Origin of the sequence: Streptomyces dangxiongensis (assembly GCF_003675325.1) — a bacterium.
GTDB lineage: Bacteria > Actinomycetota > Actinomycetes > Streptomycetales > Streptomycetaceae > Streptomyces > Streptomyces dangxiongensis.
This window is the reverse complement of record NZ_CP033073.1, coordinates 2,006,452-2,064,122: the sequence shown is the minus strand read 5'-3', so window position 1 is coordinate 2,064,122 and position 57,671 is coordinate 2,006,452. Positions and strand designations below refer to the sequence as shown.

Annotated in this window: 40 protein-coding genes and 4 pseudogenes (2 of these 44 only partly in view); 34 read left to right on the top strand and 10 right to left on the bottom strand. The window is 71.9% G+C overall.

What is annotated here, in order from left to right; genetic code table 11:
• From D9753_RS09110 to D9753_RS09050, 12 genes and pseudogenes are all read left to right on the top strand, one after another.
• Positions 1 to 804: the 3' portion of an NAD(P)/FAD-dependent oxidoreductase gene (locus tag D9753_RS09110; protein ID WP_121786548.1), read on the top strand. The gene continues 213 nt to the left of window position 1, outside the view; 804 of the gene's 1,017 nt are visible here — the last part of the coding sequence; the start codon falls outside the window, past its left edge; it ends in the stop codon at positions 802 to 804.
• A 152-nt stretch (positions 805 to 956) separates the two neighbouring features.
• Complete coding sequence (locus D9753_RS09105; protein ID WP_121786547.1) at positions 957 to 1,256, top strand: 2Fe-2S iron-sulfur cluster-binding protein; 300 nt, start codon at positions 957 to 959, stop codon at positions 1,254 to 1,256.
• A gap of 107 nt (positions 1,257 to 1,363) precedes the next feature.
• Positions 1,364 to 2,545, top strand: coding sequence for a fatty acid desaturase (locus D9753_RS09100; protein ID WP_205614096.1), 1,182 nt, complete (start codon positions 1,364 to 1,366; stop codon positions 2,543 to 2,545).
• A gap of 31 nt (positions 2,546 to 2,576) precedes the next feature.
• Positions 2,577 to 3,032 (top strand): cobalamin-dependent protein, encoded by a 456-nt coding sequence (locus tag D9753_RS09095; protein WP_121786546.1) that lies wholly within the window; start codon positions 2,577 to 2,579, stop codon positions 3,030 to 3,032.
• Positions 3,029 to 4,486, top strand: a complete 1,458-nt coding sequence (locus D9753_RS09090; protein WP_121786545.1) for a methylaspartate mutase — start codon at positions 3,029 to 3,031, stop codon at positions 4,484 to 4,486. The genes D9753_RS09095 and D9753_RS09090 overlap by 4 nt, the downstream gene beginning before the upstream one ends.
• A gap of 7 nt (positions 4,487 to 4,493) precedes the next feature.
• Positions 4,494 to 5,456 (top strand): quinone oxidoreductase family protein, encoded by a 963-nt coding sequence (locus D9753_RS09085; RefSeq protein WP_121786544.1) that lies wholly within the window; start codon positions 4,494 to 4,496, stop codon positions 5,454 to 5,456.
• A gap of 60 nt (positions 5,457 to 5,516) precedes the next feature.
• Positions 5,517 to 6,437, top strand: a complete 921-nt coding sequence (locus D9753_RS09080) for an EamA family transporter (RefSeq protein WP_121786543.1) — start codon at positions 5,517 to 5,519, stop codon at positions 6,435 to 6,437.
• Between the two features lie 45 nt (positions 6,438 to 6,482).
• Entirely contained in the window at positions 6,483 to 8,030 is a 1,548-nt protein-coding gene (locus tag D9753_RS09075) for a pyridoxal phosphate-dependent decarboxylase family protein (RefSeq protein WP_240468092.1), read from the top strand.
• Between the two features lie 240 nt (positions 8,031 to 8,270).
• Positions 8,271 to 9,872: a diaminobutyrate--2-oxoglutarate transaminase family protein gene (locus D9753_RS09070; RefSeq protein WP_240468091.1), complete on the top strand. Its 1,602-nt coding sequence runs from the start codon at positions 8,271 to 8,273 to the stop codon at positions 9,870 to 9,872.
• 259 nt (positions 9,873 to 10,131) lie between these two features.
• Entirely contained in the window at positions 10,132 to 12,084 is a 1,953-nt protein-coding gene (locus D9753_RS09065; RefSeq protein ID WP_121786540.1) for an IucA/IucC family protein, read from the top strand.
• Positions 12,085 to 12,194: 110 nt separating this feature from the next.
• Positions 12,195 to 12,967 (top strand): annotated as a pseudogene (locus D9753_RS09060) (GNAT family N-acetyltransferase).
• Between the two features lie 248 nt (positions 12,968 to 13,215).
• Positions 13,216 to 15,232 (top strand): annotated as a pseudogene (locus tag D9753_RS09050) (ATP-dependent DNA helicase).
• A gap of 149 nt (positions 15,233 to 15,381) precedes the next feature.
• Here the strand turns inward: D9753_RS09050 and lexA are convergent.
• A complete protein-coding gene (gene lexA, locus D9753_RS09045) occupies positions 15,382 to 16,161 on the bottom strand; it encodes a transcriptional repressor LexA (RefSeq protein ID WP_121786538.1) in 780 nt (259 codons plus the stop codon).
• Between the two features lie 572 nt (positions 16,162 to 16,733).
• Between lexA and nrdR the strand changes: the two genes are divergently transcribed.
• On the top strand, positions 16,734 to 17,285 hold the full coding sequence (gene nrdR / locus D9753_RS09040; protein ID WP_121786537.1) for a transcriptional regulator NrdR: 552 nt from the start codon (positions 16,734 to 16,736) through the stop codon (positions 17,283 to 17,285).
• Positions 17,286 to 17,452: 167 nt separating this feature from the next.
• A complete protein-coding gene (locus D9753_RS09035) occupies positions 17,453 to 20,356 on the top strand; it encodes a vitamin B12-dependent ribonucleotide reductase (RefSeq protein ID WP_121786536.1) in 2,904 nt (967 codons plus the stop codon).
• A 213-nt stretch (positions 20,357 to 20,569) separates the two neighbouring features.
• Here the strand turns inward: D9753_RS09035 and D9753_RS09030 are convergent, their stop codons facing one another.
• Positions 20,570 to 21,103, bottom strand: coding sequence for a TerD family protein (locus tag D9753_RS09030; RefSeq protein ID WP_121786535.1), 534 nt, complete (start codon positions 21,101 to 21,103; stop codon positions 20,570 to 20,572).
• A gap of 153 nt (positions 21,104 to 21,256) precedes the next feature.
• Here D9753_RS09030 and D9753_RS09025 point away from each other — a divergent pair, with 153 nt between their 5' ends.
• The 3 genes from D9753_RS09025 (at position 21,257) to D9753_RS09015 (ending at position 23,592) form a co-directional block, all read left to right on the top strand.
• Entirely contained in the window at positions 21,257 to 21,862 is a 606-nt protein-coding gene (locus tag D9753_RS09025; RefSeq protein ID WP_121786534.1) for a YdbC family protein, read from the top strand.
• Positions 21,863 to 22,014: 152 nt separating this feature from the next.
• Entirely contained in the window at positions 22,015 to 22,674 is a 660-nt protein-coding gene (locus D9753_RS09020; protein WP_121786533.1) for a histidine phosphatase family protein, read from the top strand.
• 12 nt (positions 22,675 to 22,686) lie between these two features.
• Positions 22,687 to 23,592, top strand: a complete 906-nt coding sequence (locus D9753_RS09015) for an ADP-ribosylglycohydrolase family protein (protein WP_121786532.1) — start codon at positions 22,687 to 22,689, stop codon at positions 23,590 to 23,592.
• A gap of 343 nt (positions 23,593 to 23,935) precedes the next feature.
• On the opposite strand, the gene D9753_RS09010 is transcribed toward D9753_RS09015, so the two are convergent.
• Positions 23,936 to 25,486: an MFS transporter gene (locus D9753_RS09010; protein WP_121786531.1), complete on the bottom strand. Its 1,551-nt coding sequence runs from the start codon at positions 25,484 to 25,486 to the stop codon at positions 23,936 to 23,938.
• 185 nt (positions 25,487 to 25,671) lie between these two features.
• Between D9753_RS09010 and D9753_RS09000 the strand changes: the two genes are divergently transcribed.
• The 3 genes from D9753_RS09000 (at position 25,672) to D9753_RS08990 (ending at position 27,780) form a co-directional block, all read left to right on the top strand.
• Positions 25,672 to 26,295 (top strand): TetR/AcrR family transcriptional regulator, encoded by a 624-nt coding sequence (locus D9753_RS09000; protein ID WP_121786529.1) that lies wholly within the window; start codon positions 25,672 to 25,674, stop codon positions 26,293 to 26,295.
• 82 nt (positions 26,296 to 26,377) lie between these two features.
• Positions 26,378 to 27,079: a ribonuclease HII gene (locus D9753_RS08995; protein WP_121786528.1), complete on the top strand. Its 702-nt coding sequence runs from the start codon at positions 26,378 to 26,380 to the stop codon at positions 27,077 to 27,079.
• A gap of 68 nt (positions 27,080 to 27,147) precedes the next feature.
• The gene (locus tag D9753_RS08990; protein WP_121786527.1) at positions 27,148 to 27,780 is read left to right on the top strand and encodes a hypothetical protein; all 633 of its coding nucleotides are present in this window, start codon (positions 27,148 to 27,150) and stop codon (positions 27,778 to 27,780) included.
• Between the two features lie 387 nt (positions 27,781 to 28,167).
• Here D9753_RS08990 and D9753_RS08985 read toward each other — a convergent pair whose 3' ends face one another.
• Positions 28,168 to 28,779 (bottom strand): hypothetical protein, encoded by a 612-nt coding sequence (locus D9753_RS08985; RefSeq protein WP_121786526.1) that lies wholly within the window; start codon positions 28,777 to 28,779, stop codon positions 28,168 to 28,170.
• A 268-nt stretch (positions 28,780 to 29,047) separates the two neighbouring features.
• Positions 29,048 to 31,213, bottom strand: a complete 2,166-nt coding sequence (locus D9753_RS08980) for a RecQ family ATP-dependent DNA helicase (protein WP_121786525.1) — start codon at positions 31,211 to 31,213, stop codon at positions 29,048 to 29,050.
• Between the two features lie 141 nt (positions 31,214 to 31,354).
• Here D9753_RS08980 and D9753_RS08975 point away from each other — a divergent pair, with 141 nt between their 5' ends.
• The 7 genes from D9753_RS08975 (at position 31,355) to D9753_RS08945 (ending at position 43,629) form a co-directional block, all read left to right on the top strand.
• Entirely contained in the window at positions 31,355 to 32,935 is a 1,581-nt protein-coding gene (locus tag D9753_RS08975; protein ID WP_121786524.1) for a DUF4192 domain-containing protein, read from the top strand.
• Positions 32,936 to 34,013: 1,078 nt separating this feature from the next.
• On the top strand, positions 34,014 to 35,963 hold the full coding sequence (locus tag D9753_RS08970) for a glycogen debranching N-terminal domain-containing protein (protein ID WP_121786523.1): 1,950 nt from the start codon (positions 34,014 to 34,016) through the stop codon (positions 35,961 to 35,963).
• Between the two features lie 138 nt (positions 35,964 to 36,101).
• On the top strand, positions 36,102 to 36,860 hold the full coding sequence (locus D9753_RS08965; RefSeq protein WP_121786522.1) for an NUDIX hydrolase: 759 nt from the start codon (positions 36,102 to 36,104) through the stop codon (positions 36,858 to 36,860).
• A gap of 160 nt (positions 36,861 to 37,020) precedes the next feature.
• Entirely contained in the window at positions 37,021 to 39,609 is a 2,589-nt protein-coding gene (locus D9753_RS08960; RefSeq protein ID WP_240468090.1) for an ATP-binding cassette domain-containing protein, read from the top strand.
• 162 nt (positions 39,610 to 39,771) lie between these two features.
• Positions 39,772 to 40,659 (top strand): FadR/GntR family transcriptional regulator, encoded by an 888-nt coding sequence (locus D9753_RS08955; RefSeq protein ID WP_121786521.1) that lies wholly within the window; start codon positions 39,772 to 39,774, stop codon positions 40,657 to 40,659.
• A gap of 456 nt (positions 40,660 to 41,115) precedes the next feature.
• Complete coding sequence (locus D9753_RS08950; protein WP_121790984.1) at positions 41,116 to 42,660, top strand: RNA polymerase sigma factor; 1,545 nt, start codon at positions 41,116 to 41,118, stop codon at positions 42,658 to 42,660.
• A 120-nt stretch (positions 42,661 to 42,780) separates the two neighbouring features.
• Positions 42,781 to 43,629 (top strand): serine protease, encoded by an 849-nt coding sequence (locus D9753_RS08945; protein ID WP_121786520.1) that lies wholly within the window; start codon positions 42,781 to 42,783, stop codon positions 43,627 to 43,629.
• A 113-nt stretch (positions 43,630 to 43,742) separates the two neighbouring features.
• On the opposite strand, the gene D9753_RS08940 is transcribed toward D9753_RS08945, so the two are convergent.
• Positions 43,743 to 43,973: a DUF7455 domain-containing protein gene (locus D9753_RS08940; RefSeq protein ID WP_121786519.1), complete on the bottom strand. Its 231-nt coding sequence runs from the start codon at positions 43,971 to 43,973 to the stop codon at positions 43,743 to 43,745.
• Between the two features lie 440 nt (positions 43,974 to 44,413).
• On the opposite strand from D9753_RS08940, the gene D9753_RS08935 reads away from it, so the two are divergent.
• The 6 genes and pseudogenes from D9753_RS08935 (at position 44,414) to D9753_RS08910 (ending at position 51,801) form a co-directional block, all read left to right on the top strand.
• Positions 44,414 to 46,537, top strand: a complete 2,124-nt coding sequence (locus tag D9753_RS08935) for a DNA gyrase/topoisomerase IV subunit B (RefSeq protein ID WP_121786518.1) — start codon at positions 44,414 to 44,416, stop codon at positions 46,535 to 46,537.
• 708 nt (positions 46,538 to 47,245) lie between these two features.
• Positions 47,246 to 47,756, top strand: a pseudogene (locus tag D9753_RS08930) (DUF1453 domain-containing protein).
• Positions 47,753 to 48,904, top strand: a complete 1,152-nt coding sequence (locus tag D9753_RS08925) for a sensor histidine kinase (protein WP_163010661.1) — start codon at positions 47,753 to 47,755, stop codon at positions 48,902 to 48,904. Before D9753_RS08930 ends, D9753_RS08925 begins: the two are co-directional and overlap by 4 nt.
• Positions 48,901 to 49,590: a response regulator transcription factor gene (locus D9753_RS08920; RefSeq protein WP_121786517.1), complete on the top strand. Its 690-nt coding sequence runs from the start codon at positions 48,901 to 48,903 to the stop codon at positions 49,588 to 49,590. Before D9753_RS08925 ends, D9753_RS08920 begins: the two co-directional genes overlap by 4 nt.
• A gap of 69 nt (positions 49,591 to 49,659) precedes the next feature.
• Positions 49,660 to 50,208 (top strand): DUF485 domain-containing protein, encoded by a 549-nt coding sequence (locus D9753_RS08915; RefSeq protein WP_163010660.1) that lies wholly within the window; start codon positions 49,660 to 49,662, stop codon positions 50,206 to 50,208.
• Positions 50,205 to 51,801 (top strand): annotated as a pseudogene (locus D9753_RS08910) (solute symporter family protein). The gene D9753_RS08915 and the pseudogene D9753_RS08910 overlap by 4 nt, the downstream one beginning before the upstream one ends.
• Positions 51,802 to 51,818: 17 nt before the next feature.
• Here D9753_RS08910 and D9753_RS08905 read toward each other — a convergent pair.
• The 4 genes from D9753_RS08905 to D9753_RS08890 all read right to left on the bottom strand — a co-directional run bounded on the left by D9753_RS08905 (position 51,819) and on the right by D9753_RS08890 (position 56,573).
• Positions 51,819 to 52,496 carry a response regulator gene (locus D9753_RS08905; RefSeq protein ID WP_121786515.1) on the bottom strand — a complete coding sequence of 226 codons (678 nt, stop codon included), beginning with the start codon at positions 52,494 to 52,496 and terminating at the stop codon, positions 51,819 to 51,821.
• Positions 52,493 to 54,187 carry an ATP-binding protein gene (locus D9753_RS08900; RefSeq protein ID WP_121786514.1) on the bottom strand — a complete coding sequence of 565 codons (1,695 nt, stop codon included), beginning with the start codon at positions 54,185 to 54,187 and terminating at the stop codon, positions 52,493 to 52,495. Before D9753_RS08900 ends, D9753_RS08905 begins: the two co-directional genes overlap by 4 nt.
• A 134-nt stretch (positions 54,188 to 54,321) precedes the next feature.
• Positions 54,322 to 55,263, bottom strand: coding sequence for a sucrase ferredoxin (locus D9753_RS08895; RefSeq protein ID WP_121786513.1), 942 nt, complete (start codon positions 55,261 to 55,263; stop codon positions 54,322 to 54,324).
• 23 nt (positions 55,264 to 55,286) lie between these two features.
• Complete coding sequence (locus tag D9753_RS08890) at positions 55,287 to 56,573, bottom strand: citrate synthase (RefSeq protein WP_205614094.1); 1,287 nt, start codon at positions 56,571 to 56,573, stop codon at positions 55,287 to 55,289.
• 145 nt (positions 56,574 to 56,718) lie between these two features.
• Between D9753_RS08890 and D9753_RS08885 the strand changes: the two genes are divergently transcribed.
• Positions 56,719 to 57,671, top strand: the 5' portion of a protein-coding gene (locus tag D9753_RS08885) for a citrate synthase/methylcitrate synthase (RefSeq protein WP_121786511.1). 214 nt of this gene lie beyond the right edge of the window; only the first 953 of its 1,167 coding nucleotides appear in the window; it begins with the start codon at positions 56,719 to 56,721; its stop codon lies beyond the right edge, outside the window.

Below are 57,671 nucleotides of genomic sequence, written 5' to 3'. Positions count from 1 at the left end.
GAGAACCTGCTCCGGCAGGCGGCGCCCTTCGAACCACGCTACCTCCTCGGCCAGACCGCCACCACGCTCGCCCGCACCGGCACCGGCTGGACCCTTGGGACCGACCGCGGCGCGTGTGTGCGCGCCGGTGCCGTGCTCATCACCGCCGGCCTCGGCGCCGCCGTCCCGCGCAGGCTGCCGGCCGCCGCGGACCACGAGGGCCGCGGGGTGACGCACCACGTGCCGAGGCTGGACGAGCACCGCGACCGGGACGTCGTCATCGCCGGCGGCGGCGACAGCGCGGTGGACTGGGCGCTCGCCCTCGCCCCCGTCGCCCGCTCCGTGACCCTCGTGCACCGGCGGGCCGCCTTCCGGGCCCACGAGTACAGCGTCCGCCAGCTATACGCCGCACCCGTGCGGATCATCACCGACGCACTCATCACGCGGTGTCTCGGAGGGCGGCGGCTCGAAGCGGTGGAGGTACGGGCCGGCGACGACCTGCTGACACTGCCCGCCTCCGCGCTGATCACCGCGCTCGGCTTCTCCACACAGCTCGGCCCGATCGCCGACTGGGACGTCGAGCTGGAATTCCGGCAGATCAAGGTGGACGCGACCATGCGCACCAATCTGCCCGGGGTGTACGCCGCCGGGGACGTCTGCACCCACCCAGGCCGGGTGCCCCTTATCTCCGTCGGCTTCGCGGAGGCCGCCACCGCGGTCAACCACGCGGCCGTGGCACTCCGGCCGGGCGAACGCCTCGCCCCCGGCCACTCCTCGGACGCGGTACCCCCGCCGGAGCCGCCGCTGCCGGCCGCCGTGGCCTGACCCCCGTACGCCCCCCGCGGCCCGGCGGCCGTACGGCCCGTGACCACCCGGCGCCACGGCGCGGGGCCCGAAACAGCCGACTCCGCCGGCCGACCGAACCCGCCCCCGGCCCCGCCGGGGAACCGACATGCCCTCAGGGAGCCACCGCAGCAATGGATCTCAAGAAACTGACCCTGATGCCGTACGGCCTGGAAGTGCAACTGCCGGCCGGGTCACCGCTGACCGACCTCGAGCGCGGGACCTCACAGCGCGTCATCCCGTTCGGCTGCCAGCAGGGGGCGTGCGGGGCCTGCGTCATCGAGGTCCTCGACGGCTTCGACGCGCTGGGCGAGATGGACCCCGAAGAGGCCGACTTCCTGGAGGACCTCGGCCAGACCGGCGGCAACTACCGCCTGGCCTGCCAGTGCCGCCTGATGAGCGCCGCCACCGTCCGCGTCGCGGACGCCCTGTGAGCCGTGCCGGCGCCCATCCGCCGGCCCACGAACAGACAACCTCGGAACCGATAGGAGTTCTTGTGTCGGCGACCAACTCCGCCGTTCGGAGTGCCGGTGTACGTCCCGTGTCCCCGCCCGGGCCCCAGGACCCCCGCGAGACCCTGACCCGTCTGCCGAAGGCGTTGCAGTTCCCCCTGACCCTGTTCACCGGCAAGGCACTGCCCGGCCAGGCCGCCCCGGGCTGGACCCCCACCCTCCACCTCGCCACGGCACTGTCCTCCGTGGTCGCCGGTGTCCTGGTCGGCACGCTCGGGTACGCGCTCGGCGGCGGCTGGCCGCTGCTCCTGATACCGGGGTGGGCCATCACGCTGCACGGCATGCGCAACCTGCGGATGATGACCTACCACCAGTGCTCCCACCGGAACATGTACCGGCGGCGCAAGCTCGACCGGTTCATCGGCCACGGCGTGTCCAGCCTGCTCATCATCCAGAACTTCCAGCGCTACAGCCGCGAGCACGTCAAGGACCACCACGCCGCCGGGCACATGACGCTCAAGGACCCCACGGTCCAGGCGTTCCTGGTCAGCCTGGAACTGCACCCGGGCATGACGCGCCGCCGGATGTGGCGCCGGGTGCTCGGCAAACTCGTCTCCCCGCGCTTCCACTTCGCGTTCGCCGTCTCCCGCGCCCGGTCGTTCTGGAGCGAGTCGGCCCGCAGCGAGAAGGTCTGCGCGCTCGTGCTGTACGGCGGTGCCGTCGCCGCTACGGTGCTCACCGGCACCTGGCCGGCCCTGCTGCTGATCTGGTTCGTGCCGCTCGTCCCGCTGTTCCAGGTGAGCAACACCCTGCGGCTGTGCGTGAAGCACACCTTCCCCGAGCCCGGTGTGGAGATCCGCCACGGACGCGAGTACTTCTCCAGCCTGACCAACGCCATCTTCATCGGCGACCCGGCCCCCTCCGCCGGCCTCCCGGCCGGCCGCCGCCTCGCCGCCTGGGCCCGCTGGACCCTCCGGCTCGTGTTCGTGCACGCCCCGTGCCGCTATCTGGTGCTGACCGGCGACACCGTCGTGCACGACTACCACCACCGCTACCCGGCCGCGCCGGACTGGGCGAACTACATCTTCGCCCGCCAGCAGGACATCGACGCCGGCCACCAGGGCTGGCCCCCGTACCACGAGGTCTGGGGCCTGGTCCCCGCCATCAGCCACGTCTTCGACTCGCTGTCCCGCGCGGACGCCCAGGAATACGACATCAACCGGCTGAAGGCGGTCAGCAAGCGCGAACTGTTCGCGGCCTTCGACGACTGACGACCACCACGTGGGACGAGGAAACAGGTCCATGCAGAGCAAGCAAGCAACCCCCACCCGCACGGTCATCCTCGGGGTGGCCGCCAGCGACAGCCACGCCGTGGCCAACCACCTGATCGCCTACGCGCTGCGCGGCGCCGGCTTCGACGTGGTCAACCTCGGCACCTGCACACCCGTCGAGGAGTTCGCGCAGGCGTGCGCCGCCCACCCGGACGCCGAAGCGGTCATCATCGGCAGCCTCAACGGCCATATCCACGAGGACCTGCGCGGACTCGCGGAGACCAAGCGCTCCGGAAAGATCAACTGCCCGGTCGTCGTCGGCGGGAACCTCTCCGTCGGCAGCCACAAGGACGGCTCCGCGTACGAGCGTCTCCACGCCCTCGGCGTCGACCACATCCTGTCCGACCCCGACGGACTCCCCGCGCTCCTCGACGGGCTGCGCGCCACCCGGGACGGCGCCACCGCCTCCCTGCGCACGGCGTCATGACCGGTACGCACAAGCCCCTGGCCCTTCTCGGCGGCACCGCCGGGAAGGGCCCGGCCGGGGACACGGCCGCCGACCTGCCCACCGCGGCCGAGTCCGCCGCCTACATCGCCGGCCTCGGCAAACCCACGGCCGCCGAGGTCCTGGAACGCTGCCGGGCCGCGGGCCGGGTCGCCATCCAGCCGCGCTGCGGGGTCGGCGGACACGCCGAGATGACGGACCTGCTGCGCGCCCTGGAGGCCGAGGCGCACCCCGACATCCTCACCCTCACCATCGACTCGCACACCCGGCTCAAGCGGTTCGAGGAAGCACTGCGCAGCCTCAACCTGCGCCCCACCGACCTCAACGGCTACCCGCTGGTCGCCCACGGCTGGCGGCGCGGCCGGGAGCTGAACGAGTCCGTCGCCGCACCCCTGGAGATCCGGCACGGCTCACCGGACGCCCGGCGGCTCTTCGACGTCTCCGTCGCCTCCGGCATCACCTCCTTCGAGGGCGGCGGGATCTCCTACAACCTGCCGTACTCCAAGGCCGTCCCGCTCACCGAGTCCCTCGGCGCCTGGCAGGACGTCGACCGCCGCTGCGGCGAACTGGCCGAACTCGGCGTCGTCATCGACCGGGAGCTGTTCGGCACCCTCACCGCCGTCCTCGTACCGCCCTCCGTCAGCCTGGCCATCAGCGTCGTCGAGGCGGTGCTGGCCGCACGCGCCGGCGTGCGCTGCATCTCCGTCGCCTACCCCCAGGGCGGGCACCTCGCCCAGGACATCGCGGCCCTGCGCTGCATCCCCGTCCTCGCCGAGCGCTACCTGCCCACCGGCATCGACGTGCACGCCGTACTGCACGAGTTCATGGGCGTGTTCCCCCGGCAGCGGGGCAACGCCGAGGACCTCATTCTCTACGGCGCGTTGGTCGCCCGCCTCGGCGGCGCCTCCAAGCTCATCACCAAGACCTACCAGGAGGCCTACGGCATCCCCGACACCCGGGCCAACGTGGAGGGACTGCGACTCGCGGACCGGGCCAACTCCCCACTGCTGGACTTCCTCCGGGTCGACGAGGCGCGGGTCGCCGAGGAGATGGAGTGGATCCTCGCCGAGGTCGGCGACCTCGTGGACCCCCTCATCGAGCGCGCGGACCTCATCGAGGCGGCGGCCGAGGCCTTCGAACGGGGCGCCCTGGACATCCCGTTCAGCGCGAGCCGCTACGCCCGCTCCGACGTCATCCCCCGGCGCGACGCCGAGGGCGCCATCCGCTATCTCTCGGCCGGCTCCCTGCCGTTCTCCGCGGCCAACCGCCGCCGCAACGAGGAACTGCTCGCGGCCCGGCCCGGCACGGAGGTGGCCCTCGGCTCCCTGATGGCCGGCCTCACCGGCGACATCAACTACTTCCGCACCGTCTTCGACGAAACGGACGGCACCGGATCACCTGGCACCACCGGTGCCGGCATCCCCGTGAGCAAGTGAGGTATCCATGCGCGCAATCCAGGTGACCCGGGCAGGCGGCTCCGCGGCTCTCACCCCCGTGGAACTGCCCGAGCCCGCGCCCGCGGCCGGCGAAGCCGTGGTGCGCAACGCGGTGATCGGACTCAACTTCATCGACGTCTACTTCCGCGACGGCACCTACCCCGCACCCTGCCCGTTCGTCCCCGGCCAGGAAGCCGCGGGCACCGTCACCGCGGTGGGCGAGGGCGTCGAGGGCATCGCCGTCGGCGACCGCGTCGCCTACGCCACCCAGCTCGGCGCCTACGCCGAGTCCACCGCCGTACCCGCGGCCAAGCTCGTCCCCGTGCCGGAGAACATCCACCTCCGCGACGCGGCCGCCGTACTGCTCCAGGGCCTGGCCGCGCACTACCTCACCCACACCACGCACCCCGTCACCGCCGGCGAGACCGTGGTCGTCCTCGCCGCGGCCGGCGGACTCGGCCGGCTGCTGGTCCAGCTCGCCGCCCACCGCGGGGCGACCGTCATCGCCGTGGCCTCCACCGAGGACAAGCAGCGCCTGGCACTCGACGCGGGGGCCCGGCACGCACTGCCGTACGACGGCTTCGCCGAGCGGGTCCGGGAACTCACCGGCGGCGAGGGCGCCCACGTCGTCTACGACTCGGTCGGCGCCGACACCTTCGACCAGAGCCTGGCCGCGCCGCGCCGCCGGGGCCACCTGGTGGTCTGCGGCCTCTCCAGCGGTCCGGTCGGCGCGATCGACGTCGAACGGCTGCGCACGGCCGGCTCGCTGACCCTGACCCGGCCGTCCCTGGCCGACCACGTGCCCGACACGGCCGCCCTGCGCGCCGCCGCCGCGGCCGTCTTCACCCACGTCGCCGACGGCGTCGTACGGCCCCGGGTCCAGACCGAGCTGCCGCTGTCCGAAGCGGCGCGCGCCCACGACCTGCTGGAGGGCCGGGGCACGACCGGAAAGGTCCTGCTGCGCCCCTGAGGGCGCGGCAGCGGACGGACGGAACCGACGGACGAGACAGGCGACGAGGAAGGCTGAACCATGAGTGTCGAAGCGGGAGTCGGAGCACAGCCCGCCGAGGCCGCCCCACCCGGAACACCGGGCGCGGCGGACCCCGGTGCCCGGGGACTCGGCCTGGTCCCGGCCCCGGTGCTCATGCTGATCGGCATGGTCAGCACGCAACTGGGCGCGGCCTTCGCCAAGCAGATGTTCGGCACGGTCGGACCCGCCGTCATGACCGTCCTCCGCCTCGGCTTCGCCGCCGCCGCACTGCTGCTGTGGTGGCGGCCCTCCTTCCGGCTGGAGCGGCGCACCGCCCTCGCGGTGGCCGGCCTCGGCATCACCATCGCCGGCATGAACATGTGCTTCTACCTGGCCATGGCCCGCCTGCCCGTCGGCGTGGCGCTCACCATCGGCATGTCGGGGCCGCTCATGGTCGCCGCCCTGTCCAGCCGGCGGGGCCGTGACCGGATGTGGACCCTGCTGGCCGGCGCCGGTATCGCCCTGCTCGGCTGGCAGGGCGGCGCCACCGGCCTCGCCGGCCTGCTGATCTCCGCCGCCTGCGCCGTGTTCTGGGGCGCCTACGTCCCCCTGTCCGCCCGGGTCGGAGCCCAGCTCCCGGGCGGTGGCGGGCTCGCCCTCGCCATGCTCTTCGGCACCCTGTGCGCGCTGCCGTTCGGGCTGGCCGAGGGCGGCTCGGTCCTGGGCCACCCCTGGGCGCTCGCCTTCGGGTTCGGCGTGGCGATGCTGTCCTCGCTCGTCCCCTACACCTGCGAGATGGAGACGCTGCGCCGGGTGCCGGCGCTGGTCTTCGGCGTGCTGCTGAGCCTGGAACCGGCGATCGGCGCACTCGTCGCCCTGATCGTGCTGGGCGAGACCCTCTCCGCCGGCCAGGTCCTGGGGCTCGCCTCCGTGGTCGTCGCGTCGATCGGCGTCATCCGCGGCACCCGCGCCACCACCTGAACCCGCTCCCGCGCCACCCCCGAACCCGACAGAAGGATGCGATCCGTGAACCACAGCACCCCCGCCACCACCGGCACCGGGCACCGCGTGGCCCTGGCGGGCACCCCCGACGGCCTGGAGCAGCTCGGCACGCTGGTCACCGCCGCCCTCGACGCGGTGTCCGCCGCCGCGGCCGAGCGCACCGGCCCGCTCCCGGCCGGCGGCCCCGACGCGGCGATCGCCGCGGTACGCGACCTGGTGCGCGACGGCGGCTTCCTCACCGACGCACCCGGCCCGCACCGGGTGGAAGAGCTGTTCGAGGCGTACGCGGGCTGGGCGGCCGACCTGACCCACCCGGCCGCCGTCTCCCGGATGCAGTGCGCGCCCACACCCGCCGCCGCTGCCGCCGAACTCCTCGCCGCCGTCCTCAACCAGTCGCTGCACTCCTGGGAGAGCGGCCCCTTCGCCCTCGAACTGGAACGCCGGCTGATCGCCGAGATGGCCGACTGGGTCGGATACGGCGAGACGGCCTCCGGCACACTCACCCCCGGCGGCAGCATCTCCAACCTCATGGGCCTGCTGCTCAGCCGCGACCACGTGCTCGGCGGCCTCACCGGCGACGACATCTCCCACACCGGACTCGCCGGCCGCGCGATACGGCCGCGGATCCTCTGCTCGACCGCCGCGCACTTCTCCGTCGCACGCGCCGCCGGCTTCCTCGGGCTGGGCCGGGACGCGGTGGTGCGGGTACCCGCCGACGAACGAGGCCGCATGATCCCCGAGGAGGCACGCCGGCTCCTGGACGGATTCGCCCCCGACGAGGTCCCCATCGCGCTGGTGGCCACCGCCGGCACCACGGACCACGGCTCCTTCGACCCACTGCCGGAACTCGCCGCCCTCGCCGCCGAACGCAGGATCTGGTTCCACGTCGACGCGGCGTACGGCATCGGCGCCCTCTTCTCGGACACGCTCCGCCCCCTCTTCGACGGACTGGCCGAAGCCGACTCCATCGCCTTCGACCTGCACAAATTCGGCTGGACACCCGCCTCCTCCAGCATTCTGCTGGTACGGGACCGGGCCCGGATGAGCCCGCTCGGCCAGCAGGCCGTCTACCTCAACCCGCCGGACGACGAGGCCGAGGGCTACACCGCGCTGCTCGGCACCTCCCTCCAGACCACCCGCCGCGCCGACGCCTTCAAGATCGCGGCCTCGCTGCTGGCCCTCGGCCGCGAGGGCATGGGCGAATGGGTCGACGCCTGCCACTCCCAGGCCCGGTACGCGGCCGCCCGCATCACCCGCGACCCGGACCTCGAACTGCTCGCCGAACCGATCCTCAGCACCGTGGTCTTCCGCTGCCGGGCCGGTGCGGCGATCGAGGACGAGAGCACCTGGAACGCCGCGGTCCGCAGGCACCTGATGGCCGAGGGCAAGGCCCTGCTGGCCCGCACGAAGGTACGACGCCAGGACGGGCAGGCACAGGTGCACCTGAAGCTGGTCTTCCTGAACCCGGCCACCACCACGCAGGACATCGACGCGCTGCTGGACGACGTCGTGGCCGCCGCCGCGGAGGTACGGCAGTCGCCGAAGGCGCGGACCCCGCAGACGGCGCACTGAGCGGTCCACCGGCCCGGGCCCCGGACGGCGTTCCCGCGCCGGGCCGGGGCCGGACCGCGCCCCGGACGGCACGGACGCCGAACCGGAACGGCGCGCCACCCTCCGGCAGTCACGGCACCGATCTCGGCCCAACCCGTAACCCGCCGCACGGTCCGCGGTTGTAGGCGGTGGGGGGACTGCCGGCTTCACCCGGTCCCCGCGGATCAACTCGCCTCTGGACAGCGGGGAGGACAGCACGCCGTGGCCGTTACGGAGTCGGTGGCAGGAGACACACCCGGGCGAGCGCGGGCCGTGCACGAGGGAATCCTCAGACGCCAGTCGGCGCGTGAGTCCTCGGCGCGCACCTACGCCCGCGCCCTGCCCGTCGTGCCCGTCCGGGCGCGCGGGCTCACCGTCGAGGGCGCCGACGGACGCCGCTACCTCGACTGCCTCTCCGGCGCCGGCGCCCTCGCGCTCGGCCACAACCACCCGGTGGTGCTGGAGGCCATCCGCGCGGTCCTCGACTCCGGCGCCCCCCTCTCCGTCCTCGACCTGGCCACCCCCGTCAAGGACGCCTTCGTCACGGAGCTGTTCCGCACGCTTCCGCCCGGCCTCGCCGACCGTGCCCGCGTGCAGTTCTGCGGACCGGCCGGCACCGACGCCGTCGAGGCCGCCCTCACCCTGGCCCGCGCCGCGACCGGCCGCACCGGCATGCTCGCCTTCACCGGCGCCTACCACGGCATGACCACCGGCGCCCTGGCCGTCTCCGGCGGTGCCCCCGACGTCCAGGTCGCCCGCCTGCCCTACCCGCAGGACTACCGCTGCCCCTTCGGCGTCGGCGGTCCGCGCGGCGCCGAACTCGCCGCCCGCTGGACCGAATCCCTCCTCGACGACCCCAAGTCGGGCGTTCCCCTGCCCGCCGGGATGATCGTCGAACCCGTCCAGGGCGAGGGCGGCGTGATTCCCGCGCCGGACGACTGGCTGCGCCGCATGCGACAGCTCACGGCGGACCGGTCCATCCCGCTGATCGCCGACGAGATCCAGACCGGAGTCGGCCGGACGGGCAGCTTCTGGGCCGTCGGCCACAGCGGGATCACCCCCGACGTCATGGTCCTGTCCAAGGCCATCGGCGGCAGCCTCCCCCTCGCCGTGATCGTCTACCGCGACGATCTCGACGTCTGGCAGCCCGGCGCCCACGCCGGCACGTTCCGCGGCAACCAGCTCGCCATGGCCGCGGGCACCGCCACCCTCGCCTACGTCCGCGAGAACGGCCTCGCCGACCGCGCCGCCGCCCTCGGCGCCCGCATGCTGTCCCGACTCCAGGACCTGGCCCGCGACTTCCCCTGCGTGGGCGACGTACGGGGACGCGGGCTGATGATCGGGCTCGAACTGGTCGACCCCGGGGCCGGGGGAACCGCGCCCGGCTCCGAAACCGTCCCCGGCTGCGCAATTGCCCCCGGTTCCGGATCCGCCCCCGGTTCCGCCCCCGGTTCTGGCACCGTCCTCGGTTCCGCTTCCGCCCCGGGTGAGCGCGTCGCCGCACCGACTGGACGGGCACCCACGCACGCGCCGCATCCCGTCGCCGCACCGGCCGGACTCGAACCCACCCGCACTCCGCACCCCGCCGCGCCCCGACTCGCCGCCGCCGTCCAGCGGGAGTGTCTCCAGCGGGGCCTGATCGTGGAACTCGGCGGCCGTCACGCGGCCGTGGTCCGGCTGCTTCCTCCGCTGACGATCACTGACGAACAGGCGACGGCCGTACTCGACCGCCTGGCCGACGCGGTGGCGGCAGCGGCCCGCCGGCATGAGTCCCACGGCCCACACCACCAAGGCCGCCACGGCCCCGCCGAACGCGCGGGCTGAGCACCGCCGGCGCCCCGCCCGGCCCGCGCCTTCGACACCGGTCCCCAGGTCGTCACTCCGTCCCCTCATCCCAGCCCCCTCCCGGGCATCCGGGCCGACGCCGCCCGTCGGCGCCGACCGCAAAGCCATCACGTGCACGTCCCGCTCACCTCGCCTTCCACTGAGTCACCGCTCCGGCAACCACCGTCCAGGCGCCGCGGCGACCCAGCGGACGACCGACCGAGCAGCACCACCTCACCTCCAGCCCCGAGGAGCCGTCATGAACGCCACACCCACTCCCGACGGCCACTCCGGCGCCCCCGACGAACCGGGAGGCTCCGGCGCCCCGGCCACACCGGTACCGCTCACCGAGTCGGTCCCCCCGCAGAAGCGGCGGGACGCGGACCTCACGCGACGGACCGAGCCCGGCGCCGACCCCCTGGAGAGCCCCGATCCCCGCACCGCGGCCCAGGCCGCCGCCGTGGAGAACCTCCTGCGTTGCTGGGTGCGCGAAACCGGCCTCGCAGCCCCCACGACCGGCAGCCTCCGCATCCCGCTGCCCGCCAGCGGCACCGCCCTGACCGCGCCGGTCCGCTACTGGTCCCCGACGGGCTGGCACCGCTTCGGCCCGCCCCGTCTCACCGGCACTCCCGAGACGGCGCCGCCCGTCGACGCCGTCACACTCGCGGCACTGCTCGTCAGGGAACCAGCGGATGACACGTCCGGCGCGATCCGCACCGTGCAGCCCACCGCGGCCGGCCGAGGCGACGACGACCTGGTGGCGCGGGTGGCCGACTCCGTCCGCCGCACCGCCGCCTTCATCCGCCATCGGCGCGACCACCCCGCCGACGCTCCCGACCTCTTCCTCAGCGCCGAACAGTCCCTCCTCCTCGGCCACCCGCTGCACCCGACCCCGAAGAGCCGGGAAGGCCTGACCGAGGCCGAGGCCCAGCGGTACTCACCCGAGCTGCACGGCTCCTTCCCCCTGCACTGGCTGGCTGTCGCTCCTTCCGTCCTCGCAACCGACTCCGCCTGGACCGAACGCGGCCGTCCCGTCCCCGCCGGCCACCTCGTCCGACGGCTCGCCGGAACCGGGCTCCCGCTGCCCGACGGTTACACCGCCCTGCCGCTGCACCCCTGGCAGGCCCGCGAGGTTCGGCACCGTCCGTCCGTCGCCGCACTCCTCGACTCAGGACTTCTGCGCGACCTCGGCCCCCTCGGCGCCGACTGGCATCCCACCTCCTCCGTACGAACCGTCCACCGGTCCGGCGCCCCCGCGATGCTCAAACTGTCGCTGGGCCTGCGCATCACCAACTCCCGCCGCGAGAACCTGCGCAAGGAACTCCACCGCGGAGTCGAGGTGCACCGGCTGCTGCGCACCGGCCTAGCCGAGCAGTGGCAGGCCGTGCACCCCGGCTTCGACATCGTCCGCGACCCGGCCTGGCTCGCCGTCGACGGCCGGGACGGCATGCCCGTGCCGGGCCTCGACGCGGTGATCCGGCACAACCCGTTCGCCCCGGCCGACGACGCCGGCTGCGTCGCCGGACTGCTCTCGCCACGTCCCTCCGCGGAGCAGACCACCAACCCTTCGCGTGGGCAGGTGACCTGGCCGATGCGCTCCCGGCTGGAACGACTCGTCGCAAGACTCGCCGCACACACCGGTCGGCCGGTCGGCGCCGTCGCCACCGAGTGGTTCCTGCGCTATCTGGAGCACGTCGTCCGCCCCGTGCTCTGGCTGGACGGCGAGGCCGGCATCGCTCTCGAGGCCCACCAGCAGAACACCCTGCTCCTGCTCGACCGCGACGGCTGGCCCGCCGGCGGCCGCTACCGCGACAACCAGGGGTACTACTTCCGCGAGTCCCGGCGGGCCGAACTGGAGGCCCGGCTGCCCGGCATCGGTGAGCACAGCGACACCTTCGTCCCCGACGAGGTCACCGACGAACGGTTCACCTACTACCTCGCCGTCAACAACGTGCTGGGACTGATCGGCGCCTTCGGCTCCCAGCACCTCGCCGACGAGCGGCTGCTCCTCGCGGCCTTCCGCCGCTTCCTCACCGAGCTCGCCACGGGACCCGCCGCGCTGCGCTCCTCCCTGCTCGCCCGCCTCCTCGACTCACCCGTCCTGCGCTGCAAGGCCAATCTGCTGACCCGGCTGTACGGCCTGGACGAACTCGTCGGCCCGGTCGACACCCAGTCCGTCTACGTCACCATCGCCAACCCCCTCCATTCCTGAGCACAACACCGCAGGGCACCCCCTGAGCGGACCGCGCCCCGGGCGAGCCGCACCGTCTTCCCGCACAACCGAGGAACATGACCCACCTCGCCTCCTGAGAGGAGCGCACCGTGCCTCCCACCGACGCCGGCGCCGCGACCAGCCCCGCCCCTGCCCACCAGGGCTGCGCCGGCCCCGGAACGGACGCCGCGGGCCTTCGTGGCTCACGCTTTCGCGGGTTCACCGTCGAGGACGACGACCCGGACAGCGAGGACACGCTGGACCTGCGTCTGCCCGCCGACTTCATCGCCTTCTGCGCCGGAACGACAGTCGGCACGCCCGACCGGCTCTCCGCCTGGGGGCCGGTCACCACCTCGGCCGGCACCTTCCGCCTGCTGCCCGTACGCATCGAGCACGACCTGCCGCTCGTCCACCGCTGGATGAACGACTCCGCCGTGGCCTCCTTCTGGGAACTGGCCGGACCCCGGAACCGGACCGAGGAGCATCTGCGGACCCAATTGGCCGGCGACGGACACAGCGTGCCGTGCCTCGGCGTACTGAACGGCACCCCGATGAGTTATTGGGAGATCTACCGCGCGGACCTCGACCCGCTGGCCCGTCACTACCCGGCCCGTCCGCACGACACCGGGATCCACCTCCTCGTCGGTGACGCCGCCGACCGGGGACGAGGGCTGGGGTCCGCCCTGCTCCGAGCCGTGGCCGACCTGATCCTCGACCGGCGCGTCCCGCATGCGCACGTGTCGTAGCGGAACCCGATCTGTGCAACACCCCCTCCGTGGCCGCGTTCCTGAGCGCGGGCTTCCGGTACGCGGCGGAAGTCGACCTGCCTGCCAAGCGGGCCGCCCTCATGATCCGGGACCGGGTCCTGCGCCATGTGCTGTAGCACTCCGCCATCAAGCACTCACATGGAGATACGAACCGCGGGTCCGCGGTGTTCCCGCGGCCGAAAAAAATTCCGCGCCCCATATCGCGCCCCGGCAACCCCTCTCTCCGACCCGCCCCTCCGACCCCGCCCCTCAGATCCGCCCCGCCGATCCCCCCGCCACCACCAGGAGCCCCGGCCGTGATCCCGCCCCCCGCCCCCGCCACGAGACCCCGTTTGTCAGTGCAGGGCCGTAGGGTGGTCGGGCTATGACGAAGCCCTCACTTCCCGAACTCCTGCATGCCGCCGTCGCCGCCGTCGGCGGTACGGAGCGCCCCGGCCAGGTCACCATGGCCGAAGCGGTCGCCGAGGCGATCGACGACGGATCCCACCTGCTGGTCCAGGCCGGCACCGGCACCAAAGTCGCTGGGCTACCTCGTGCCCGCGCTGGCGCACGGAGAACGGGTGATCGTCGCGACGGCCACCCTCGCCCTCCAGCGCCAGCTCGTGGAGCGCGACCTGCCGCGCACGGTCGACGCCCTGCACCCGCTGCTGCGCCGCCGTCCGGAGTTCGCCATGCTCAAGGGCCGGTCGAACTACCTGTGCCTGCACCGGCTGCACGAGGGCATGCCGCAGGACGAGGAGGAGGGGCTCTTCGACCAGTTCGAGGCCGCCGCGCCCACCAGCAAGCTGGGCCAGGACCTCCTGCGGCTGCGTGACTGGGCGGACGAGACCGAGAGCGGCGACCGGGACGGTCTCAGCCCGGGTGTCTCCGACCGCGCCTGGGCGCAGGTGTCGGTGTCGTCGCGGGAGTGTCTGGGCGCGTCGAAGTGCGCGTACGGCGCCGAGTGCTTCGCGGAGATGGCGCGCGAGCGCGCCAAGCTCGCCGAGGTCGTGGTCACCAACCACGCCCTGCTGGCCATCGACGCCATCGAGGGCGCCCCGGTGCTGCCCCAGCACGAGGTGCTGATCGTGGACGAGGCGCACGAACTCGTCTCCCGTGTCACCGGCGTCGCCACCGGCGAACTCACGCCCGGCCAGGTCAACCGTGCCGTGCGCCGAGCCGCCAAGCTCGTCAACGAGAAGGCCGCCGACCAGCTCCAGACCGCCGCCGAGGGCTTCGAGCGGCTCATGGAGCTGGCGCTTCCGGGCCGCCTGGAGGAGATCCCGGAAGACCTCGGCTACGCCCTGATGGCGCTGCGGGACGCTGCCCGTACGGTCATCTCGGCGATCGGCGCGACACGCGACAAGTCCGTCCAGGACGAGGACGCGGTCCGCAAGCAGGCGCTCGCCTCCGTGGAGTCGGTGCACGACGTGGCGGAGCGGGTCGTGAACGGCTCGGAGTGGGATGTCGTCTGGTACGAGCGGCACGACCGTTTCGGCGCCTCCCTCAGGGTCGCCCCCATGTCGGTGTCGGGCCTGCTCAGGGAAAAGCTCTTCGCCGACCGTGCCGTCGTCCTCACCTCGGCGACGCTCAAGCTGGGCGGCGACTTCAACGGGGTCGGGGCCTCCCTGGGGCTCGGCCCGGAGGGCGCGGAGGGCGAGGACCTGCCGAAGTGGAAGGGCGTCGACGTCGGCTCACCCTTCGACTACCGCAGACAGGGCATCCTGTACGTCGCCAAGCACCTGGCGCGCCCCGCGCGGGACGGCGACCGGACCGACATGCTGGACGAGCTGACCGAGCTGATCCAGGCGGCCGGCGGTCGCACCCTCGGGCTGTTCTCGTCCATGCGGGCCGCCCAGCTCGCGGCGGAGGAGCTGCGCTCCCGGATCCCCGAGTTCCCGATCCTCCTCCAGGGCGAGGAGACGCTCGGCGAACTGATCAAGAACTTCGCGGCCGACCCCAAGACCTGTCTCTTCGGCACGCTGTCGCTGTGGCAGGGCGTCGACGTCCCGGGACCCAGCTGCCAGCTCGTCGTCATGGACAAGATCCCGTTCCCGCGTCCCGACGATCCGCTGATGAGCGCGCGCCAGAAGGCGGTGGAGGACGCGGGAGGCAACGGGTTCATGGCAGTGGCCGCGACACACGCCGCTCTGCTGATGGCGCAGGGCGCCGGACGCCTCGTACGGGCGTCCGGCGACCGGGGTGTGGTCGCCGTACTGGACCAACGGCTGGCCACCGCGCGCTACGGCGGCTATCTGAAGTCGTCCCTGCCGGACTTCTGGTACACCACGGACCGTAACCAGGTCCGCAGGTCGCTGGCGGCGATCGACGCGGCGGCGCAGCAGGTGGAGACGCGGCAAGCCGAAGCGGAGCAGGCAGAGACGCAGCACGCGGCGACGTGACCGTGGGGTGGTCCGACCGAGCCGGCCGGAGCACCCACGAGGGCAGCCGCCCGTGCGGCCGCCCAGAGACAGGCAGGACCCCGGAACCGGCGCAGAGGTTCCGGGGCCCGGTCAGGGAGCGAGCCGACGGGGCCCGCCTGCCGCGTTCGTCACACGCGGCGCAGCACCGCGACGACCTTGCCCAGGATCGTCGCGTCGTCGCCGGGGATCGGCTCGTAGGCCGCGTTGTGCGGGAGGAGCCATACGTGGCCGTCCTCGCGCTTGAAGCGCTTGACGGTGGCCTCGCCGTCGAGCATGGCGGCCACGATGTCGCCGTTCTCGGCGACCGGCTGGCGACGCACGGTCACCCAGTCACCGTCACAGATCGCGGCCTCGATCATGGAGTCACCGACGACCTTCAGGACGAACAGTTCGCCGTCGCCGACGAGCTGGCGGGGGAGCGGGAAGACGTCCTCGACGGACTCCTCCGCGAGGATGGGGCCACCGGCCGCGATACGGCCGACCAGCGGGACGTAGGACGCGGCGGGCTTGCCGGCGGTGTCCGTGGGCTGCACGGTCACGGCCTGGTCGGAGCCGCGCACCTCGTACGCGCGCGGGCGGTGCGGGTCGCGACGCAGGAACCCCTTGCGCTCCAGTGCCATCAGCTGGTGGGCGACCGAGGACGTGCTGGACAGACCGACGGCCTGGCCGATCTCCCGCATCGACGGTGGGTAGCCCCTCCGCTGCACCGAGTCCCTGATGACCTCGATCACCCGGCGCTGCCGGTCCGTGAGGCCCGAGCTGTCCGCCCGAATGCCGGGAGGTCGGCCCGGCAGGGAGCGTTTGTGTCCCTCGGGATTCGTCACTTCGTTCATCACGTGCACCGGCTCGACTCGGCCCTGGGAGCGATCCTGGGCGGTGATGGTGGCACTGTCTGCGGTGGTGGTCACGGCGGCCCCTCTCGATGGTCTCCCTGCTGCACAACGGTAGTTGCTTTCGAAAGGTTGCGCCAAACACACGTTCGAGTGAAAAAGTGCGTTTCGCGCGACGCGATCGCGTGTGTGGGTGTATGGCTCAGCCGACACTCGCGGACAAAAGCGCCCATTGCTGTACTCTTCACCGCCGGGGTCGCCGACCTTGTGGGCCGCGTCCCCAGTCTGTCATCCGGAACCCCGCAGTCCGGGATCCGGGGTCCTTCCGTGTCGGAGTGCCGTCGGAGTGCCACGCCTCCTCCGCGCGGCGTCCACGCTATCCCCGTATGCGTCACGACGGCGGGGGTACGCGGGCGCGTGTCCGGCCGGCCTCCGCGGCTGCCCGGGATCTGCCGTCCGGTCGCGACACGCGTCTTCGCCTGTATGTATGAGTCAATCCCCACATCTAGTGGTTGGATGGCTACAGCAGCCCATAAGTTGTGGTCCCCCGGGTCGGAGACAGCTTGGCGATCGCCTATGCTTAAGGCTGCTTCGTGGGGCCTGCGGGTCCGGTGAGGTCAATGAGACTGCTGTGAGGAGGGTTGGAGATCATGCACTGTCCCTTCTGCAGGCATCCCGACAGCCGTGTGGTCGACAGCCGTACGACCGACGACGGCACGTCGATCCGCAGGCGCCGCCAGTGCCCCGACTGCTCCCGTCGTTTCACGACCGTGGAGACGTGCTCGCTCATGGTGGTCAAGCGGTCCGGAGTCACCGAGCCGTTCAGCCGTGCCAAGGTCATCAACGGCGTGCGCAAGGCATGCCAGGGACGGCCTGTCACCGAGGACGCACTCGCCCAGCTCGGCCAGCGGGTCGAGGAGGCGGTGCGCGCCACCGGGAGCGCCGAGCTGACCACCCACGACGTGGGCCTGGCCATACTCGGCCCCTTGCAGGAACTCGACCTCGTCGCTTATCTGCGGTTCGCCTCCGTCTACCGGGCGTTCGACTCGCTCGACGACTTCGAGGCCGCGATCGCTGAGCTGAGGGACGTCACGCGAGGCCCCGCCGCGGACGACGCGGACGCGGGAGCGGTGGACCAGGAAGCAGACTGCGGGCCCGGCGGGACCACCCAGGTTCCGGCGCCCGCCCACGCCGCCGACTGACCGGCGGGCCGGGAACCGGGAGGAGACCCGGGTTCCGGCCGGGAGGCGGCCGACACAAGGCCTGTTGCGGGTGGCTAGCTGAGGGTGCCCGCAACACACGACAGAACACCGTGCCACGGGAACATACGCGGCACTTCAGGGCGTTTTGCCCGTACCAGGGAGGCGGCATGACAGAGACGGCGAGCGGTCCGGCACGAGGTTCCCGAGCCAAGGGCGGCAAGGCGGGGAACAAGGGGCTGCACATCGAGCGCATCCACACCACCCCCGGCGTGCACCCGTACGACGAGGTGAGCTGGGAGCGCCGTGACGTCGTCATGACCAACTGGCGCGACGGCTCGGTCAACTTCGAGCAGCGTGGCGTCGAGTTCCCCGACTTCTGGTCGGTGAACGCGGTCAACATCGTCACCAGCAAGTACTTCCGGGGTGCCGTGGGCGCCCCGCAGCGCGAGGTCAGCCTCAGGCAGCTGATCGACCGCATCGTGAAGACGTACCGGAAGGCCGGTGAGGACTACAAGTACTTCGCCTCGCCCGCCGACGCCGAGATCTTCGAGCACGAGCTGGCCTACGCCCTCCTGCACCAGATCTTCAGCTTCAACAGCCCCGTCTGGTTCAACGTCGGGACCCCGCAGCCCCAGCAGGTCTCCGCCTGCTTCATCCTGTCCGTCGACGACTCCATGGAGTCGATCCTCGACTGGTACAAGGAAGAGGGCATGATCTTCAAGGGCGGCTCCGGCGCCGGCCTGAACCTCTCCCGCATCCGCTCCTCCAAGGAGCTGCTCTCCTCCGGCGGCAACGCCTCCGGCCCGGTCTCCTTCATGCGCGGCGCCGACGCCTCCGCCGGCACCATCAAGTCCGGTGGTGCCACCCGGCGCGCCGCCAAGATGGTCGTGCTCGACGTCGACCACCCCGACATCGAGGACTTCATCGAGACCAAGGTCAAGGAGGAGGAGAAGATCCGCGCCCTGCGCGACGCGGGCTTCGACATGGACCTGGGCGGCGACGACATCACGTCCGTCCAGTACCAGAACGCCAACAACTCGGTCCGTGTCAACGACGAGTTCATGACGGCGGTCGAGAAGGGCGGCAAGTTCGGCCTGCGCGCCCGTATGACCGGTGAGGTCATCGAGGAGGTCGACGCCAAGTCCCTCTTCCGCCGGATGGCCGAGGCGGCCTGGGCCTGCGCCGACCCGGGCATCCAGTACGACGACACGATCAACAACTGGCACACCTGCCCCGAGTCCGGCCGGATCACCGCGTCGAACCCGTGCAGCGAGTACATGCACCTGGACAACACGTCCTGCAACCTCGCCTCGCTGAACCTGATGAAGTTCCTCAAGGACGACGGCAAGGGCCACCAGTCCTTCGAGACCGAGCGCTTCCAGAAGGTCGTCGAGCTGGTCATCACCGCGATGGACATCTCCATCTGCTTCGCGGACTTCCCGACCCAGAAGATCGGCGAGAACACGCGGGCGTTCCGCCAGCTCGGCATCGGCTACGCCAACCTCGGCGCCCTGCTGATGGCCACCGGCCACGCCTACGACTCGGACGGCGGCCGCTCCCTGGCCGGCGGCATCACCTCCCTGATGACGGGTACGGCCTACCGCCGCTCCGCCGAGCTGGCCGCGGTCGTCGGCACCTACGACGGCTACGCCCGCAACGCCGACGCCCACAACCGCGTCATGAAGCAGCACTCCGACGCCAACGGCACGGCCGTCCGCATGGACGACCTGGACACCCCGGTGTGGGCCGCCGCCACGGAGGCTTGGCAGGACGTGGTCCGCCTCGGCGAGAGGAACGGTTTCCGCAACTCCCAGGCGTCCGTCCTCGCCCCGACCGGCACCATCGGTCTCGCGATGTCCTGCGACACCACCGGCGTCGAGCCCGACCTCGCCCTGGTCAAGTTCAAGAAGCTCGTCGGCGCCGGCTCGATGCAGATCGTCAACGGCACCGTTCCGCAGGCCCTGCGCCGCCTGGGTTACCAGGAGGAGCAGATCGAGGCGATCGTCGCCCACATCGCCGAGCACGGCAACGTGATCGACGCCCCCGGCCTCGCGCACGAGCACTACGAGGTGTTCGACTGCGCCATGGGCGAGCGCGCCATCTCCCCGATGGGCCACGTCCGCATGATGGCCGCGATCCAGCCGTGGATCTCCGGAGCCATCTCCAAGACGGTCAACATGCCGGAGACGGCGACCGTCGAAGAGGTCGAGGAGATCTACTTCGAGGCCTGGAAGCTGGGCGTCAAGGCACTCGCGATCTACCGCGACAACTGCAAGGTCGGCCAGCCCCTCTCCGCGAAGACCAAGGAGAAGGAGAAGGCCGAGGTCACGGAGAAGACCGAGACGGCCATCCGCGAGACGGTCGAGAAGGTCATCGAGTACCGCCCGGTCCGCAAGCGCCTCCCCAAGGGCCGCCCGGGGATCACCACCTCCTTCACGGTCGGTGGCGCCGAGGGCTACATGACGGCCAACTCCTACCCGGACGACGGTCTCGGCGAGGTCTTCCTGAAGATGTCCAAGCAGGGCTCCACCCTCGCGGGCATGATGGACGCCTTCTCCATCGCCGTCTCCGTCGGTCTCCAGTACGGCGTGCCGCTGGAGACGTACGTCTCGAAGTTCACCAACATGCGCTTCGAGCCGGCCGGCATGACGGACGACCCCGACGTGCGGATGGCGCAGTCGATCGTCGACTACATCTTCCGCCGCCTGGCACTGGACTTCCTGCCCTTCGAGACGCGCTCCGCGCTCGGCATCCACTCCGCCGAGGAGCGCCAGCGCCACCTGGAGACCGGTTCGTACGAGCAGTCCCTCGACGACGACGAGGTCGACGTCGAAGGTCTGGCCCAGTCGGCGCCCCGCGCCCAGGAGCTGAAGGCGGTCGCCACGCCGAAGGCCGGGACCGAGGCTGCCGAGGCCGCCCCGAAGCAGGCCCACACCAGCGCCGAGCTGGTCGAGATGCAGCTAGGCATCCAGGCCGACGCCCCGCTGTGCTTCTCCTGCGGTACGAAGATGCAGCGGGCCGGTTCCTGCTACATCTGCGAGGGCTGCGGCTCGACCAGCGGCTGCAGCTGACCAGCAGCCGGAAGGGGGCCTGACGAGTAGTCCCCGGTGAAATGGAAGGGGCGCCGGCCACAAGCCGGCGCCTTTTCCGCGCACACCCGGCGACCGGACAGCCCTGTGGCTGCCGAGGGGGACTCACCCTCGCCGGTCACCCCCGGGTCGGCGTCGGGGCCGCCACAGGTAAGGGGCGCCCGCCTTGGCCGACGCCCCTTACCTGCCACGGCGTCAGGGCCGGCGTGCCCTGCCCATGACCTGGGTGAAGGTCGCCGGGTCCTCGTCGAAGCCGTGCACGCCGGGACGCAGGGTCCACTCGCCGGAGTCGTCGCGCACGAACTCGGCGATCGTCGCGGCCGTCGCACCGAGGACCGATGCGAAGTCGTCCTCGGCGAGGACCGTGTAACCCTCCCGGACGCGCACGGCCGGGTTCAGTACGTCGGCGAACGTCTTGTACCCGGGCCCCTGCTGGATGACGACACCCACCACCACGCGCGCGTACCGGCTGTCGAGCCGTTCCAGCTCGAGCATCATGACCTCGTCCCAGCCGAAGCCCCTGCCGTCCGTGCTGTCGCGGTTGAGGAAGATCGTGCCGTCGGGCGAACGGCTGTCGAAGTGCACCAGATAGGCCGGCGTCCCGTAAGCGTCGGCCGACACGAACGTCGCGGCGATGATGTCGAGATCGGTCGGCGGCCGTCCCGCCGGACTGGGATCCCACTTGAGCGCGATCTCGACCTTGCGGAGTCCCTTGCTGAAGCCGGTCACCAGGCTGCCCCTTCCCCCCTGTGGCTCACTCGCCCCCAACTCCGTTGAGTCGGACGCTTTTTGTCCATCGTGCCACGTGCGTGGGGGCGCACGCCCGGGCGTTGTCCAGCAGAGCGTGACCGGCGCCACGCCCGGTGGCCTTACGATGGCGCGGTGCTGGTCAAGTGGATTCGCTGCACCGTGGTCGACCGCCGCGGTTTCGAGCGCGGGCAGCGGAAATGGGCGGGGCTTCCGGGGGAGCCGGGTTTCCGGGGTCAGGGCGGGGGCTGGAGCCGGCAGCGGCCGGGGGTGGCGCACGTCTTCGCCTTCTGGGAGAGCCGCGCCTTCTACGACTCCTTCATGGCCCGTTCCCATGACCGCCTGGCCGCCGCCCAGTCCGGCACTTTCAAGGACGCCCAGGTCAGGCTGTTCGAGTACCGCTTCGACGTGAAGACGGGCTTCGAGCCGCGCTTCACCGACGCCGATCTCGTCCGGGTGGCGCTGTGCCGGATCCACGAGGAGCGCGTGGAGCACTTCACGCTCATGCAGGAGAAGGTCTGGAACCCGGCCATGGCCGGGTCGCCCGGCATGATCCGCGGCATGTTCGCCGAGGCACCCGAACAGGAGTTCCTGATCCTCTCGATGTGGCGATCGGCGGCCGAGCACGGCAAGTACCGCACCGAACGCATCGAACGCCTGGCCCTGCGCGCCCAGACCGAGGCGGACGTCGCGGCGCTCTCCGGCGACATCGTGGAACTGGAGCCGTCTTGGACGGTCTGAGGCCACGCCGGTCGGTTGGAGAATCGGATGCACTGCGCGGGATCGCCGCGTCGAGGTCACGGAAGGGTGCGCGGCGCGGAAATCGTGTGACCTACGCCGTATGGAGCCCGTACGAGTGCTCGACCTTCCGCCGTTCGATCTAGGGTTTCGGCATGGCACGACCACGGCGCATCGTCCTTGTCCGGCACGGCGAGTCGACCGGCAACATCGACGACTCCGTGTACGAACGCGAACCCGACCACGCCCTCGCGCTGACCGAGCGCGGCCGGCGGCAGGCCGAGGAGACCGGAGAGCGGCTCCGGCAGCTCTTCGGCAGGGAACGCGTGAGCGTGTACGTCTCCCCGTACCGCCGTACCCACGAGACGCTCCGCGCCTTCCACCTCGACTCCGACCTCATACGCGTCCGGGAGGAGCCCAGGCTCCGGGAGCAGGACTGGGGAAACTGGCAGGACCGCGACGACGTGCGCCTCCAGAAGGCCTATCGCGACGCCTACGGCCACTTCTTCTTCCGGTTCCCGCAGGGAGAGTCCGGCGCCGACGTGTACGACCGGGTCGGAGGCTTCCTGGAGAGCCTGTTCCGCAGCTTCGAGGCCCCCGACCATCCTCCGAACGTGCTCCTGGTGACCCACGGACTGGCGATGCGGCTGTTCTGCATGCGGTGGTTCCACTGGACGGTCGCCGAATTCGAGTCGCTGGCCAATCCGGGGAACGCCGAGATGCGGATGCTCGTTCTCGGGGAGGACGGCAGGTACGCACTCGACCGGTCCTTCGAACGCTGGCGGGAGCCGGTCCCGTACTGGGTCAGCGGATAGAGTGGCAGAGCGATGACCGCTGACTCCTCTTCCCTCGAGCGCTTCGAGCGCGCCTCGGCGAGCCTGCGTGGACTGGCCGTCGGAGACGCGCTGGGCTCCCAGTTCTTCGTTCCGGTGAACTACCCCCTGCTGAAGCGCCGGGAACTGCCCCCGGGCCCCTGGCAGTGGACGGACGACACGGAGATGGCCTGTTCCGTGGTGGCCGTCCTCGCCGCACACCAGCGCATCGACCAGGACGCGCTCGCCCGCTCCTTCGCCGAGCACCACGACTTCGACCGGGGCTACGGTCCCGCGGTCAACCGCCTGCTGCGTCTGGTCCGGGAGGGCGGGGACTGGCGGGAGCTGGCCGCCGGCCTCTTCAACGGGCAGGGGTCCTGGGGCAACGGCGCGGCCATGCGGATCGCCCCCCTGGGTGCCTGGTACGCGGATGATCCCGAGCAGGCGACCCACCAGGCGGAGATCTCGGCCTACCCCACGCACCAGCACCGGGAGGCCGTGGTCGGGGCCATGGCGGTGGCCGCGGCAGCGGCCCTGGCCGGCTCGCCCGACGGCCCGCCCAGCGGCGAGGCACTCCTCGACGGCGTCATCGCGCTCGTGCCGAAGAGCGCGGTCGGCCAGGGCCTCCGCCGCGCTCGCGACATGCTCGACTACGGCGACCCGGCCACCGTCGCGGCCGTGCTGGGCAGCGGACGCCGTACGACCGCGCACGACACCGTCCCCTTCGCCCTGTGGTCCGCCGCGCGGGCCCTCGGTGACTACGAGACGGCGTTCTGGACGACCGCCCAGGTGGGCGGGGACATGGACACCACCTGCGCGATCGTGGGCGGCGTGCTGGCCGCAGGCAAGGCCGGGGCGCCGCCGGCCGAGTGGGTGCAGCGGACCGAGGCGCTGCCGGAGTGGGTGTCCGCGGGTCTCTGACAGTCCCCCCACGTCGGCCCGGGCCGCCCCAAGAACGCTCCGTGTCCGCCGGGAACTCTCCGTGATCGACGCTCGTTCTTCCCGTATCCGCCGCGCACCGCGTCTCCCGACGCGAGGGCGGAGGGAGCGGCGACGGCGAGAACCGACACGAGGGAGGGAGGGGCGCGAGATGGCGTATGTCCTGCCGGGGCCGGCTGCGTCGCTGGTCTTCCTGGCGTGGGCGCTGGTGTCCCTGGTGCCGGTGCCTCCGGCGCCCCTGCTGCGGCCGACCGGTCCGTGGTCCGCGCCGCCCGCGCCCGGGCGGCGGTCCGGTCGGCCGCGGCTCCGTGCCGCGCGGCCCGGATCAGCCGATGCCCGGGCCCGCCACGCCCGCGAGGGAGTCGAGATCGCTCTTGCGGACCCTGATCACCAGCCAGGCGGTGAGGAAGGCGAGGACGGCCATCGCGGCGGCCGGGACGAAGGCCGTCGAGATGCCATGGGCGAGCACCTCGTGTCCCCAGGGCGCGGGCAACTGATGCGTCTTGGCGAACTGCGCTTTCTGTTCCGGCGAGCCGTCGGCGAGGAACTTCGGCAGCTGCTTCTTCGCCTCGTCCTTGCCGGCCGAACCGAAGACGGTCGTCAGAATGGACAGGCCGAGCGAGCCGCCGACCTGCTGCATGGCGTTGAGCAGCCCGGACGCCGCGCCCGCCTCGTGCTGGGCGACGCCGGACACGGCGGTGACGGTGGCCGTCACGAAGTTCAGGCCCATGCCGAAGCCGAACACCAGCAGCGGGCCCAGCACTCCGCCGACGTAGCTGCTGTCGGGACGGATGAGCGTCTGCCAGGTCAGTCCGACCACCACGAACGCCGAACCGGTCATCATGAACGGCTTGGGACCGAAGGCCGGCAGGAAGCGCTGGGACAGGCCCGCGCCGATCGCGATCGCCACGGTCACGGGAAGGAAGGCGACACCGGCTTTGATGGCGCTGTAGCCGAGCACGTTCTGCACGAACAGCACGATGTAGAAGAACATGCCGAACATCGCCGCGGCCAGGCTGAGCATGATCACGTACGTGCCCCAGCGGTTCCGGTCGGTGAACATCCTGAGCGGAGTGATCGGCTCCTTCGCCCGCATCTCGATGAAGACGAAGGCGAACAGCAGGACGGCGGACGCGGCGAACGAACCGAGGGTGAGAGCGTCCCGCCAGCCCTCCTCCGCGGCACGGATGAACCCGTACACCAGCGTGGCCATGCCCGTCGTGGAGGTCAGCGCACCGGTGAGGTCGAAGCGCCCCGGGTGACGCCGGGATTCGTTGATGTACAGCGGCGCGAGCGACGCGATCAGCACGCCGATGGGCACGTTGACGAACAGCACCCACCGCCAGTCGAGCCAGTCGGTGAGCATGCCGCCCGCGAGCAGGCCGATGGCACCACCGCCGGCGGACACGGCCGCGAACACGCCGAAGGCCCGGTTGCGTTCCGGCCCCTCGGGGAAGGTCGTCGTGATCAGCGCGAGCGACGTGGGCGACGCGATCGCGCCACCCACGCCCTGCAAGGCCCGCGCGGCCAGCAACTGCCAGGGCTCCTGGGCCAGGCCGCCCAGCAGAGAGGCGAAGGTGAACAGCAGGATGCCGGCCATGAACACCCGGCGCCGGCCGAGGATGTCACCGGCCCGGGCACCGAGCAGAAGCAGGCCGCCGAAGGTGAGCGTGTAGGCGCTGACCACCCAAGTGAGGTCGGTGGTGCTGAACTTGAGAGCGTCTTGAATGTGCGGGAGTGCGATGTTCACAATCGTCGCGTCGAGCACCACCATGAGTTGGCAGGCCGCGATGACGGTGAGCGCGATGCCGGGATGCCCCTCCCGGCGGGCCGTGCCCGGTTTCCGATCGTCCTGGAGCAACTGAGAGGTCGTCACTATGGGTCCCCCATCAAGGCGTTAGTGAACGCTCGCGTTCACTGTCGCGCCCACGGTAGTGAGTCCCCAACAGTGAACGCAAGCGTTCACTTAATGGCGTGCCGCGTCTCGCGTCCCCCATTGCCGTGACGCGCACCCGCCGCTCCCGGAATCCCCGCTTCCCTTTGCATGCTGGAGAAATACAGATGGCTACCTCGCGCTGGACGGCCGCGCCCGATCGCACGGCTTCCCCTCGTCGGCGCGGCGCGGTGCTGGAGCGCGCGATCCTCGACGCCGCACTGGAGCAGCTGAGCACGGTCGGCTGGAAGGGGCTGACCATGGAGGGAGTCGCGGCCGAGGCCCAGACGGGCAAGGCCGCGGTCTACCGCCGCTGGCCGTCCAAGGAGGATCTGGTCGCCGACGCGCTGGTGGCCGGGCTGCCCCGGCTGGAGGAGGCCCCCGACCTCGGAAGCATCCGCGAGGACCTGCTCACGCTGTGTCGGCAGGTACGGCAGATCATGTTCTCGCGCCCCGGGGTCGCAATCCGTTCGGTCATTCACGAATGCGATCAACTGCAAGCGGAGCGCTTCGAGGGGGTGATCGTGGGGAGCGTGGTGGAGCCGACCGTCAAGCTCCTCTGTGCGGTCATCACTCGTGGCATAGAGCGAGGAGAGGTTCGCTCCGACGCGGCCAACGGATACGTCTTCGATGCCATCCCGGCCATGATGATGTATCGGTCAAAGATGTGCGCAAGCGAATGGAGTGATCAGGATCTCGGGGAGATGGTCGACCAGTTGATGCTTCCGCTGCTGCGCCCCCAGGGAGTCTGATCTCCCGCCTCGGCGGTCACCGCGCGCGACGGGCGGACTGGGGTGTCGCGCGGCGATCCCGGCGGCGTACGCTAAGGGCGCCATGCCGTACGAACCACCTACACACACCGTCGAGCGCTCCCTGCGCGCCACGACCGGAGCGAAGGTCATTGCCGGTGTCGACGAGGTGGGACGCGGCGCCTGGGCCGGGCCCGTCACCGTCTGCGCGGCGATCACCGGTCTCCGTCGGCCGCCCGAGGGGCTGACCGACTCCAAGCTGCTGACGATCAGGCGACGTACGCAACTCGCGGAGATCCTCCGGACATGGGTGACCGCCTATGCGCTGGGGCATGCTTCCCCCGAGGAGATCGACGACCTGGGGATGACGGCCGCGCTGCGGCTCGCCGCGGTCCGCGCCCTGGACGCTCTGCCGGTCCGTCCCGACGCCGTCATCCTCGACGGGAAGCACGACTACCTCGGCGCTCCCTGGAAGGTCCGCACGGTGATCAAGGGGGACCGGTCGTGCGTGGCCGTCGCGGCCGCGTCGGTGATCGCCAAGGTTCAGCGCGACAAAATGATGGCCGAACTGGCCGTCGACCATGCAGACTTCGGATTCGCGGACAACGCCGGGTATCCGTCGCCCGTGCACAAGGCCGCACTGGCGGAGCGGGGGCCCACCCCGCACCACCGTTTGTCATGGGCGTATCTTGATGCGTTGCCTCAGTGGCGGCACCTCAAGAAGGTCCGTAGCTGGGCGGACGGAGGCGTTCCGGAAATCGAGGGTCAGCTCGGCTTCGATTTCTGACGGTTCCGCTGGCACTGATGTGCCACCCGGTCATCCGCGCCCCACGAATGTTTGATAAAAATCAGCTCATGCCTCTCATTCCCGAGGAGCCTCAGATTCACGAGAGTGCCCAGGGTCCCCGCGCCACTCCGGCCAGTGGCCGTACCGCGCCGACCCCCCGCCCCGTACCCGGCCCCCGTCCCGCGGCTCCGTCCCGCCCCGGTCGTCCCGGCCCTCTGCGGCCCACGCCGCCGGTGCAGCGCACGCCGCGTGACATGACTCCGGCCAAGCCGGTCCCGTCCGGTCCGGCCGTTCCCGCCGCCGCTGCGGCCGACCCGCAGATTAAGCTGATCCCGGCTTCGCCCGAGGGTGCGCTCGACGCCGCCGACGAGGCGGTGGACCTGCTCCTGGACTCGGGCCGCGCCCCCGGTGACGTGCTCGTGGTCACCACCGGTGCCCAGCACCCGTGGGCCGAGCACGAGCTGTCCTTCGGCGAAGCGTCCTACTGGGCGCAGCACGATGCCGGCGACGACGTCTTCTACGCGGACGCCGCCGTCGCCTCCCGTGCCGCGACCCGTCCGGTGGTCGTCGTGGCCGTCAACGGAGGTCCCGGCCCCGCCGCTGGCTCCGCCCTGCCGCTCGCCCATTCGCGGGCCGGTGCCCTGCTGATCGTCTGCGGCGACCCGCAGACGATCAACTCGGTGCTGGGCGCCGGCGTCTGAGTCGCGTCCGGCACCGCGGGGAACCGAGGTGCCGGAGGAGCCGCTCCGGCGGGATCCGCACGGTGCGGCTTTCGGCATACCCGGTGACGGGCGACGGCCGAACCCCTCGCCGGGCGGCTCTCCGGGAAACCGTAGGGGTGGACCGAACTGCCGTGCCGGCCGGCTGATCAAGTCGCCGTGGCGGTGTGTGGCCCCGGCTCCATGGCCGACCCAGGACGATCCGCGCCCGGTTGCCAGTGGTGGTCGGGGCCGGTGGTCGGGCCTTGTCTCACGGCGCCGCTCGCCGGCCTCGTCCGCACGCCGCCACCGGCGGGTCTTCCCGCTGGCAGTGCCCGTCGGTCACCGCCGGCCGTAGCACCGCCGAAGTCCCGCCCGGACTAGCGCCGTTCAGCGGGCCGCGGCGCGGCGCAGAACCTCGGACACGGGTCCGCCGGTGCGTGGCACGAGCGGCGGGGCCTCCGATGTCGCGAAGGGTTCCGGTGCCGAGTGCGCGTGAGGGTGGCGCCCGCCACGTCCCTCGCCGAGCACATGCCAGCCGTCCTGTGTCAGCGTGATGTACGCCCCGCAGCGCAGCCCGTGCAGTGTGCAGGCATCGCGCAGCCCCCACATCCACGCGCCGTCCTCCTCCGTCCAACGCCCGTCCCCCTCACGGCAGTAGAGGAGCACGGCCGTACGTACGGGAGTGCGGCGGCGCAGGTCGTGCGGGATCACCCGGCGCAGTTGGGCGAGCAGGGCGTTGCGGAACATCCAGCCGTCGGCCGGGGCCGGACGACGCGTGAACGAGGCGCTGGCACGCAACCGCTCGTCCGGATCGAGAACCGCCACGATCGCCGTGGACGGCTTCGGGTGATGGCGGGCATGCAGCCCGCTGACGACCTCACGGGGGTTGCGCAGCAGAGGAATTCCTGCGGCGGCCCACTCCGCCGGCTCGAGCAGGCGGCTGGCGGAAGCGGACGTCGACAAAGAGGCCGCCGAGGACGAGGCGAATCCGAAGGTCACGTTCCTCCCTTCGGCTACGCGCCCATACTGCGGGCGAGGTCGGATTCAAGGGGAGCGCGCACCGCAGGGGAGCCCAGCCTGATCACGGACGAGCCGTGCGGGGAGCGGACCTCAATTCTTCCTGTCGAACTTGGATGCGGCAACGAGCAATTGGGACCACCGACTGTTATCTGCTGGTGCGTGGCTTATATCCCTACCCAAAGGCGAGACCGTCGACGCCTGAGGCGCCCACCTCCGACCGGCCGGCCTGCGGCGGGCGGCCGGGTGGTCAGCCCTGGACGGCGAGGACGAGCGGCAGCACCCCCTGCGCACCGGACTTCCTGAGCAGGCGCGCCGCGACCGCCATGGTCCAGCCCGTCTCCGTGAAGTCGTCGATCAGCAGCACCGGGCCGTGAGCCTCGGCGAGTGCCGACACGAGGGTGGGCGGCACCGTCAACGCCCCGTCGAGCACCTTCAATCGCTGGGCACTGTTGCTGCGCGGCATCCGGGTCACGCCCCCGTCGTACTCCACCGCGCCGAGCAGGGGGAGCCGGCCGATCTCCGCGATCCGTACGCCCAGCGAGTGGACCAGCCGCGGCCGGCTGCGCGAGGCGACGGTGACCACGCCCACCGGCCGGGGCAGGGCATCGGGCGCACCGGAGGCCCAGCCGCCGGGCCCTCTGGCCCAGTCGGCCAGCACGTCGACCACGGCTCGCGCCACGTCGTCCGGGACATCGGCGTCCGGGGTCTGGGGCGCGAACAGCGGACGCAGCCGGTTGCCCCAGCCGATGTCCGACAGACGTCCCAGGGCCCGCCCCGGCGAGGCCTGCTCACCGGCCGGGATGCGCCCCTTGAGGTTGATGCCGATGGCCGGGAGCCCGGTCGGCCACATCCGGCGGGGCTCCACCTCCACTCCGGCACGGCCCAGGTCGCTCCGTGCGGCGTCCAGGGCCGTCGTGGACAGGCCGGCGGTGAAGCGCGGTCCCGCGCAGTTGTCGCAGCGGCCACAGGGTTTGGCGCCCTCGTCGTCCAACTGGCGCTGAAGGAACTCCATCCGGCACTCGGTGGTGGCCGCGTACTCACGCATCGCCTGCTGCTCGGCCGCGCGCTGCCGGGCCACCCACGCGTAGCGCTCGGAGTCGTACGACCATGGCTGTCCGGTGGCGATCCAGCCGCCCTTGACCCGGTGCACCGCCCCGTCCACGTCGAGCACTTTGAGCATGGTCTCCAGGCGTGAGCGGCGCAGCTCGACCAGGGGTTCCAGGGCGGGCAGCGACAGGGGTCCCCCGGCCCGGCCGAGGACGTCCAGGGTGCGCCGGACCAGTTCCTCGGAGGGGAAGGCCAGCGAGGCGAAGTACTCCCAGATCGCCTCATCCTCCTTGCCCGGGAGCAGCAGGACCTCCGCGTTCTCCACACCGCGGCCGGCTCGGCCGACCTGCTGGTAGTAGGCGATGGGGGAGGAGGGCGAGCCGAGATGGACGACGAAACCGAGATCGGGCTTGTCGAAGCCCATGCCGAGCGCAGACGTGGCGACCAGGGCCTTGACGCGGTTGGCCAGCAGGTCGTCCTCGGCCTGCTGCCGGTCGGCGTTCTCCGTCTTGCCCGTGTAGGAGGCGACAGTGTGCCCGCGCTGTCGCAGGAAGGCGGTGACCTCCTCGGCCGCGGCGACGGTGAGCGTGTAGATGATGCCGGAGCCCGGCAGCTCGTCGAGATGGTCGGCGAGCCAGGCCATCCGGTGCGCGGCGTCCGGGAGCGGCAGCACGGCCAGGCGCAGGCTCTCCCGATCGAGGGGGCCGCGCAGCACCAGCGCGTCCGACGCACCGCCCGTGCCGAGCTGCTCGGCGACGTCCGCGGTCACCCGCGCGTTGGCCGTGGCCGTGGTGGCCAGCACGGGGACGCCGGGCGGGAGGTCGCCGAGCATGGTGCGCAGGCGGCGGTAGTCGGGGCGGAAGTCGTGACCCCAGTCGGAGATGCAGTGGGCCTCGTCCACGACCAGCAGGCCGGTGGCCGCGGACAGCTTGGGCAGGACCTGGTCACGGAAGTCCGGGTTGTTCAACCGCTCCGGCGAGACGAGCAACACATCGACGCCACCGGCCGCGATCTCGGCCTGGACGTCCTCCCACTCCTCGGTGTTGGCGGAGTTGATGGTCCGGGCGTGGATGCCGGCCCGGGCCGCGGCCTCCACCTGGTTGCGCATGAGCGCGAGCAGGGGCGAGACGATCACCGTGGGCCCGCTTCCTCTGGCCCGCAGCAGTGAGGTGGCCACGAAGTACACCGCGGACTTGCCCCATCCCGTGCGCTGCACGACCAGGGCCCGGCGCTTGTCGGCGACCAGCGCCTCGATCGCCCGCCACTGGTCCTCGCGCAGCCGGGCGGCGCCCGAGGCATTCCCGACGAGCCGGGCGAGGACGGCGTCCGCCTCTGCCCGGAGATCCGCGTTGCTCGTGTGCTCCATGCGTCCCATACAACAGGACGGGACCGACAAACGGGCGGCCCCGGCCGAGACTGTGGACAACGACAGTGATCTTGTCGTGTCCCTGATTCGACTTATCCACAGGCTCAAGCGGAATCTCAGAAACCGCGAGATCGTCGGCGCATGACGAATCACAGCGAAACGACCGGACCCTTCGAAAACAGCGGAATCCCGCGTCAGGAACCGTTCACCGGGCCGGCCGACCAGACCGCGCAGGTCACTCTGCGCACCCCGGCGGAGCTGGCCGACGCCCTGCCCTACCTGCTGGGGTACCGCCCGGAGGACAGCATGGTGCTGGTCGCCCTGCACGATCACGCGGGCCGGGGCAGGTTCGGCGGCCGGGCCCGGCTCGGCATCCCCGGACACGAGGAGGACTGGGAGGCCGCCGCACGGCAGCTGGCCCGCGGGTTGGTCACCGGCAGCGAGCGGCGCGGCGCCCGGCCCGAGCGCATGGTGGCCTACGTCTGCCAGGAGCCCGGCCCCGGAGAGTCCGGCCGGGACGTGAAACGACGACTCGGCCGGCTGGCCCATCTGCTGCGCACCGAGTGCGGCAGCCTCGACGTGCCGGTCATCGAGGCACTGTGCATCTCGGACGGCCGCTTCTGGTCGTACTGCTGCGCGGTCGAGGACTGCTGCCCCGAGGACGGCTCACCGATGGGCCTGCCCGGCACCTCCGTGCTGGCCGCCGCGGCCACCTACGCCGGCCTCCAGGTGCGCGGCACCCTCAGGGAGTTGCACGTCCGGCTGCAGCCCTGGGAGACCACCGCGGCGCTGGAGCAGGAGATCGCCCTGGACACGGCCGGCATGACCCTGGTGCCCCGGATCCTGGACGAGACGACCCGCCCGGTCGTCGCGCAGGAGACCTTGGACCTCGCCGAGCGGATCATCCGCCGCTACGCCGCGGCGGCGCCGGTCTCGGGCACGCATCCGGCGGACGTGCGCGACGACGACCTTCTGGGAGACGACGAGGCGGCGATGCTGATCCTCGGGCTCCAGGACCGCACGACCCGGGACCAGGCCGCCGCCTGGATGGAGGGGGAGGAGGCCGGTCCGGCTCTCCGGCTCTGGCGCGCACTGGCCCGCCGCTGCGTCGGGCCCTATGGCGAGCACGCCGCCGCTCCCCTGACCCTCGCCGGCTGGGTCGCCTGGTCGACGGGCGACGAACTGGAGGCGCGGGAGGCGCTGGCCATGGCACTGGGAGCCGACCCCGACTACCTCTTCGCCCGCCTGCTGCACCAGGCCTGCAACGAAGGACTCGACCCCGAGTCGATCCGCCGCTGCCTGCGCGCGGAGAGCCGGGGACGCACATCGACGGAGGCGGAAGCGGACCCGGCGGAGACCACGGAGCAAGCGGCCCCTGCGTCGCCCACCGCTCCCACCGAGCCTTCGCAGACCCCGGCGCCCCGGCTCGCGGCGAGCGCACCGGCGGACGCCGAAGAGGCCGCACCCAGCCCTCGGGCAGGTACGCACCGCCGGCGTCGCGCTCGATCCGCGTCCGGTGAGGACAGCCGTCACGCAACAGGGGGCACCGCTGGCCGACGCCGGCCGGTCGGCTCCCGTCCCCGTTCGTTCGCTCCCGGACCCACTCGGCCCGGCACCCGCACCCCGAGCGCCACACGCACGCGGGCAGCGGGCACTGGTGACGCCGCGACCAGTGGGAGCCCGTCGGAAAGCGGGCGCCCCGAGCCCGAGGTCGACGGATGAACACCGGCCGGTACGGGGGCGGCCCGGTACGCGACTCCGGTAGGAGAGGCGTGGCCGCGCCGGCAGGGAACGGGGAAGACGCCGCACGCGGCCGGCCCGTGGTGACGAGCCCACGCCCGGGAGGAACGGCGGTGTCCGGCGAGCGCCACAGGGGCGCAGCGGTGCGGCGGCAACTCCATCCGACGAGATGGCGCCCCCGCATCGCAACGGCTCTCCGCCGGTGTTCGCACGAGGCGCAACACGTCCGCGGGCGGGGATGGGCACGGCGACGCCCGAAGGTGCCCTCAAGCACCCGGCCGTGTCGGCACCGTACGACTGTTGTCCAGGGATGTCCCGCCAGTGTCACGGGCGTCCAGCGGTAGCGTCATCGGGCGTCCGACCGTGTCCACGCGGTCTGACCGGCGCCCGGCGATGTTCACGCCGCGCAGCGGATGCCCAGAGGTTTCGGGACAGGCCCCCCGCGGGCATCCGGTGCCGTCCGTGTGGTGCCGTGGCGGCGGTGGCACGCTCCCGGTCCTCTTCGCGGTCCTGGCCTACCTGGCCGTCCGGTTCGGCCGGGTACCACAGACCGCGCCGGCTCTGCCCCCGGCCCCGTCCCGCCCCCCGCCGGTGGGGCACGGCGAGGACCGCAGGAACGCCCGCCTTCTCCCCCCGCTCACGCCGCCATTCGGTCGGCTTCTTCCAGCCGAGCCGTGACCCGCACGAGTTCCCTCCCGTTCACCTGAGTGGCGGAACGCCTGGACGGGTCCTGCCGCCGCACCCTCCCTGTCCCCCGGGGCGGCCCCTCGGCCGCCCAGCGCGTCCGAGGCGCACCGAGCGCAGAAGAAGCCACCGCATGCACCAGCAGCCGTCGCAGCCATCTCCGCCCTCCGCCGTCGGTCAAGATCAGGACCGGGGCAGGCACGGGTCGTTCCCCACACACGGCGGCGCCCCCGCCGCACCCGAGCCCATCGGGCGCCCACTGCGGCCGCCCACAACCCCCCTTGCCGACTCGCCGGACCGGCCGTCCCCCGTCCCGGACCGACCCCGCCGACCCGCCGCGACTCCACCCGCAGGTACAGCCCCGGGCAGCCGCTTCGTGCCCGGACTGCCGCCCACGCACGACGCGTTCATCTGCGTGGCCCTGCCCGGCCTCGCCATCTCCGGTGAGCCGGGACAGCTCGCCGGTCGGGGACTGGACGGGTTCTACCGAGGCGGCAGGCGCCTGCTCTCCCGGTGCCAGGTCCGTGTGGCGGGACGTGAACCGCTGCCGGTACAGGCCAGGATGACCGGTGCCGACTCTGCCCGCTTCGTGGGCACGTTGCGCGTCTCCCCGGTTGCGGGCCCCGACCCGGACGTCGTGGTCGAACGGGCACGCAATGCCGACGGAACCGAACGGATCACCTTCCGCAACGTTGGCCTGCGTCCACTGCGCCTGCCTGTCGAGGTCGCCCTCGGCACCGACCTGGCGGAACTCGGCGCCATCGCCTCCGGCGCGGCAGGACCCGAACTCACGGCCACCGTGCACGACTCGGGCCTGCGCTGGGCCACCGCAGACGCCGCCGCCTGCGTCACCGCCGACCCACCGCCCTCGGACGCCCTGGCGTCAGCCGGGCTGCTGCGCTGGGAAGCGGAACTGCCACCGGGCGAGACGGTGACCGTGGAGCTGAGGATCCGGCCGGCGGGCGCAGGCACGCTGCGCCCGGCGGGCCAGGCCGCGACCAGCCCCCTCGCCGCCGCGCAGGCGGCAGGCGACGACCCCCGGGTGGCCCCTCTGCTGCACACGGCGATCGCCGACCTCCACGCCCTGCTGTTGCGCGATCCCGCACACCCCTCCGACACCTACCTCGCGGCAGGTGCGCCCTGGCGCTGTGGAATGGCCCCGGCCGATGCACTCGCCGCCGCCCGCATGGCCCTGCCCCTGGGCACCCGGCTCGCCGCGGGCACACTGCGCAGCCTGGCCCGTACCCAGCTCACGGGGCCAGGCCCTGGAGCCGGCATGATCCCCGGCCCGCGACGCGACGCGGGCCCGCACCTCCCGCCGAGCTGCACGGGAACGGAAGCGACCCTGCTTTTCCCCGTCCTGCTCGCGGAGGCCCGCCGCTGGGGGCTCCCCGAGCAGGAGACGAGGGAACTGCTGCCCGCGGCGGAACACTGCCTGACCTGGCTGCGGACCGCCACCGGCGACGGAACCTACCTCGCCGACCCGTACCCGGCAGGCCCGGCCCGTTGCGAGACCCAGGCCCACGCGCACCGCGCAGCCCTGCTCGGTGCCGACCTCCTCGAAGCCTTCGGCAGACCGGGCGCCACGGAGTTACGGCAGTGGGCCCAGAACCTGCGAACGGCCTTCCGGGCCGATTTCTGGATCGAGGACCGCGGAGGCGGACGCCCGGCCGCGGCCCTGGCAGCCGACGGCCGGCCCGTTCCCCACCTGGCCGCCACCACGGTCCACCTCCTCGACACCGGCCTGCTCGGCGCCGGCCGGCCGGCGCCGGGCCTGCTGGACAAGGCGCGCACCGAACACCTCGCCCGGTTGCTCGGCACCCCCGCGATGGACACGGGCTGGGGACTTCGGGGACTCGGCACCAAGGAGGCGGGACACAACCCGTTCGGCCACCGGACGGGGGCCGTGCGGGTCCAGGAGAGCGCACTCGCCGTCGCGGGACTGGCTGTGGCCGGCTATGAGAAGGAAGCCGGCGGCCTGCTGAGAGGACTGCTCGGAGCGGCGGAACACTTCGGCCACCGGCTGCCCGAGATGTTCGCCGGCGAACAGCGCTCCGCCGGCAGCGCACCCCTCCCGCATCCCGCGGCCTGCCGGCCGGCGGCCACCGCCGCTGCCGCAGTGGTCCTCGTGCTCACCGCTCTCGCGGGTATCCGCCCCGACGTACCCGCCCGGACGGTCGCCCTGCGCCCCCTTCGAAGCGCGCCGCTCGGCGAGCTCAGCCTCGCGGGGCTGCGTGTCGCGGGCGCACCCTTCGCCGTACGGATCAGCCGACTGGGACTCGCCATGGTGGAGGAGGCCGCGGACGGACTCCGATTGGGATCGTGACTTCCCCGGGATCTGGTGCGACGCGGTCGGCCGACGATCCGGACCACCCTGTGAGCCGTACCGGAACCGTGCGGAACCACCATCGTCGTGGTTGACGAAGGGAGTGTTTATCGTCAGGAAGACGACTATGATCGCGGCATGCCCTACGACCCGTCAGCCTTTCCGCCTTTCGCTGTCACCGTGGACCTGGTCGTGCTGACCGTGCGCCGCCACGCCCTGTGCGCGCTGGCGGTACGCAGGGGTGAGCCTCCCTTCCAGGGGCGCTGGGCGCTGCCGGGGGGCTTCGTACGGGCCGATGAGGACCTGTCCCAGGCGGCGGCGCGCGAGCTGGCGGAAGAGACAGGGCTGTGCGCCCACGACCCCTCGGTCCCGGTGCAGGACAACGGCGCCCATCTCGAGCAGCTCGCCACCTACGGCGACCCCGAGCGGGACCCGCGTATGCGCGTGGTCAGCGTGGCGCATCTCGCGCTCGCGCCCGACCTGCCCGCACCGCGTGCCGGAGGTGACGCGAGCAACGCGCGCTGGGCACCGGTCGACGAACTGCTCCAGCAGGGGGGTCACGGCCGTGACGGCGAGTCCGTGGCACCACTCGCCTTCGACCACGCCCAGATCCTCGCCGACGGGGTGGAACGGGCCCGCTCCAAGATCGAGTACTCGTCACTGGCCACCGCGTTCTGCCCGCCCGAGTTCACCGTGGGGGAGCTGCGTCGGGTGTACGAGGCGGTGTGGGGCGTGGCTCTCGACCCGCGCAACTTCCACCGCAAGGTCACCGGCACCCCCGGCTTCCTCGTCCCCACGGGCGGTACGACCACCCGGCAGGGCGGCAGGCCCGCCCAGCTCTTCCGGGCCGGTGGCGCCACGCTGCTCAACCCGCCGATGCTGCGCCCCGAGGTGTGAGACGCGGGGCGGCGAGCCCGTCGGGTGACCGGCGCACCAGCCGTCGCACCGAGTCACGGCTGCATCGAACGGCGGACATCGGCGGGTTAAGGGCACACGGCAGCTTGCCGCAAAGCGTCTTATACCTAAAAAACGGACATCTCGCGCTATCTTGCTGTAGGTGATCCAGGCCTTCGGACTGACCAGCGACTCCCGCAAGGCGCACCCGCCCGCCCTTGACGACCTTTCCTTCGAGGCGCGCGCCGGGCACGTCACCGCGCTCCTCGGTGGCGCCGGTGCGGGCAAGACCACGGCGCTGAAACTGATGCTCGAACTCCAGCACGGGCGCGGCATCACCTACTTCAGAGGTCGCCCTCTGCACCGGATCGCACATCCGTCGCGGGAGGTCGGCGTGCTCCTCGGAGACGTACCGGGCCATCCGGCCCGCTCGGTACGCGGCCATCTGCGCATGCTGTGCGCGGCCGCCGGAGTCCCCGCACGGCGAGCGGACGAGGTCCTCGAAGTGGTCGGCCTCGTCAGCCTCCGGGAGGAACGCCTCGGCACGCTGTCCCGCGGCATGGACCGCAGACTCGGCCTGGCCTGCGCACTGCTGCCCGACCCCCACACGCTAGTCCTGGACGAACCCACCGACGGCCTCTCCGCCCGCGAGGCCGAGTGGCTGCACAGCATGCTGCGGGCCCACGCCGCCCAGGGCGGCACGGTGCTCTTCACCACGGCCGAACCGAAAGAGGCCGCGCGCACCGCCGACCGGGTCGTCACCCTCGACGACGGCAGACTCGTCGCCGACCAGGAGGCACGAGAGTTCGCCCGTACCCGGCTGCGCCCGCGCGTTGCCGTCCGCACCCCCCACGCCGCACGTCTCGCGGCTCTCCTCTCCAAGGAGGCCCGCACTGCCCGCCGCTCCTTCGAAGTCGTACGTGAGGGCGGCAACCGCCTCTCGGTGTACGGCAGTACGACCGCCGACGTCGGCGAGATCGCGTTCCGTCACGGCATCCTCGTTCACCAACTCGCTGACGAGGTAGGCGACATGGGGCCGGGTGCCGGTGCCGGGAGCGGCGACGGCATGCCGTCCGCCGAGTCCGGGCAGACCGAGCCGGACGCACCGTCGGAGGAGCGGGCCGACGCGAAGCAGGCCGCCTCGGACGCGTCCGAGGCCTCTCCGGAAGACCCGAGCCCGACCGTGGACGAGTCGCCTGTCGCGTCTGCGCACGCCGCGCAGCCGGACATCGCCGTGCCCGACGCCCCGGCCGTCGAGCCACGCTGTGCGGAGTCGGCGACGGAGCCGGACACCGCGGCGATCGACCCGGGAGCAGCCGAACCCCGTCGTGACCGGCCCACGTCGGTGCGACGCTCCCCGGTGCCGGCTCTGCCGTCGGGAAGCCGGGGCACGACACCCTCCGGCCACCTGTCGGGGCAGCGGGAGCACAGCGCGGACGACCCGTCGGCGCCGGAAGCGGAGCGGGCCGCAGCCCGTCTCTGCGCCCCCGACGAGGCGCCGATGCTGCCCGGTTCCCCGGCGTCGGAGCGGGCGCGGGCCGCCGTCGGCGGACCATCCGTGACCGGCGAAGCGTTCGACCATCGGCCCGTGCCGGACCGCACGGAGTCCCGCCCGGACGCAACGGACCCGAGCGTGTCACCGGCCGCCGCGTCCTCCTCGGCCGACGACGCGGCACATGGTGTCGGCGCACACCGGATGACGAGCGAGCCTCCGGCGGGGGGACCGGCGAGCTTCGCGCGCGAACCGCCGCCGGCCGGTCCGCCGATCCGACGGCCACGCCCGGCGCCGGCCCCGGCGGGGTCGATACGGCATCCGGACCGCAGCCCGGCACCACCAGCACACGCGCGGAGGGCGCCACCGGCACCCGCACCCGGCTCCCCGGGGCCAGGCAGCCGCAGGCCGGCCGCACGACCCGCCCCGACGCTGTGCGCACGCTCACCACCCTGCCCCCCCTCCCGCCCCCCATCTCCGTCCGCCCCGCCCCCAGCCCCCTGCGCCCCCTGCGCTACGAGGTCCGGCGCGCCGCCGGAATCGGCACCGGCTTCCTCACCTGCGGCATTGCGCTGCTGGTGTCCGCACTCACCGCCGTACTCCTGGCGCGCCTCGGCCACACCCCCGCAGGCGAGGCTGTTCGCCGCATGGCCGCGGCAACTGCCGCTGCCACCCGCGGCGCTCGCGGCCGGACTGCTCGGCGCGCTGGCCTTCGGGGACGAGTTCCGCCACCCCGCCCTGGCGGCGGACCGCGGCACCGTGCCCCGCCGGCTGGGCCTGCTGACCGCGAAACTGCTCGTGTCCGGAGCGACCGCGGCGCTGCTCGCCCTCCTCACCGTGGGCTGTGACGCCGAAGTGCTCTACGTCGTCTACGGACGGGAGCTGACACAAGTTCCCACGGACTGGCTTTCGCTCACCGTGAGTTGGTTCGGGCTGGTCACCGGGTGCGCCTGGGCCGGTGTGCTCGCGGCGGGTGTGTTCCGGTCGGCGTCGGCCGGCCTGGCCGCCGTACTCTCCGTACCTGTCCTGGTCGTCCCCGTCGTGCACGAGGTGATGCGGGACCCCGCCGTCAGGATGGCGGCGGGCTTCCCGGTGCGGATGCGGCAGGTCCTCCTGCTGCAGTGGCCCTTCGGAGGGGAGCGGTATCTGCTCGCCGCCGCGCGCGTCGTCGCCCAACCCGTCGGCGGCGCACTCACGTTGTCCCTCACGACTCTGCTGTGCACGTACCTGTTCACGACCCTGCGGACCAGGTTCCGGTGACGGCCGCTCGTACACTCCTGGCCCCACTGTGCCCACAACTCCCCGCAGAAAGCTCATTTCTTTCCGATAAGGCGTCAATTGCGACGGGGTGAGCGATCACCCTTTCGTGTGCTTTTCACCAAAGACCTCAAGGGAGTTGAGGAGAGCGCCGACAAAAGATCCGTGAGTACCCTTGCGCACACCATGATGACCGCCGCCCGCTCCGCAGACTCTGGTCTGGCCGGCCCGGGCGGATTCGACCGCTACCCCTACTCCGAGGCGCCGATGGCCGACCGCGTCGGCATGCCCACCTGGGACGGCGGGGATCCCGAGCTGGGCCGCGTCGGCCGACGGGCCGGGGGCAGCCGCGGACGCGGACTGCACGGCCAACTGGTCCAGCAGCTCGGCCAGATGATCGTCTCCGGCGACCTGGGCGCGGACCGACCGCTGGTGCCCGAGGAGATCGGCCAGCGGTTCGAGGTCTCCCGTACCGTCGTCCGCGAGTCCCTCCGCGTCCTCGAGGCCAAGGGCCTGGTCAGCGCCCGCCCGAACGTCGGCACGCGCGTGCGTCCCGTCAGCGACTGGAACCTCCTCGACCCGGACATCATCGAGTGGCGGGCGTTCGGGCCCCAGCGCGACGACCAGCGCCGGGAGCTGAGCGAGCTGCGCTGGACGATCGAGCCGCTCGCCGCCCGCCTCGCCGCCGGGCACGGCCGCGAGGAGGTGCAGCAGCGCCTGTGCGACATGGTCGAGATCATGAGCCACGCCATGGCTCAGGGTGACGCGCTCACCTACTCGCGCGCCGACACCGAGTTCCACGCGATGCTCATCCAGATCGCCGGCAACCGCATGCTGGAGCACCTCTCCGGCATCGTCTCGGCGGCCCTCCAGGTGTCCGGCGGACCGGTCACCGGGTGTGACCGGCCGAACGAGGCGTCCCTCGCGCAGCACGCGCGGATCGTCGATGCGCTCGGCGCCGGGGACAGTACGGCGGCGGAGGCGGCCATGCGCCAGTTGCTCACGATCCACCCGGAGGTGGAGCGCGTGGTTCCGGCCCCGCGCGAGCACTGACCCCGCGACGAACGCGGTGCGGTCGCCGGTGTGCGGCGTCCCTGTGGTGCTCGCGATGGCACCAGGCCCGGGTGCCGGCCGTTGCCGGACCCTGCCGGACCTTCTGGAGTCCGGCGGGGTCCGAGAGCGTGGCGGGGCCCGGAGCTACGACGGGCCGCCACGGCCGCGAGTGCGGCCCGGCGGAACTTCACTAACTATCACTTATTTCAATATTTGATCGCTTTTGACTGCTTACGGGGTGTGACTCGGGCCACGCAGATTGGGCGTAACGCTCGCGGAGACAGCGCGATGACCTAAGAGGTGACAGCCGCGGAGGGAATACAGGCGCCGTAGACAGGCGCTGTGCATCCTCCCGGCCCCCGCCCGCGCCGTCGGCCGATCCCCAGGCCGGTGGTCGGCTCCTGTCCGTAGTGGACGGCGCCGGAAGCCGTTTTCCAACGTTCCGAGAGGTTGTTCGTGTCGGCCAGCACATCCCGTACGCTCCCGCCGGAGATCGCCGAGTCCGTCTCTGTCATGGCGCTCATTGAGCGGGGAAAGGCTGAGGGGCAGATCGCCGGCGACGATGTGCGTCGGGCCTTCGAAGCTGACCAGATTCCGGCCACTCAGTGGAAGAACGTACTGCGCAGCCTCAACCAGATCCTTGAGGAAGAGGGTGTGACGCTGATGGTCAGTGCCGCAGAGCCCAAGCGCACCCGCAAGAGCGTCGCAGCGAAGAGTCCGGCCAAGCGCACCGCCACCAAGACGGTCGCGGCGAAGCCGGTGACCACGAGGAAGGCCACCGCCACCGCGGCGGCCCCCGCGGCGCCCGCCGCTCCGGCAGAGGCCGATTCCCCCGAGGAAGCCGCACCCGCCAAGAAGGCCGCGGCCGCCAAGAAGGTGACCGCGAAGAAGACGGTCGCCAAGAAGGCCGTCGCGAAGAAGACGGCCGCCAAGAAGACCACGGCCAAGAAGGACGACGTCGAGATCCTCGAGGAGGAGGTCCTCGAGGACACCAAGGTCGCCGACGAGCCCGAGGGCACCGAGAGCGCCGGCTTCGTCCTGTCCGACGAGGACGAGGACGACGCGCCCGCGCAGCAGGTCGCCGCGGCCGGCGCCACGGCCGACCCCGTCAAGGACTACCTGAAGCAGATCGGCAAGGTCCCCCTGCTCAACGCCGAGCAGGAGGTCGAGCTGGCCAAGCGCATCGAGGCGGGTCTGTTCGCCGAGGACAAGCTGGCCAACGCCGACAAGCTCGCCCCGAAGCTCAAGCGCGAGCTGGAGATCATCGCCGAGGACGGCCGCCGCGCCAAGAATCACCTCCTGGAGGCCAACCTCCGTCTGGTGGTCTCCCTGGCCAAGCGCTACACCGGCCGCGGCATGCTCTTCCTGGACCTCATCCAGGAGGGCAACCTCGGTCTGATCCGCGCGGTCGAGAAGTTCGACTACACCAAGGGCTACAAGTTCTCCACCTACGCCACTTGGTGGATCCGTCAGGCGATCACCCGCGCCATGGCCGACCAGGCCCGCACCATCCGTATCCCGGTGCACATGGTCGAGGTCATCAACAAGCTCGCGCGCGTGCAGCGCCAGATGCTCCAGGACCTGGGCCGCGAGCCCACTCCGGAGGAGCTGGCCAAGGAACTCGACATGACCCCGGAGAAGGTCATCGAGGTCCAGAAGTACGGCCGCGAGCCCATCTCGCTGCACACCCCCCTCGGCGAGGACGGCGACAGCGAGTTCGGTGACCTCATCGAGGACTCCGAGGCCGTCGTCCCGGCCGACGCGGTCAGCTTCACGCTCCTCCAGGAGCAGCTGCACTCCGTCCTGGACACGCTGTCCGAGCGCGAGGCCGGCGTCGTCTCCATGCGCTTCGGTCTCACCGACGGTCAGCCCAAGACCCTCGACGAGATCGGCAAGGTCTACGGCGTGACGCGTGAACGCATCCGCCAGATCGAGTCCAAGACCATGTCCAAGCTGCGACACCCGTCCCGTTCCCAGGTGCTGCGCGACTACCTCGACTAGGTCGCGGTCGTACGACGGCGAAGGCCCGGCCTCCTCGCGGAGGGCGGGCCTTCGTGCTGCGCGCGGTGGGCCGGTGGCTGACTCTGGGTGTCCCAGCAGCATCCCAGAGTGAGGAGTCTCATGCGCAGTTCCCACGCCCGGGCACTGATCCGGCCGCTCGCCCTGGCGGCCGCCATGACCGGTATACCCCTGGTGACTGCCGTCCCTGCCGTGGCCGGCGGCGTGGTGGTCGGGGGCTTCCCGATAGATGTCTCCCAGGCCCCGTGGACGGTGGCGCTGGCCAGTCGTGACCGGTTCGGAGGTACGCGGGCGGGCCAGTTCTGCGGTGGCGTGGCCATAGCCCGCAGCCTCGTGCTCACCGCGGCCCACTGCCTGACCGAGGATGCCCTCGGGGCGCCACCGAGCCGGGTGCGTGATCTTCGCATCATCGCGGGCCGCACGGACCTGCTGTCGGGCGAGGGCCGGGAGATCGCCGTACGAGACGTCCGGATCGATCCCTCGTACGAGGCCACGACGAACTCAGGTGACTTCGCGTTCGTCACCCTCGCCGGGGAACTGCCCCAGAGCGCGGTCGTCGCCATGGCACCTGCGGACGACCCCGCCTACACACCGGGCACCGAGGCTTTCGTGTCCGGCTGGGGCGACACGACCGGCGGGGGAGACTACGCGCGCCGGCTGCGCGCCGCACGCGTGCACGTACTGCCCGACGACTCGTGCGCCCGGGCCTATCCCGGTGGACCGGAGGGCACCTACCGGGCGGCCACCATGCTGTGTGCCGGCGAGGTCGCCGGGGGGCCGGACGGCTGCCAGGGGGACAGTGGTGGGCCTCTGGTGGCCGGAGGGCGGTTGATCGGCCTCGTGTCATGGGGAAGCGGCTGTGGGCGGCCGGGGAGGCCCGGTGTCTACGCGCGGGTCTCGGAGGTCGCGCAAGCGCTGCAATCGACCCCAGGGGCCACGGAAGGGCCTTAGCGGCGCTCGTGAGCGCCTGCGGGAGAGCATGAGGACGGGCGGCCGCTCCGGGGGGAGGAGCAGCCGCCCGTTCACCGGCCTGTGCCGGGGCTGGCTCGTCGTGTGTGCGAGATTCAGCGCTCTTCTTCGGAAGAGGTGTCCGGAACGGACGTCAGCCGCTCCGTCTCGTCCTGTATCTCAGCGGCGATCTTCTTGAGTTCCGGCTCGAACTTGCGACCGTGGTGGGCGCAGAAGAGCAGTTCTCCGCCGCTCAGCAGGACGACGCGCAGGTATGCCTGGGCGCCGCAGCGGTCGCAGCGATCGGCGGCCGTCAGCGGGCTCGCGGGGGTCAGAACAGTAGTCACGTCGCCTCTTCTCTAGCTCGACGAGCTGTCGTACCAGGGTCAACATCCAACCAGCCCGAAAACGTTCCCGCTCGTGGCTTTTCCTCGAAAAAACTTTCCGGGGGCGGCTGACTGCTGCCGGTTGGCGGCGAATGTGCCGTAGTGCGTCTCTGGGTGCGTACGGGTTCGCGCTGTCTTGCGGTCTCGGTCCTCCCGGCCGGGTTGCCGGTTGTTCATGAGGACGTGCCCGGAGCCTAAATGGTTCATGCCTCCAAGGGAACGTGATGTGTACTTCACTCAATCGAGGGATCGAACACTCATACGAGTCTGGTCTAGTCTGAGATCCCGACGAGGGTGGCGTTACACCGGCTCTACCAGGCCTCGGTACCCTCTGAGCGGCGACCGAAGCCGCCCCCTTACCCAAAAGGGGGTCACCTGAAATTCAGCGAGGAGCGAACCGCGTGACCGCCGATACGTCCGTGCCGTCCACAGCGCTGCTGGCAGCAGCAGACCGGGACGGTTCCAACTACACCGCGCGGCACCTGCTCGTCCTCGAGGGCCTGGAAGCCGTGCGCAAACGCCCGGGCATGTACATCGGCTCGACCGACAGCCGTGGTCTGATGCACTGCCTCTGGGAGATCATCGACAACTCCGTGGACGAGGCCCTCGGTGGTTACTGCGACCACATCGAGGTGATCCTCCACGACGACGGCTCGGTGGAGGTGCGTGACAACGGCCGCGGTATCCCCGTGGACCTGGAGCCGAAGACGGGCCTGTCCGGTGTCGAGGTCGTCATGACCAAGCTTCACGCGGGCGGCAAGTTCGGCGGCGGCTCCTACGCCGCCTCCGGCGGCTTGCACGGCGTCGGCGCCTCCGTGGTCAACGCGCTCTCCGCCCGTCTCGACGTCGAGGTCGACCGCGGCGGCCACACCCACGCCATCAGCTTCCGGCGTGGCGTGCCCGGCGCCTTCGTCTCCGCCGGCGCGGACGCGAAGTTCGAGGCCAGGAGCGGCCTGCGCAAGACCAAGAAGATCCCCAAGGCCCGTAACGGCACGCGCGTGCGTTACTGGGCCGACCGGCAGATCTTCCTCAAGGACGCCAAGCTCTCCCTGGAGAACCTCCACCAGCGCGCCCGGCAGACCGCGTTCCTGGTCCCCGGCCTGACCATCGTCGTCCGCGACGAGTTCGGCCTGGGCGACGGCGGCAGCAAGGGCGAGGAGTCCTTCCGCTTCGACGGCGGCATCAGCGAGTTCTGCGAGTACCTGGCGAGCGACAAGCCGGTCTGCGACATCCTCCGCTTCTCGGGCCAGGGCAGCTTCAAGGAGACCGTCCCGGTCCTGGACGAGCACGGCCAGATGACGCCCACCGAGGTCACGCGCGAGCTGGGCGTGGACGTGGCGCTGCGCTGGGGCACGGGCTACGACACCACCCTGCGCTCCTTCGTCAACATCATCGCCACCCCCAAGGGCGGCACCCACGTGGCCGGTTTCGAACAGGCCATCGCCAAGACGATGAACGAGATGCTGCGCGCCAAGAAGCTGCTGCGCGTTGCCGAGGACGACATCGTCAAGGACGACGCGCTGGAGGGCCTGACCGCGGTCGTCACTGTGCGTCTGGCCGAGCCGCAGTTCGAGGGCCAGACCAAGGAGGTGCTCGGCACCTCGGCGGCCCGCCGCATCGTCTTCAACGTGATCTCCAAGGAACTGAAGGCGTTCCTGACCTCCACCAAGCGGGACGCCGCCGCGCAGGCCCGGGTGGTGATGGAGAAGGTCGTCGCCGCCGCCCGCACCCGTGTCGCGGCCCGCCAGCACAAGGACGCCCAGCGCCGGAAGACCGCCCTGGAATCGTCGTCCCTGCCGGCCAAGCTCGCCGACTGCCGCAGCGACGACGTCGACCGCAGCGAGCTGTTCATCGTCGAGGGCGACTCCGCGCTCGGCACGGCCAAGCTGGCACGGAACTCCGAGTTCCAGGCGCTGCTGCCCATCCGCGGCAAGATCCTCAACGTGCAGCGCTCGTCCGTGACCGACATGCTCAAGAACGCCGAGTGCGGCGCGATCATCCAGGTCATAGGAGCGGGCTCGGGCCGCACGTTCGACATCGACCAGGCCCGCTACGGCAAGATCATCATGATGACCGACGCCGACGTGGACGGTTCCCACATCCGGTGCCTGCTGCTCACGCTGTTCCAGCGCTACATGCGGCCCATGGTCGAGGCGGGCCGGGTCTTCGCCGCGGTGCCGCCGCTGCACCGCATCGAGCTGATCCAGCCGAAGAAGGGGCAGGACAAGTACGTCTACACGTACTCCGACCGCGAGCTGCGGGACACGCTCATGGAGTTCCAGAGCAAGGGGATCAGGTACAAGGACACCATCCAGCGCTACAAGGGTCTGGGCGAGATGGACGCCGACCAGCTGGCCGAGACCACGATGGACCCGCGCCATCGCACCCTGCGCCGCATCAACCTGGCCGACCTGGACGCCGCCGAACAGGTCTTCGACCTGCTGATGGGCAACGACGTGGCGCCCCGCAAGGAGTTCATCTCCAGCTCGGCGGCGACGCTCGACCGGTCCCGCATCGACGCGTGACCGCTGCGCCGGGCTCGGTCCGGCGGGGTGCCCCGGGCCAGGGGGGCTGTGCGTGTAGGCGGTGGGTGCGCCGGGGAAGGCGGTACGGGGTCGGCGGTGCAGGGGCGGTGGCGACGGAAGGCGGACGCCACCGCCCTGCACCGGTGTCCGACCGCTGCCTCCCGGGCGGACGACCCGGGGGACGGCTCAGATGAAGGGCACGCGCGGACGGCGCGGAGGAACGGCTCGGAGGAGTGACCCTCGCCGGTCGGCCGGTCGGCCGGGCGTGATGTCTCACGATCACCTGCGGCGCGTTTCCGCTGATCAATGGCAGTCCAGCTCCGCTGGCGGGTCGGCGGCCCGTCTCGCACGGCTCCGTCTCACCTGGCCACCCTCGCCGGTCGGCCGGTCGGCCGACCGGCGAGAGGGGCCATTCCAGTCCGACAGCTCGCCCGGTGGTGCCGTGGCGCACCCATCCCGTCATCCCGGACCGCCTTGGGTCACTCGGGGCACCCCGAACCCCGGACCGCCTCGGGTCCCTCCGGTCACCCGGAGCCGTCGCTCCAGCCGACCCGGACGGTTTCTCCACCCAGGGGTGGAGACGGGCCGTTCCGAGGTTCCACCCGTGATCCACCCTGGCTCCGATCCCGTGACCTGCTCCTTTCCGTAACTTCGAAGGCGTCGGCAGCACTCGCTTCCGGCACCACCTTCTCGGTCAGGGGGGCACCGATGTCCGGGCTCGTCAATGCGCTGGTGATCGTGGCCGTTGTCGGCATGGTGATCGCGCGGCAGTTCCGGCGACACGGACCGGCGCTGGTGGCTGCTGCCCGTGGTTCTGGCCGTCGTCGCCCTGGGCGAGCCCGGAATCCTCGACGCCCATCACCGCGCGGAGTCCGCTGGCCTGCTCGCGGTAGACCTGTTCATCGGGCTGGCCACCGGCGCGGGCTGGGGCTGGACCACCCGCATCTGGACAGCCCCCGACGGGGCGGTCTGGACCAGAAGCACGAAGGCGAGCGTCGCCGTGTGGGGCGTCGGCATAGCTCTGCGCGCCGGGCTCTTCGCCCTCGGCGCCACGCTCGGCCTGCACCAGGACAGCTCCGCCCTGATGCTCGGCCTCGCCGGCACCCTGCTGGTCCGCGGCGGGGTCCTCGCCTGGCGGACCCAGTCGCTCGGTGCCGTCGGCCGTCCCGCCCGGGCGTACGGTGACGACGAGCGTTCGGCGTGGAAGGAGCGGGTGTGACGGACAACGCCTGGACACGCTGGCCGTCGCGCGAAGCGCTCGGCCGAGCGGGCACCACCATGCCCGGTCGCCTGCTCGCCTGGGCTGTCAGGCTGCTCGTCCTCGCCATGCTCCTGTGGGCTGCCTTCAGTCAGAAGCACGTCGGCGTCTGGGGATCACTCGCGGCAGCGGGGGCGATCTTCCTCGCCGCTCCCGTCTCCTGGGCCTTCCTCACGACCACCTACGAGCACCGGTTGGTGCGGTCCCTCGCGCTCATGGCCGTGCTCCTGTGCATCGCGGTCGCCGCCGAGGCCACCGGGTTCACAGGACCCGCCCTCGTGATCTGTTGCGGCTGCGGGGTCGCCGCGCTGGAGCGGCTGCCGTTCGGGGCCGCCGTTCCCGTGACCTCGGTGGCACTGGCCTCGTACTCCGCGTTCACCAACGACGTCTGGCTGACCACGGCCGCCACCGTGGCGGGCATGGCCCTGGCCGGATACGTCCTGCGGCTGGACGCCGAAGCGCGAGGCCATGCGCAGCGGCTGCTCGCTCAGGAGCGGGCCGCACGCGCGGCCGAGGCCGAGTCCGCCGCACTGGCCGAGCGGGCCCGCATCGCACGGGAGATCCACGACGTGCTGGCCCACAGCCTCTCGGCGCAGCTGGTGCATCTGGAGGCGGCCCGGCTGCTGATCGAGAACGGCGCGGACCGCGAGCGGATCCTGGAGCGGGTGGTGGCCGCCCGGGGAATGGCGCGCGACGGCCTCTCCGAGACGCGGCAGGCGCTGTCCGCGCTGCGGGGCGAGCTGACCCCGCTGGAGGACTTCCTCACCGAACTCGTCGGTGCGGCCGACGGCGCCGAGGTCACCGTCACGGGTGAGCGCAGACCACTGACGGCCGAGGCGTCCCAGGCGGTACGGCGGGTCGCTCAGGAGGCGCTGACGAACGTCCGCAAGCACGCCCGCGGCGCCAAGGTCCGGGTACGGCTCGACTACAGGGAGCAGGAGGTGGCGCTCCACGTGCGGGACTCGGGCGGACAGCCGGGCGAACTCGGCGCAGCCGGAGGTGGGTACGGTCTGCTGGGCATGCGCGAGCGTGCCGAGCTGATGGGCGGTTCGCTGGACGCGGGACCGGACGAGGAGGGGTTCATGGTGACGCTGAAGGTGCCCGTATGACGGAGACGGAGGGGCGGAAGAAGCCGGCACGGGTGGTGGTCGCCGACGACCAGACCGTGGTCCGGGAGGGCATCGTGATGCTGCTCGGGCTGCTGCCCGGTGTGGAGGTCATCGGCGCGGCTGGGGACGGCGAGGAGGCGGTGCGGCTGGTCGGGGAACTCTCCCCGGACGTCGTCCTGATGGATCTCAGGATGCCCCGATGCGACGGAGTGGAGGCCACCCGGCGGATCCGGGCGCAGTACCCCGGCACCCAGGTCGTGGTGCTCACCACCTACGCGGACGACGAGTCCCTCTTCCCCGCCCTCTCGGCCGGTGCCCGCGGGTACCTGACCAAGGACGCAGGCGGGGACGAGATCGTCCGTGCCGTGCAGAGCGTGCTGTCGGGGGACGCGGGACTGTCGCCGAGTGTCCAGCGCCGGCTGCTGGAACGGCTCTCGCAGCCGGAGCCCGCGCCGGCGCCCGCGCCCGCCGGGGCACCCGATGGGCTGACCACACGTGAGTGCGAGGTCCTGGTGCTGATCGCCGAAGGCCTCAGCAACCAGGAGATCGCCCGACGGCTGCATGTGTCGACCGCGACCGTGAAGACCCACATCAACAACCTCTTCGCCAAGACGGGCCTCAAAGACCGGGCGCAGGCGGTGCGGTACGCCTATAGCAAAGGACTCGTGCGGCCATCTATCGGATGAATCACCTGATGGGGTGAAGAGTCCGGAGAAGAAGAGTCGCGGATGCTCCCGGTCTGTCCATGCTTGGGCATGCAGTCAAGTAAAGGTCGCTCCTGCGGAGTCGGGGACGGTCCCGACAGTTCGGCCGGGAACCAGCAAGACCATGGCGCGCCCGCCCGTGAGGGGACGTATGCAGACCCCTGGTACGACGCGCCGGCCTCGGGCTGGGGTGAACTGGACGGCACCGGCAGGCCGGCGCCGTCCGTGCCGCCCGCTCGCCGGGAGCCGGACGCGGCGGCGGTACGTGCCCGGGACGTGTACGTCGAGGTCCAGCGCAGCGCGGCGTTCCAGGAGGTGCGCGGCAGGTACCGCCGCTTCGTGGTGCCGGGGGCCAGCGCCTTCCTCGCCTGGTACGTGGCGTACGTGATCGCCGCGACGACCGCGCCCCGGCTCATGGCCCGACCCGTGGTGGGGGCCGTGAACGTGGGCATGCTGGCGGGGCTCGGACAGTTCCTCACCACTTTTCTGCTGACCTGGGCCTATGCCCGGCACGCGCGGCTGCGCCGGGACCGGGCCGCGCTGGAACTGCGCTGGGACACCCAGGAGCTGACCCGCGGAGTGCGGAGGGGTGCCTTGTGACCGGTGACCATCAGACTTTGGCCCTGCTGCTGTTCAGCGGCTTCGTGGCCGTCACCCTCGGGATCACGACCTGGGTGAGCCGCAAGCGGCACGGTTCGGCGGAGGAGTTCTACGTCGGCCGGGCGGTTGTTCTCCCCGATGGAGAACGGGTTCGCCATCGCGGGCGACTACATGTCGGCGGCCTCCTTCCTCGGGATCAGCGGGCTCATCGCGCTGTACGGGTACGACGGGCTGCTGTACGGGGTCGGGTTCCTCGTGGCGTGGCTGGTCGTGCTGTTCCTGGTGGCCGAACTCGTGCGTAACTGCGGACGGTTCACCCTGGCCGACGTGGTGGCCGCGCGGATGAACGAGCGGCCGGTGCGGATCGCCGCGGGAACTTCCTCGGTCACGGTGTCCGTTCTCTACCTGGTGGCACAGATGGTGGGCGCCGGCAGCCTGGTGGCGCTGCTGCTGGGGCGGACCAGCGGCGCCGCCCAGGCCTGGACGGTCATCGGTGTCGGCGCGCTCATGGTGATCTACGTGTCGCTGGGAGGGATGCGGGCCACCACCTGGATCCAGATCGTGAAGGCGGTCCTGCTGCTCGGCGGGACGGTCACGCTGACCGTGCTCGTTCTCGTGCGGTTCCACGGCGACGTCGACCAGTTGCTGCTCACGGCGGCGGAGCGCAGCGGGCACGGGAAGGCGTTCCTGGCGCCGGGCCTGAAGTACGGCGGGGACTGGACCGCCCGTCTCGACTTCATCAGCCTGGGAATCGCGCTGGTGCTGGGCACGGCGGGCCTGCCGCACATCCTGTCCCGCTTCTACACCGTGCCGACGGCGCGGGCGGCCCGCCGCTCCGTCGTATGGTCCATCGGCCTGATCGGAAGTTTCTACCTGATGACGATCGTCCTCGGGTTCGGAGCGGCGGCGGTGGTGGGGCCGCAGGCCGTGCTCGGTTCGAACGCGGCGGGAAACACGGCGGTGCCCCTCCTCGCACTCGACCTGGGCGGTGGAGCCGGCTCCACCGGCGGTACGGTGCTGCTCGCGATCGTCGCCGCCGTCGCCTTCGCCACCATCCTCGCGGTGGTCGCCGGCATCACGCTCGCCTCCTCGGCCTCGGTCGCCCACGACCTCTACGCCTCGCTGCGCCGACCGCACCGCAGTGCCCCGCGCAGCGAGGTGACGGTCGCCCGGTGGGCGGCGGTCGGTGTCGGTGTCGTGGCGATCGCACTCGGTCTGCTGGCCCGCGATCTCAACGTCGCCTTCCTGGTGGGTCTCGCCTTCGCGGTGGCCGCGTCGGCGAACCTGCCGGCCCTGCTCTACTCGTTGTTCTGGCGGGGCTTCACCACGCGCGGCGCGGTGTGGGCGGTGTACGGCGGGCTGTTCCCGGCGATCGGGCTCGTGCTGCTCTCCCCGGTGGTGTCCGGCAGTCCGGGTTCCCTGTTCCCGGACGTCGACTTCCAGTACTTCCCGCTGGAGAACCCGGGCATCGTCTCCATCCCGCTCGGCTTCCTCGCCGGCTGGCTGGGCACGGTCACCTCGGACGAGGTCGCGGACGAGGCCAAGTACGCGGAGACGGAGGTGCGCTCGCTGACCGGGGCCGGGGCCGTCTGACCGGGCCGCGCCCGGCGCTACGGCGCCACCCAGGCGTACCGGTGTTCCGGGCGGCCTGCATCGCCGTACCTGAGGGTCAGGCGGGCCCGCCCGGTGCGCTCCAGGAGCTTCAGGTACCGCTGGGCGGTCTGCCGGCTCACCCCCGTCCGCTCGGCGATCTCCTGGGCGGACAGCGGTCCCTCGGCGTTGATCAGTGCCTGGCGCACCAGCTCGGCCGTGGTGGGGGAGTGGCCCTTGGGCAGCCGGGGCTCCGACGGGGTGGACAGGGCACCGAAGATGCGGTCCACCTGCGCCTGTTCGGCCTCGCCGCCGCCGTCCAGGGTCCGCCGCAGCTCGGCGTACGCATCCAGCTTGGCCCGCAGCCCCGCGAAGGCGAACGGTTTCACCAGGTACTGGAGCGCACCGTGCCGCATGGCCGCCTGGACGGTCGACACGTCACGCGCCGCGGTCACCATGATCACGTCCGTCTGGTGGCCGCGCCGGCGCATCTCCTGGACGACCGCAAGCCCCGTCCCGTCGGGCAGATAGTGATCCAGCAGGACGAGGTCCAGCCGCGGCAGGGTCTCCACCTGGCGCAGTGCCTCGGCCGCGCTGTGTGCCTCGCCGGCCACATGGAAACCGGGTACCTTCTGCACGTAGGCGGCGTTCACGCGGGCGACGCGGATGTCGTCGTCCACGACCAGGACCTCGATCATCGCGCCTCCTCCTCGGTCTCGGCGGTGACGGCGACGGCGGCCGTCCCGGGGGTTTCCTCGCGCACCGTAGGCTCGCGTTCCGGCTCGGTCAGTGCCTCGGGCAGCACCACGGTGAACTCCGCGCCGCCACCGGCCGCGGTGCACACGGTCGCGCTGCCGCCCTGCCGTTCGGCGAGCCGGCGCACCAGGGAGAGCCCGATGCCCCGCTTGCCGTGCGCGGGCGGCTTCTTGGTGGACCACCCTTCGGTGAAGACCAGCTCCCGCCGGTCCGCCGGGATTCCGGGGCCGGTGTCGCACACCCGGAGGACCACCGTGCGGCCCTCCGTGCGCAACTCGGCCTCCACGCGCGCGTGGAGGGTGCCCGCGACCGCGTCCACGGCGTTGTCCACGAGGTTGCCCACGATCGTCACCAGCCCCCGCGGATCGATCAGCCGATCCGGGAGCCGGGTGCGCTCCGACACCCACAGGGCGACCCCGCGCTCGGCCGCCACAGTCGCCTTGCCGACCAGCAGCGCGGCCAGCAGCGGGTCCTGGACCCTCTCGGCGACCTGCTCGGCGGTGGCCCGGTGGTCGCCGACCACTTCACCGACGAACTCCACGGCGTCGTCGTACATCTCCAGTTCCAGCAGTCCGAGCAAGGTGTGCATGCGGTTGGCGTGCTCGTGGTCCTGGGCGCGCAGGGCGTCGATCAGCCCGCGGGTGGAGTCCAGTTCGCGCCCTAGCTGTTCCAGTTCCGTGCGGTCGCGCAGGGTGGCGACGGCGCCCCCGTCCTCGATGGGCATCCGGTTGGCGACCAGGACCCGCTGGCCGCGCACGGTGAGCAGGTCGGTGCCGGTCACCCGGCCGGCGAGCACGTCCGTCGTGCGGCCGGCGCCGAGTGCCTCGTCCGGGGCCCGTCCGACCGCCTCGTCGCCGATGCCCAGCAGCCGCCGCGCCTCGTCGTTCAGCAGCCGGATCCGGCCGCCGCGGTCGAGCGCGACGACGCCCTCCCGGATGCCGTGCAGCATCGCCTCGCGCTCCGCGAGCAGCGCCGAGATGTCGGAGAACGCCAGGTCCCGGGTCTGCCGCTGGACCCGGCGCGAGATCAGCCAGGCGGCCAGGGCACCCACCGCGAGCGCACCGCCGGCGTACGCGAACAACCCCGGGATCGCACTGATCAGCCGTGCCCGGACGCTGTCGTAGGCGATGCCGACCGAGACCGCGCCGACGACGCGGTGGCCGGTGTCGTACAGCGGGACCTTGCCACGGGCCGAGCGGCCGAGGGTGCCCTTGTCGATCTCCATGACCTTCCTGCCGGCCAGGGCGTCGGTGGGATCGGTGGAGACGCGCCGGCCGATCTCCGAGGCCGTGGGGTGTGACCAGCGCACCCAGTCCCGGTTCAGCACCACGATGTACTCGGCGCGGGTGGCTCGCCGTATGCGCTCGGCCTCCTTCTGCACGGGCCCGGACCTGTTCGGCGGGGTGCTGAGAACGCCCTCGGCGATCTGCGGATCCTGGGCGGTGGTCTCGGCGATGGCCAGCGCGCGGCGCATCGCCTCCTGGTCAAGCTGCTTGCTCAGCGGAGCCAGGAACAGTCCCGTCGCCAGTACGGCGACTCCCGCGGCGATCGCCACCTGCATGAGCAGCACCTGCGAGAACACGCGCCGGGGCATGCCGAGGCGCAGGCGACGGGCGGGGGGAGTGGGGCTCATGTCCACGACGGTACGTGGGACGGCCGTGAACGCCCCAGCGGGTGTGGTGTGGATCTTTTGATCAATCTTGACGTGTCGATCAATGCTTGACGGAACCAGCCAGCCGGCCCCTGCCGTCGATCGCGGGCACCCGCCTAGCTGGCCAGTGCCGTCCGGCTCAGTGCGCGCATGTCGGTCACCTCCATCCGCGCGGGCGCGCCGAGCACCGCCGCGCCGCAGCTCTCCGGCCGGGGCGGCAGCGACGTGCCCTGCGCCACGGTGACCCGCCACCGGCGGCCGTCGGCGTGGAGGACGGTGACCTCCCAGCGCGGGGCCGCGCCGTCGGTCCGTACGACGCTGAGCACACCCGCCCGGTACTCGCCCGCGGCCGACCGGACGGCCAGCTCGGCCGCCTGGCCGGGCCGGTCCCACGCGGAGCACCCGCGGCATCCCTCGACGACCACACGCCCCTCCCGCACGCCGTGCAGGGCTTCCTTGACGGTGTGCGCCCCGGCGCGGCCGTAGGCGTAGCCGTAGGGCAGGACGAGCACCGTCGGCGCGAAACGATGTCCGCCCAGATGGGTGACCTCCCACACCCCGCGCACCCCCGAGTCGGCCAGCTCGGCGGCGAGGGAGCGGCCCAGAAGGGCGCAGCAGCGGTCACGTTTGCCGTTGGTGCACACGAGCGCGAGCGGGTCGCCGCGGTGCGGCCGCCCGCCGAGCACGGCGCCGAGGGAACGGTGCTCGCCCGCTCCCAGGGCGGCGAAGTCGAGATCGAGGAGCCGCTGAGGATCGCGGGTGGTGGCGCCGTGCAACCACACGCGTCCCGGAACGGTGTGGGCCGCGTACACCTGGCGGACCGGGGACGCGCCGTGGTCGGCATGGGGCCCGGGCCGCCGGATCAGGGCGACGCGTACGCCGGTCCCGTCGGCGGCGGCTTCCAGGGCCCGGCCCAGCGCGGGGTCCAGGTGACTGGAAGTGAGCGCCTTGGCACCCCACGGGCCGGACTGTTCCAGCAGCAGCCACGTCGTCGCCATGGCCGCCGTGCCGGAAAGCGGCTCGTCGAGGTTCCGGGAGACGGTCGCACACCTACTCACAGAGGTGAGCCTAACCTGAGTCTCTACGAGGCGACTTCCGGCCTGGCCGTGTCCTGGCCCGGGAGGGGCTGCGGCGGTCGCACGCCGACGTAGTGGCCGCTGGGGCGCATGCGCAGCGGGCGCTCGCCGTACTCCTCGAGGGTGTGCGCGATCCAGCCCGCCGTCCGCGCGACGGCGAAGACGGTCTCGCCGGCCGTGGCAGGCATGCCGCTGGAGGCGGTGAACACGGCGAGGGCCAGGTCGACGTTGGCGTGCAGCGGGGTGTGCCGGGCGGTCGTGGCGACGATGTCGCGGGCGGCGAGCAGCGCGGGCTCCGCGCCGGGGACGTTCTCCAGGAGGTCGAACAGCACGCGCGCGCGGGGGTCTTCGCCGGCGTAGAGCCGGTGGCCGAGCCCGGGGACGCGGCGTCCCGCGCGGAGTTCGTCGGCGATCACCGGGACGGCCGTGCCCTGGTCGAGCACGTCGAGCAGCATCCGGTGGACCAGGCCGCTGGCGGCGCCGTGCAGCGGGCCCTCCAGGACGCCGAGACCGGCCGAGACGGCCGCGTAGGCGTGTGCCCGGGCGGAGGCGGCGACCCGGACGGCGAGCGTGGACGCGGCCAGGTCGTGGTCGGCGAGCAGGGCCAGCGCGGTGTCCAGGACGTGCAGGGAGGCCTCGTCGGCCGGGCGGCCGGTGAGCCGGCCCCACAGGCGGTGGGCGAGCGGCCCGTCGTCCTTGTGGTCGTGCCGGACCGGCGGCAGCGCGGCGACGAGGGTGGGAATGAGCGTCCGTGCCGTGTTCAGCACGGCCTCCTCGGACAGGTCGAAGCGCAGCGGGTCCTCGGCCGCCGCGGCGATCGCGGCCACCCGCAGCCGGTCGGTCGGGGTGGCGTGCTCGGAGAGGGCGTCGACCGCGCGGCGGGCGACCTCGACGGTGGTCCGGGGCGCGGAGAACGTCACCCCCGGGGCCAGCCGGCCCGTCCACAGCCACTCCGCGACCTCTTCGTAGGAGTGGCGGACGGCCAGTTCGACGGCGTCCACGCCCCGGAAGAAGTACCGCTCCTGGTCGATCAGCGTGATCCGGGTGCGCACGGAGAGGTCCCCGCCGGAGCCCGGGACACCGGCCGCGTCGCGCCGGTTGCGGCGGGTGAGGGCCTCCACCTCCTTCGCCTCGAACGTGCTGGCCCGGCCGCCGGGTTCGCGTCTGCTGCTGAGCAGGCCGCGGCTCACGTACGCGTAGACCGTCTCGGGCTTCACGCCGAGCAGCTCGGCGGCCTCCTTGGTGGTCAGCCGGCGCCCGGGGCGGTGCGGAGCGGGTTCGTGATCGTGCATGGAGGTCACCGTAGCGGTCTCTGCACACCTTGATGGCTTTAGGTTGATCCGATCAATATTGACAGCATGGCAATCAACTGCGGATAGTCGCATCTTGTTCAGCGAGCCCAGCCCAGAGGGCCCGGAGGATCCAGGGAGGAAAACCATGACCGCCGACAGGACCGCCACCCCCCTCATCGACGTGCCGCGCGGTCTCGCGGGCGTCGTCGTCACCGAGACCGAGATCGGCGACGTGCGGGGCCGGGAGGGCTTCTACCACTACCGGCAGTACTCGGCCGTCGACCTCGCCCGCACCCGTGGCTTCGAGGACGTGTGGCATCTCCTGGTGCACGGCACGCTCCCCGACGCGGCGCGCGGAGCCGCCTTCGCCGCGCGGACCGCGGAGCTGCGTCGCCTGCCCGAGGAGGTGAGCGCCGCCCTGCCCGCGATCGCCGAGGCCGGCCGCGTCTCCGGTCCGCTGGCCGGGCTGCGCACCGCGCTGTCGCTGCTGGGCGCCAGGCGGGGCTTCCGGCCGGTGTACGACATCGACGCGGACCGGCGGCGCGCCGACACCCTGGCGGCCTGTGCCGCCGTACCCACCCTGCTGGCCGCCCTGTACCGGCTCGGCCGGGGACTGGACCCCGTCGAGCCGCGTACGGACCTCTCCCACGCGGCCAACTACCTGTACATGCTCACCGGTTCCGCGCCCGATCCGCGTCGGGCCCGCGCGGTCGAGCAATACCTGATCTCCACCATTGATCACGGATTCAACGCGTCAACGTTCACCGCCCGTGTCATCGCGTCCACGGGTGCCGACGTCGCGGCCTGCCTGACCGGTGCCGTCGGCGCGCTGTCCGGGCCGCTGCACGGAGGTGCGCCGAGCCGGGCCCTGGACACGCTGGACGCGATCGGGACGCCCGACCGGATCGACTCCTGGATACGGCAGCGGGTGCGCGCGGGCGACCGGATCATGGGCTTCGGGCACGCCGTCTACCGCACGGAGGACCCCCGCTCGCGGATGCTGCGCGAGATCGCCCTCGGCTTCGGCGGTCCCCGGGTGGACTTCGCGGTGGAGGTCGAGCGCCGGGTCGAGGCGATCCTCGCCGAGCTGAAGCCCGG

Coding starts and splice junctions, on each gene's coding strand:
- D9753_RS09095 (WP_121786546.1), top strand. CDS start 2,577: ATGCAGAGCAAGCAAGCAACCCCCACCCGCACGGTCATCCTCGGGGTG.
- D9753_RS08905 (WP_121786515.1), bottom strand. CDS start 52,496: ATGATCGAGGTCCTGGTCGTGGACGACGACATCCGCGTCGCCCGCGTG.
- D9753_RS08945 (WP_121786520.1), top strand. CDS start 42,781: ATGCGCAGTTCCCACGCCCGGGCACTGATCCGGCCGCTCGCCCTGGCG.
- D9753_RS09080 (WP_121786543.1), top strand. CDS start 5,517: ATGAGTGTCGAAGCGGGAGTCGGAGCACAGCCCGCCGAGGCCGCCCCA.
- D9753_RS09035 (WP_121786536.1), top strand. CDS start 17,453: ATGACAGAGACGGCGAGCGGTCCGGCACGAGGTTCCCGAGCCAAGGGC.
- D9753_RS09085 (WP_121786544.1), top strand. CDS start 4,494: ATGCGCGCAATCCAGGTGACCCGGGCAGGCGGCTCCGCGGCTCTCACC.
- D9753_RS09105 (WP_121786547.1), top strand. CDS start 957: ATGGATCTCAAGAAACTGACCCTGATGCCGTACGGCCTGGAAGTGCAA.
- D9753_RS08975 (WP_121786524.1), top strand. CDS start 31,355: ATGACGAATCACAGCGAAACGACCGGACCCTTCGAAAACAGCGGAATC.
- D9753_RS09015 (WP_121786532.1), top strand. CDS start 22,687: ATGACCGCTGACTCCTCTTCCCTCGAGCGCTTCGAGCGCGCCTCGGCG.
- D9753_RS09090 (WP_121786545.1), top strand. CDS start 3,029: ATGACCGGTACGCACAAGCCCCTGGCCCTTCTCGGCGGCACCGCCGGG.
- D9753_RS08920 (WP_121786517.1), top strand. CDS start 48,901: ATGACGGAGACGGAGGGGCGGAAGAAGCCGGCACGGGTGGTGGTCGCC.
- nrdR (WP_121786537.1), top strand. CDS start 16,734: ATGCACTGTCCCTTCTGCAGGCATCCCGACAGCCGTGTGGTCGACAGC.
- D9753_RS08915 (WP_163010660.1), top strand. CDS start 49,660: ATGCAGTCAAGTAAAGGTCGCTCCTGCGGAGTCGGGGACGGTCCCGAC.
- D9753_RS08890 (WP_205614094.1), bottom strand. CDS start 56,573: ATGCACGATCACGAACCCGCTCCGCACCGCCCCGGGCGCCGGCTGACC.
- D9753_RS09000 (WP_121786529.1), top strand. CDS start 25,672: ATGGCTACCTCGCGCTGGACGGCCGCGCCCGATCGCACGGCTTCCCCT.
- D9753_RS08980 (WP_121786525.1), bottom strand. CDS start 31,213: ATGGAGCACACGAGCAACGCGGATCTCCGGGCAGAGGCGGACGCCGTC.
- D9753_RS09065 (WP_121786540.1), top strand. CDS start 10,132: ATGAACGCCACACCCACTCCCGACGGCCACTCCGGCGCCCCCGACGAA.
- D9753_RS08995 (WP_121786528.1), top strand. CDS start 26,378: ATGCCGTACGAACCACCTACACACACCGTCGAGCGCTCCCTGCGCGCC.
- D9753_RS09020 (WP_121786533.1), top strand. CDS start 22,015: ATGGCACGACCACGGCGCATCGTCCTTGTCCGGCACGGCGAGTCGACC.
- D9753_RS08990 (WP_121786527.1), top strand. CDS start 27,148: ATGCCTCTCATTCCCGAGGAGCCTCAGATTCACGAGAGTGCCCAGGGT.
- D9753_RS08900 (WP_121786514.1), bottom strand. CDS start 54,187: ATGAGCCCCACTCCCCCCGCCCGTCGCCTGCGCCTCGGCATGCCCCGG.
- D9753_RS08965 (WP_121786522.1), top strand. CDS start 36,102: ATGCCCTACGACCCGTCAGCCTTTCCGCCTTTCGCTGTCACCGTGGAC.